Annotated in this window: 51 protein-coding genes and 2 tRNA genes (2 of these 53 cut by a window edge); 25 read left to right on the top strand and 28 right to left on the bottom strand. The window is 67.4% G+C overall.

Annotated elements, in window-relative coordinates; translation table 11 throughout:
• Together cyoC and cyoD are read left to right on the top strand one after the other, a co-directional pair.
• Positions 1 to 358, top strand: partial view of a cytochrome o ubiquinol oxidase subunit III gene (gene cyoC, locus HD841_RS07730; RefSeq protein WP_179508319.1) — the 3' portion only. 266 nt of this gene lie to the left of the window's left edge; the window shows 358 of its 624 coding nt (coding positions 267–624); its start codon lies beyond the left edge, outside the window; its stop codon occupies positions 356 to 358.
• Complete coding sequence (gene cyoD, locus HD841_RS07725; RefSeq protein ID WP_179508318.1) at positions 355 to 735, top strand: cytochrome o ubiquinol oxidase subunit IV; 381 nt, start codon at positions 355 to 357, stop codon at positions 733 to 735. The genes cyoC and cyoD overlap by 4 nt, the downstream gene beginning before the upstream one ends.
• Positions 736 to 738: 3 nt before the next feature.
• Here cyoD and treA read toward each other — a convergent pair whose 3' ends face one another.
• From treA to HD841_RS07680, 9 genes are all read right to left on the bottom strand, one after another.
• Entirely contained in the window at positions 739 to 2,277 is a 1,539-nt protein-coding gene (gene treA / locus HD841_RS07720) for an alpha,alpha-trehalase TreA (RefSeq protein WP_179508317.1), read from the bottom strand.
• Positions 2,274 to 4,157 (bottom strand): glycogen debranching protein, encoded by a 1,884-nt coding sequence (locus HD841_RS07715; RefSeq protein WP_179508316.1) that lies wholly within the window; start codon positions 4,155 to 4,157, stop codon positions 2,274 to 2,276. The genes treA and HD841_RS07715 overlap by 4 nt, the downstream gene beginning before the upstream one ends.
• Complete coding sequence (locus HD841_RS07710; protein WP_179508315.1) at positions 4,154 to 5,773, bottom strand: alpha-D-glucose phosphate-specific phosphoglucomutase; 1,620 nt, start codon at positions 5,771 to 5,773, stop codon at positions 4,154 to 4,156. Before HD841_RS07710 ends, HD841_RS07715 begins: the two co-directional genes overlap by 4 nt.
• Positions 5,770 to 7,185, bottom strand: coding sequence for a glycogen synthase GlgA (gene glgA / locus HD841_RS07705; protein WP_179508314.1), 1,416 nt, complete (start codon positions 7,183 to 7,185; stop codon positions 5,770 to 5,772). The genes HD841_RS07710 and glgA overlap by 4 nt, the downstream gene beginning before the upstream one ends.
• The gene (gene glgC / locus HD841_RS07700) at positions 7,182 to 8,444 is read right to left on the bottom strand and encodes a glucose-1-phosphate adenylyltransferase (RefSeq protein ID WP_179508313.1); all 1,263 of its coding nucleotides are present in this window, start codon (positions 8,442 to 8,444) and stop codon (positions 7,182 to 7,184) included. The genes glgA and glgC overlap by 4 nt, the downstream gene beginning before the upstream one ends.
• 52 nt (positions 8,445 to 8,496) lie before the next feature.
• Complete coding sequence (glgB, locus tag HD841_RS07695) at positions 8,497 to 10,662, bottom strand: 1,4-alpha-glucan branching protein GlgB (protein WP_179508312.1); 2,166 nt, start codon at positions 10,660 to 10,662, stop codon at positions 8,497 to 8,499.
• Entirely contained in the window at positions 10,659 to 13,052 is a 2,394-nt protein-coding gene (locus HD841_RS07690; RefSeq protein ID WP_179508809.1) for a glycogen/starch/alpha-glucan phosphorylase, read from the bottom strand. Before HD841_RS07690 ends, glgB begins: the two co-directional genes overlap by 4 nt.
• Before the next feature lie 136 nt (positions 13,053 to 13,188).
• A complete protein-coding gene (locus tag HD841_RS07685) occupies positions 13,189 to 14,496 on the bottom strand; it encodes an Nramp family divalent metal transporter (RefSeq protein ID WP_179508311.1) in 1,308 nt (435 codons plus the stop codon).
• Between the two features lie 171 nt (positions 14,497 to 14,667).
• Positions 14,668 to 15,303: a DNA-3-methyladenine glycosylase family protein gene (locus HD841_RS07680; RefSeq protein WP_179508310.1), complete on the bottom strand. Its 636-nt coding sequence runs from the start codon at positions 15,301 to 15,303 to the stop codon at positions 14,668 to 14,670.
• A 72-nt stretch (positions 15,304 to 15,375) separates the two neighbouring features.
• On the opposite strand from HD841_RS07680, the gene HD841_RS07675 reads away from it, so the two are divergent.
• Positions 15,376 to 15,693, top strand: coding sequence for a 2Fe-2S iron-sulfur cluster-binding protein (locus HD841_RS07675; RefSeq protein WP_179508309.1), 318 nt, complete (start codon positions 15,376 to 15,378; stop codon positions 15,691 to 15,693).
• Between the two features lie 409 nt (positions 15,694 to 16,102).
• Here the strand turns inward: HD841_RS07675 and rlmB are convergent, their stop codons facing one another.
• The gene (rlmB, locus tag HD841_RS07670; RefSeq protein ID WP_179508308.1) at positions 16,103 to 16,846 is read right to left on the bottom strand and encodes a 23S rRNA (guanosine(2251)-2'-O)-methyltransferase RlmB; all 744 of its coding nucleotides are present in this window, start codon (positions 16,844 to 16,846) and stop codon (positions 16,103 to 16,105) included.
• A 36-nt stretch (positions 16,847 to 16,882) separates the two neighbouring features.
• Positions 16,883 to 18,490: a M20/M25/M40 family metallo-hydrolase gene (locus tag HD841_RS07665; RefSeq protein ID WP_179508307.1), complete on the bottom strand. Its 1,608-nt coding sequence runs from the start codon at positions 18,488 to 18,490 to the stop codon at positions 16,883 to 16,885.
• A gap of 154 nt (positions 18,491 to 18,644) precedes the next feature.
• Between HD841_RS07665 and HD841_RS07660 the strand changes: the two genes are divergently transcribed.
• From HD841_RS07660 to HD841_RS07645, 4 genes are all read left to right on the top strand, one after another.
• A tRNA-Tyr gene (locus HD841_RS07660) sits at positions 18,645 to 18,730 on the top strand.
• A 174-nt stretch (positions 18,731 to 18,904) separates the two neighbouring features.
• Positions 18,905 to 19,480 carry an SRPBCC family protein gene (locus HD841_RS07655; protein WP_179508306.1) on the top strand — a complete coding sequence of 192 codons (576 nt, stop codon included), beginning with the start codon at positions 18,905 to 18,907 and terminating at the stop codon, positions 19,478 to 19,480.
• Entirely contained in the window at positions 19,477 to 20,658 is a 1,182-nt protein-coding gene (locus tag HD841_RS07650) for a zinc-dependent alcohol dehydrogenase (RefSeq protein ID WP_179508305.1), read from the top strand. Before HD841_RS07655 ends, HD841_RS07650 begins: the two co-directional genes overlap by 4 nt.
• 28 nt (positions 20,659 to 20,686) lie before the next feature.
• Entirely contained in the window at positions 20,687 to 21,472 is a 786-nt protein-coding gene (locus tag HD841_RS07645; RefSeq protein WP_179508304.1) for an SDR family NAD(P)-dependent oxidoreductase, read from the top strand.
• A 138-nt stretch (positions 21,473 to 21,610) separates the two neighbouring features.
• On the opposite strand, the gene HD841_RS07640 is transcribed toward HD841_RS07645, so the two are convergent.
• Positions 21,611 to 22,099: a MarR family winged helix-turn-helix transcriptional regulator gene (locus HD841_RS07640; RefSeq protein ID WP_179508303.1), complete on the bottom strand. Its 489-nt coding sequence runs from the start codon at positions 22,097 to 22,099 to the stop codon at positions 21,611 to 21,613.
• 117 nt (positions 22,100 to 22,216) lie between these two features.
• Between HD841_RS07640 and HD841_RS07635 the strand changes: the two genes are divergently transcribed.
• The gene (locus tag HD841_RS07635) at positions 22,217 to 23,362 is read left to right on the top strand and encodes an MFS transporter (RefSeq protein WP_218845458.1); all 1,146 of its coding nucleotides are present in this window, start codon (positions 22,217 to 22,219) and stop codon (positions 23,360 to 23,362) included.
• Positions 23,363 to 23,378: 16 nt separating this feature from the next.
• Positions 23,379 to 24,212, top strand: coding sequence for an alpha/beta fold hydrolase (locus HD841_RS07630; protein WP_179508301.1), 834 nt, complete (start codon positions 23,379 to 23,381; stop codon positions 24,210 to 24,212).
• Between the two features lie 118 nt (positions 24,213 to 24,330).
• Here HD841_RS07630 and HD841_RS07625 read toward each other — a convergent pair.
• Positions 24,331 to 24,420: transfer RNA gene (locus HD841_RS07625), tRNA-Ser, on the bottom strand.
• A gap of 136 nt (positions 24,421 to 24,556) precedes the next feature.
• On the opposite strand from HD841_RS07625, the gene HD841_RS07620 reads away from it, so the two are divergent.
• The 8 genes from HD841_RS07620 to mazG all read left to right on the top strand — a co-directional run bounded on the left by HD841_RS07620 (position 24,557) and on the right by mazG (position 32,298).
• Entirely contained in the window at positions 24,557 to 25,558 is a 1,002-nt protein-coding gene (locus HD841_RS07620; RefSeq protein WP_257015346.1) for a lytic murein transglycosylase, read from the top strand.
• A gap of 67 nt (positions 25,559 to 25,625) precedes the next feature.
• The gene (locus HD841_RS07615) at positions 25,626 to 26,792 is read left to right on the top strand and encodes a D-alanyl-D-alanine carboxypeptidase family protein (RefSeq protein WP_179508299.1); all 1,167 of its coding nucleotides are present in this window, start codon (positions 25,626 to 25,628) and stop codon (positions 26,790 to 26,792) included.
• 10 nt (positions 26,793 to 26,802) lie between these two features.
• The gene (locus HD841_RS07610) at positions 26,803 to 27,777 is read left to right on the top strand and encodes a DNA polymerase III subunit delta' (protein ID WP_179508298.1); all 975 of its coding nucleotides are present in this window, start codon (positions 26,803 to 26,805) and stop codon (positions 27,775 to 27,777) included.
• A gap of 41 nt (positions 27,778 to 27,818) precedes the next feature.
• Complete coding sequence (metG, locus tag HD841_RS07605) at positions 27,819 to 29,369, top strand: methionine--tRNA ligase (protein WP_179508297.1); 1,551 nt, start codon at positions 27,819 to 27,821, stop codon at positions 29,367 to 29,369.
• A complete protein-coding gene (locus tag HD841_RS07600) occupies positions 29,369 to 30,145 on the top strand; it encodes a TatD family hydrolase (protein ID WP_179508296.1) in 777 nt (258 codons plus the stop codon). Before metG ends, HD841_RS07600 begins: the two co-directional genes overlap by 1 nt.
• Positions 30,142 to 30,906: an MBL fold metallo-hydrolase gene (locus tag HD841_RS07595; protein ID WP_179508295.1), complete on the top strand. Its 765-nt coding sequence runs from the start codon at positions 30,142 to 30,144 to the stop codon at positions 30,904 to 30,906. Before HD841_RS07600 ends, HD841_RS07595 begins: the two co-directional genes overlap by 4 nt.
• Positions 30,903 to 31,520 (top strand): retropepsin-like aspartic protease family protein, encoded by a 618-nt coding sequence (locus tag HD841_RS07590; RefSeq protein WP_179508294.1) that lies wholly within the window; start codon positions 30,903 to 30,905, stop codon positions 31,518 to 31,520. Before HD841_RS07595 ends, HD841_RS07590 begins: the two co-directional genes overlap by 4 nt.
• Before the next feature lie 46 nt (positions 31,521 to 31,566).
• Positions 31,567 to 32,298: a nucleoside triphosphate pyrophosphohydrolase gene (gene mazG, locus HD841_RS07585; RefSeq protein ID WP_179508293.1), complete on the top strand. Its 732-nt coding sequence runs from the start codon at positions 31,567 to 31,569 to the stop codon at positions 32,296 to 32,298.
• Between the two features lie 13 nt (positions 32,299 to 32,311).
• Here the strand turns inward: mazG and hflX are convergent, their stop codons facing one another.
• The 7 genes from hflX to dusB all read right to left on the bottom strand — a co-directional run bounded on the left by hflX (position 32,312) and on the right by dusB (position 41,652).
• Positions 32,312 to 33,598: a GTPase HflX gene (hflX, locus tag HD841_RS07580; RefSeq protein WP_179508292.1), complete on the bottom strand. Its 1,287-nt coding sequence runs from the start codon at positions 33,596 to 33,598 to the stop codon at positions 32,312 to 32,314.
• A gap of 2 nt (positions 33,599 to 33,600) precedes the next feature.
• Positions 33,601 to 34,086: an RNA chaperone Hfq gene (gene hfq, locus HD841_RS07575; protein ID WP_037536445.1), complete on the bottom strand. Its 486-nt coding sequence runs from the start codon at positions 34,084 to 34,086 to the stop codon at positions 33,601 to 33,603.
• A 122-nt stretch (positions 34,087 to 34,208) separates the two neighbouring features.
• Positions 34,209 to 35,585: a nitrogen assimilation response regulator NtrX gene (gene ntrX, locus HD841_RS07570; RefSeq protein WP_179508291.1), complete on the bottom strand. Its 1,377-nt coding sequence runs from the start codon at positions 35,583 to 35,585 to the stop codon at positions 34,209 to 34,211.
• Between the two features lie 2 nt (positions 35,586 to 35,587).
• On the bottom strand, positions 35,588 to 37,813 hold the full coding sequence (locus HD841_RS07565; RefSeq protein WP_179508290.1) for a sensor histidine kinase NtrY-like: 2,226 nt from the start codon (positions 37,811 to 37,813) through the stop codon (positions 35,588 to 35,590).
• Positions 37,814 to 38,163: 350 nt separating this feature from the next.
• Positions 38,164 to 39,579: a nitrogen regulation protein NR(I) gene (gene ntrC / locus HD841_RS07560; protein ID WP_179508289.1), complete on the bottom strand. Its 1,416-nt coding sequence runs from the start codon at positions 39,577 to 39,579 to the stop codon at positions 38,164 to 38,166.
• Positions 39,576 to 40,637: a two-component system sensor histidine kinase NtrB gene (locus HD841_RS07555; protein ID WP_179508288.1), complete on the bottom strand. Its 1,062-nt coding sequence runs from the start codon at positions 40,635 to 40,637 to the stop codon at positions 39,576 to 39,578. The genes ntrC and HD841_RS07555 overlap by 4 nt, the downstream gene beginning before the upstream one ends.
• Positions 40,638 to 40,644: 7 nt before the next feature.
• Positions 40,645 to 41,652, bottom strand: coding sequence for a tRNA dihydrouridine synthase DusB (gene dusB, locus HD841_RS07550; RefSeq protein ID WP_179508287.1), 1,008 nt, complete (start codon positions 41,650 to 41,652; stop codon positions 40,645 to 40,647).
• 81 nt (positions 41,653 to 41,733) lie between these two features.
• Between dusB and HD841_RS07545 the strand changes: the two genes are divergently transcribed.
• Genes HD841_RS07545 through HD841_RS07535 form a run of 3 tightly spaced genes read left to right on the top strand, consistent with a single transcriptional unit; the run spans position 41,734 to position 43,876 of the window.
• Positions 41,734 to 42,858 (top strand): bifunctional 2-C-methyl-D-erythritol 4-phosphate cytidylyltransferase/2-C-methyl-D-erythritol 2,4-cyclodiphosphate synthase, encoded by a 1,125-nt coding sequence (locus tag HD841_RS07545; protein WP_179508286.1) that lies wholly within the window; start codon positions 41,734 to 41,736, stop codon positions 42,856 to 42,858.
• Positions 42,855 to 43,376, top strand: a complete 522-nt coding sequence (locus HD841_RS07540) for a hypothetical protein (RefSeq protein ID WP_179508285.1) — start codon at positions 42,855 to 42,857, stop codon at positions 43,374 to 43,376. The genes HD841_RS07545 and HD841_RS07540 overlap by 4 nt, the downstream gene beginning before the upstream one ends.
• Complete coding sequence (locus tag HD841_RS07535; RefSeq protein WP_179508284.1) at positions 43,376 to 43,876, top strand: CinA family protein; 501 nt, start codon at positions 43,376 to 43,378, stop codon at positions 43,874 to 43,876. The genes HD841_RS07540 and HD841_RS07535 overlap by 1 nt, the downstream gene beginning before the upstream one ends.
• Here HD841_RS07535 and HD841_RS07530 read toward each other — a convergent pair.
• Both HD841_RS07530 and lipA read right to left on the bottom strand, forming a co-directional pair.
• On the bottom strand, positions 43,837 to 44,295 hold the full coding sequence (locus HD841_RS07530) for a type II toxin-antitoxin system RatA family toxin (RefSeq protein WP_179508283.1): 459 nt from the start codon (positions 44,293 to 44,295) through the stop codon (positions 43,837 to 43,839). The genes HD841_RS07535 and HD841_RS07530 overlap by 40 nt on opposite strands.
• The gene (gene lipA, locus HD841_RS07525) at positions 44,288 to 45,238 is read right to left on the bottom strand and encodes a lipoyl synthase (protein ID WP_179508282.1); all 951 of its coding nucleotides are present in this window, start codon (positions 45,236 to 45,238) and stop codon (positions 44,288 to 44,290) included. Before lipA ends, HD841_RS07530 begins: the two co-directional genes overlap by 8 nt.
• A 139-nt stretch (positions 45,239 to 45,377) precedes the next feature.
• Here lipA and HD841_RS07520 point away from each other — a divergent pair, with 139 nt between their 5' ends.
• Positions 45,378 to 46,007: a carbonic anhydrase gene (locus tag HD841_RS07520; RefSeq protein WP_179508281.1), complete on the top strand. Its 630-nt coding sequence runs from the start codon at positions 45,378 to 45,380 to the stop codon at positions 46,005 to 46,007.
• A 149-nt stretch (positions 46,008 to 46,156) separates the two neighbouring features.
• Here the strand turns inward: HD841_RS07520 and HD841_RS07515 are convergent, their stop codons facing one another.
• From HD841_RS07515 to HD841_RS07500, 4 genes are all read right to left on the bottom strand, one after another.
• On the bottom strand, positions 46,157 to 46,675 hold the full coding sequence (locus HD841_RS07515; protein WP_179508280.1) for a GNAT family N-acetyltransferase: 519 nt from the start codon (positions 46,673 to 46,675) through the stop codon (positions 46,157 to 46,159).
• Positions 46,675 to 47,097 carry a nucleoside-diphosphate kinase gene (ndk, locus tag HD841_RS07510; RefSeq protein ID WP_179508279.1) on the bottom strand — a complete coding sequence of 141 codons (423 nt, stop codon included), beginning with the start codon at positions 47,095 to 47,097 and terminating at the stop codon, positions 46,675 to 46,677. Before ndk ends, HD841_RS07515 begins: the two co-directional genes overlap by 1 nt.
• Positions 47,098 to 47,252: 155 nt before the next feature.
• A complete protein-coding gene (locus HD841_RS07505; RefSeq protein WP_179508278.1) occupies positions 47,253 to 47,693 on the bottom strand; it encodes a DNA polymerase III subunit chi in 441 nt (146 codons plus the stop codon).
• A 162-nt stretch (positions 47,694 to 47,855) separates the two neighbouring features.
• A complete protein-coding gene (locus HD841_RS07500; RefSeq protein WP_179508277.1) occupies positions 47,856 to 49,328 on the bottom strand; it encodes a leucyl aminopeptidase in 1,473 nt (490 codons plus the stop codon).
• Positions 49,329 to 49,504: 176 nt separating this feature from the next.
• Here HD841_RS07500 and HD841_RS07495 point away from each other — a divergent pair, with 176 nt between their 5' ends.
• The 4 genes from HD841_RS07495 to rsmA all read left to right on the top strand — a co-directional run bounded on the left by HD841_RS07495 (position 49,505) and on the right by rsmA (position 55,011).
• The gene (locus HD841_RS07495) at positions 49,505 to 51,727 is read left to right on the top strand and encodes an LPS-assembly protein LptD (protein ID WP_179508808.1); all 2,223 of its coding nucleotides are present in this window, start codon (positions 49,505 to 49,507) and stop codon (positions 51,725 to 51,727) included.
• A gap of 125 nt (positions 51,728 to 51,852) precedes the next feature.
• Complete coding sequence (locus tag HD841_RS07490) at positions 51,853 to 53,172, top strand: peptidylprolyl isomerase (protein ID WP_218845482.1); 1,320 nt, start codon at positions 51,853 to 51,855, stop codon at positions 53,170 to 53,172.
• Position 53,173: 1 nt separating this feature from the next.
• Positions 53,174 to 54,166 carry a 4-hydroxythreonine-4-phosphate dehydrogenase PdxA gene (pdxA, locus tag HD841_RS07485; protein WP_179508275.1) on the top strand — a complete coding sequence of 331 codons (993 nt, stop codon included), beginning with the start codon at positions 53,174 to 53,176 and terminating at the stop codon, positions 54,164 to 54,166.
• Positions 54,163 to 55,011: a 16S rRNA (adenine(1518)-N(6)/adenine(1519)-N(6))-dimethyltransferase RsmA gene (gene rsmA / locus HD841_RS07480; RefSeq protein WP_179508274.1), complete on the top strand. Its 849-nt coding sequence runs from the start codon at positions 54,163 to 54,165 to the stop codon at positions 55,009 to 55,011. Before pdxA ends, rsmA begins: the two co-directional genes overlap by 4 nt.
• Before the next feature lie 378 nt (positions 55,012 to 55,389).
• Here rsmA and HD841_RS07475 read toward each other — a convergent pair whose 3' ends face one another.
• Positions 55,390 to 55,890, bottom strand: coding sequence for a tetratricopeptide repeat protein (locus HD841_RS07475; RefSeq protein WP_179508273.1), 501 nt, complete (start codon positions 55,888 to 55,890; stop codon positions 55,390 to 55,392).
• Between the two features lie 31 nt (positions 55,891 to 55,921).
• On the bottom strand, positions 55,922 to 56,431 hold the 3' end of the coding sequence (locus HD841_RS07470; protein ID WP_179508272.1) for an RsmB/NOP family class I SAM-dependent RNA methyltransferase. The gene runs 663 nt beyond the window's last position; the window shows 510 of its 1,173 coding nt (coding positions 664–1,173); the start codon falls outside the window, past its right edge; its stop codon occupies positions 55,922 to 55,924.

Here is a 56,431-nt window from a genome sequence, read left to right as displayed (position 1 = left end):
GATCGCGGTCGCGGCGAAGAACCGCTTCTGGTTCCAGATCGCGATGGCCGCGACGGCGCTGCTCGGCGCGGGCTTCCTGGGGCTCGAAGCCTATGAGTTCCTGCACCTCATCAACGAGGGCAACGGACCGCAACGCAGCGCCTTCCTGTCGGCCTTCTTCGCGCTGGTCGGCTGCCACGGCCTGCACGTTACGCTCGGGCTGATCTGGCTGACGACGATGATGGCGCAGGTGCAGGCCAAGGGCTTCCGCGACGAGATCGTCCGCCGCATCGCCTGCTTCAGCCTGTTCTGGCATGCGCTGGACATCATCTGGGTGGCGCTGTTCACCACCGTCTATCTGCTGGGAGTGGCACGATGAGCGACCAGACCGAATTGGACGACGATCGCGCGCCGGGCGAGGGCAGCAGCGACGCCGGCGACATCCACGCCAAGGTGATGACCTATGTCGCGGGCTTCGTACTGGCCGCGGTGCTCAGCATCGCGTCCTTCGCGGTGGTGCATAGCGGGGTGATCTACGGCCCGGGCATCCCGGTCGCGCTCGTCGCGCTGGCGATCGCGCAGATGGGCGTCCACCTCGTCTTCTTCCTCCACGTGACCAGCGGGCCGGACAATACCAACAACGTCCTCGCGCTGGCGTTCGGCGTGCTGATCGTCGGGCTGGTGCTGATCGGCTCGATCTGGATCATGGCGCACCTCGACCACAATCTGATGCCCGCAAGCATGCCGCCGATGTAGCGCCTAGCGCGGCGCGGCGTAGCCCGCGGCGAGCAGAGCCCGCGTCACGCCGTTGGTCCAGCCGAACCCGTCCTGCAACGGATATTCGCCGCCGCCGCCGGGCAGCCGCTCGACCACATTGTACTTTTCGAGCAGCTTGCCGCTCGCGGCATATTCGCGGTCGACGGTCGCCAGCCAGTTGGTCGCGATCCGCCGCGCAAGCGGCTCCTCATGATAGCGGCGCAGGCCCTGGATCGCGATCCATTGCAGCGGCGCCCAGCCATTGGGCTCGTCCCACTGCTGCCCGGTCCGCACCGCGGTGGTGCCAAGCCCGCCTTCGCCGACCAAAGGCGCGAGCGCCTGCGCGGTCGTCTTCGCCCGCTCGGGCGAGGCAAGGCCGACGAACAGCGGATAGGCCATCGCCGCGGTACGGCCGTCGGCAACACGGCGCGCGTCGAGATCGTAATCGGCATAATAGCCCGCGCCGTTCCACAGGTGCGTCGCGATCGCCTTCGCCCGCGCATCCGCGGCCGCGGCGTAGGCGGTGACGCAGGCTGTATCCTTGAGCACCCGGCAATTGTCGGCGATGCTCCGTTCCATGCCATACATCAGGCTGTTGAGATCGACCGGCACGATCCGCGTCGTCCGGATCGTCGCCAGCGTCTTGCCATCCCCGAGCCAGCGTGAGCTGAAGTCCCAGCCGCTCTCCGCACCGGCGCGCAGGTCGCGGTACATCGCCTTGGCGTCGCGTCCCGGCGTCGCCGCGACCAGCGCCGCATCCTCGCGATAGCTTTCGTCGCGGGGATCGTCGCGATCGTCCCAATAGCGGTTGAGCAGCGCGCCATCGGCAAGCCGCACCACGCGCGCATGCTCGTCCCCCGGCCGCAGTCGAGCAGCACCCGCCATCCAGAAATCATGTTCGGCACGCATCCAGCGCGTCCGCTGCGCCAGCGTGGCGTCACGCGTCGATAGCCCCGCAATCAGGTAGAAGAACGGCGGCTGCGAGCGGCTGAGATAGTAGGTGCGGGTGCCGTTGGGGATACGACCATAGCGGTCGATCAGGCTGCCGAAGTCGGTGACCATGTCCTCGACCAGATCCTGCCGGCCCGACACCTGCAGTCCGAGCATCGTGAACCAGCTATCCCAATAATACATCTCGCGGAACCGTCCGCCCGGCACGACGAAGCGGCGCGGCAGCGGCAGTGCTGACGACCCCGCCGGCACGCTTGGCAGCGTCCGCGTGAGTTGCGGCCAGAGCGCATCGATATGCGCGGCCAGGCCGAGCCGGCGCGACGGTGGCGGCGCGGCCGGGGTCACCGGCAGCGTGAAATTGGCAAGCACGAAGGCCTTCAGCGCGGCATCGCTCGTGCAGGCGCAACGGCGGTAGTCGGCAAGGATGGCGGCGTCCGGGCGGCGCGGCTCGGCATCGGCGAAGGTCTTCGAATCCGGAAAGACCTGCCGCATCTGCACGTCGCGGAACAGCGGCCCGAACCGCTGCGCCGGCGACAGCGGCGTCGCCGCGACGAGCAGGCCGGCGAGCGCCAGCACCAGGGGACGGATCATGCGCGGCTCTCCACTATCGTGCCATGGGCCAGCGTCACGCGCCGCGCCCGGCGATCGCATTGCAATGTGACGCGCCGCGCGCCGTCGGGCAAGCGCAGCGCGAAGCCGTCCGCACCCGCCCAGTCCGCGTCCTGCATCGGTTCGCCGTCGAGCCGCCGCCACTCCGGCGCGGCGTACGGCGTGACGCGGTCCAGCCCGGCCGCGGCGCGGAAGGCCGCCAGATCGCAGGCGAACGCCTCGAGCCCGCGGTCGCGCCCGGCCCAATCGACCCAGCCAATCGCATTGTCCTGCGCATAGGCGTTGTTGTTGCCCTGTTGCGTCCGCCCGAACTCGTCGCCCGCGCTCAGCAGGATCGTGCCGCGCGAGGCGAACAGCGTCGCGAGCAGCGCGCGCCGGTCGGCGTCGCGGCGGGCGAGCACGGCGGGATCGTCGCTCGGCCCTTCCACGCCGTTGTTCCAGCTGTGATTGTCGCCATGGCCATCGCGATTGTCCTCGCCATTGGCGTGATTGTGCCGCTCGGCATAAGCGACGGTGTCGGCGAGCGTGAAGCCGTCGTGCGCGGCGACGAAGTTGACGCTGCGCGTGTCGCCGCTGCCGAAGACATCGGCCGATCCCGCAAGTCGGGTCGCCAACGCACCGGCGCTGCCGTCGCCACGCCAGAAGCGCCGCACGTCGTCGCGATAGCGGTCGTTCCACTCCAGCCAATGCGCCGGAAAGCGACCGAGCTGATAGCCGTCCGGGCCGATATCCCAGGGCTCGGCGATCATGACGCGGCTCGACAGCAACGGATCGGCGACGATTTCGGAGAAGATCGGCGCGTTCGGATCGAACCCCGGCCCACGCGCCAGCACCGGCGCGAGGTCGAAGCGGAAGCCGTCGACGCCGAGCGCGGCGAAATGGCGCAGGCTGGCGAGGATCAGCGCGCGTACCTCGGGCCGGGAGCAGTCGAGCGTGTTGCCGGTACCGGTATCGTTGATCAGCGTGCCGTCGGCGGCATGGGCATAATAGAGCTGCTCGTCCAACCCGCGCAGCGACAGCGTCGGCCCGTCCACGTCGCTCTCGCCGCTATGGTTGAAGACGAGGTCGAGGATCACGCCGATCCCGGCTTCGCGCAGCGCGGCGACGGTGTCGCGCAGCTCGGCGACCCCGCCCGGCGCGAGCCGCGGATCGATCGCCATCGGCACGACCGGATTATAGCCCCAGGCGTTGCGCAGTCCGAGCGGCGGAAGATGGCGTTCGTCGATCCAGGCGACGATCGGCATCAGCTCGACCGCGCTGACCCGCAGCCGTTGCAGATGCGCGATGACCGCGGGGTGTCCCAAGGCTGCGATCGTCCCGCGCTGCGCCGCCGGCACGTCGGGATGCAGCATGGTGAAGCCACGAACGTTGAGTTCGTAGATCAGACCGCCGGGAGAAAAGAGCGGGGGAAGGGCCGTCCGTCCCCATTCTTCGTCATCCCCGCGGAAGCGGGGATCCATGTTCGCAGCCCCGTCGGCCCCTTCGATACCCTGCGCGTCTGGATCCCCGCCTCCGCGGGGATGACGATGGGGAAGGCGTGTTACCACCCCCCACGGCACCAGCCCTCCCGTCTCCACCCCCGGCTGACCCAACCGGGGATCGTAGACGAAGGCCCGATCGAGCTCGACCGCATAGGGATCGACCAACAGCTTTGCCGGATCGGCGGCTGCACGGAACCCGTAGCGTTGACCTGCTCCGATCCCCGGCACCTCCACCGACCAGATACCGTCGATGCCTGTCATCGCCACCCGCCGTTCGGCCACCCCATCCCACAGGCACAAGGTCACCGCCGTCGCGGAGCGCACCGCGAATCTCACACCGCCATCGTAGACGATCGCGCCCAGCGCGGGCGCGTCGGTCACGTGATGACGTCCGGCTCGGTCCGCCCGGTGTGCCGCACGATGCCCGCGATCTCATCCGCTGCGGCAACGATATCCGCCAGCATCGCGCCGGTCTCCTGATCGAGGTTGCCGCCCACCGGCTCGTACCGCTCCAGATAAACGCGCAGCGTCGCGCCGCTGGTGCCGGTACCCGAAAGGCGGAACACCACCCGGCTGCCGCCTTCGAACAGGATGCGGACGCCCTGGTTGCGGCTCACCGAGCCATCGGTCGGATCGGTATACGCGAAATCGTCCGCCGCCGCGATCGTCAGCCCGGCGACCTCGGTCCCGGCGAGCGTCACCAGCTTGCCGCGCAACTCCGCCATCAGCGCATCGGCGCGGGCGCTCTCGACGCCTTCATAATCGTGGCGAGCGTAATAGTTGCGGCCATAGGTCGCCCAATGATCGCGCGCGATCGCATCGACCGATTCGCCGCGCACCGCGAGGATGTTGAGCCACAGCAGCACCGCCCACAATCCGTCCTTCTCACGGACGTGATCCGATCCGGTGCCCGCGCTCTCCTCGCCGCAGATCGTCGCCATGCCGGCGTCGAGCAGATTGCCGAAGAACTTCCACCCCGTCGGCGTCTCGAAGATCGGCAGGCCGAGCTTTTCGGCGACACGGTCGGCCGCCGCGCTGGTCGGCATCGACCGCGCGATGCCCTTCAGCCCGCCCTTGTAGCCCGGCGCGAGATGCGCGTTCGCCGCCAGCATCGCGAGGCTATCCGACGGCGTCACGAACCGCCCGCGGCCGATGATGAGGTTGCGATCGCCATCGCCGTCGGACGCCGCACCGAAGTCCGGCGCGTCCGCCGCCATCATCGTCTCGTACAATTCGTGCGCATGGACGAGGTTGGGATCGGGGTGATGCCCGCCGAAATCCTCCAGCGGCTCGCCATTGCGCACCGTGCCGGCCGCGAAGCCGAGCCGCTTCTCCAGGATCTCGGTGGCATAGGGGCCGGTCACCGCGCTCATCGCGTCGAACGCCATCGTCAGCCCCGCGGCGCGGATCGCGTCGAAGTCGAACAATCGCTCCATCAGCGCGGCATAATCGGCAACCGGGTCGACCACCTCGACCGTCATGTCGCCGACGGTTACCTCGCCGAGCGTGTCCAGATCGACATCCGCGGCATCGACCGTCAGCCAGCGGTCGATCGTCCGGGTACGCGCGTACAGGGCTTCGGTGACCTGCTCGGGCGCCGGGCCGCCATTGGCGATATTGTACTTGATGCCGAAATCCTCGGTCGGTCCGCCGGGATTGTGGCTCGCTGACAGCACCAGCCCGCCCAGCGCCTGGCGGATGCGGATCATGTTGCTCGCCGCAGGGGTGGAGAGCAGGCCACCGCGCCCGACGACGACGCGGCCGAAGCCGTTCGCCGCGGCGATGCGGATCGCCTTCTGGATCACCTCGCGATTGAGGAAGCGGCCGTCGCCGCCGATCACCAGCGTGGCGCCCTGCTTGCCGTCGATGACGTCGAACACCGCCTGGACGAAGTTCTCGGCATAATTGGGCTGCTGGAAGACGGTGACCTTCTTGCGCAGGCCGGAGGTGCCGGGCTTCTGGTCGGAATAGGCTTGGCTGGCGACGGTACGGATCATGCGGTTCCTGTCAGGCTCTTGTAGAGGTCGGCATAGCGGCGGCCGCTTTCCGTCCATGAGAAATCGGCGCGCATCCCGTTGCGCTGGATGGCGCACCATAAGTCGGGACGCTGATAGGCGGCAATGGCGCGGCGGATTGCGTGCGCGAGCGAATGATAGCTGGCCTCGCCGTGCTGGAAACCGGTGGCGACACCGGCGGCGAGCGCCGCCTCGTTGGCGTCGATCACCGTGTCGGCCAGCCCGCCGGTGCGCGCGACGATCGGCACGCAGCCATAGGCAAGGCCGTACAACTGGGTCAGCCCGCACGGTTCGAACCGCGACGGGATCAGGATCGCATCGGCGCCGCCTTGCAACAGGTGCGACATCGGCTCGTCATAGCCGATCGTGACCGCGATCCGCCCGGGATAGCGCGCCGCGGCGGCGAGCAGCGCCGCTTCGAGATGCGCATCGCCCGAGCCGAGCAGCGCCAGCCGCGCGCCGCTCGCCACCAGCTCGTCGAGGCAGGTGACGAGCACGTCCATGCCCTTCTGCCAGGTCAGGCGGCTGATCACGGTGAACAGCGGCCCGTCGTCCCGATCAAGGCCAAAGACCTTTTCGACCGCGCGTTTGTTGGCCTTGCGCCGGCCGAGCGCGCGGGCGGTGAAGCGGCTGGGCAGCGCGGCGTCGCTCTCGGGGTTCCACACCGCCGGATCGATGCCGTTGACGATGCCGTGGACGCGATCACGGCGGCTTTCGATCAACCCTTCCAGTCCCATGCCGAAGCGGGGCTCGCGGATCTCGGCGGCATAGGTCGGGCTGACGGTGGTGATCGCATCGGCCGCCTCCAGCCCGGCCTTGAGGAAGCCGACCCCGCCATAATATTCGACGCCGTCGATGGCATAAGCCTCATCGGGCAGTTCCAGCCCGGCGAAGACCTCGGCACCGAACTGTCCCTGGAAGGCGATATTGTGGACGGTCATGACGCTGGCGACGCGGCTGTCCGCGGTGCTGCGATAGCGCAGATAGGCGGGGGCCAGCGCCGCCTGCCAGTCGTGCGCGTGGAGCACGTCGAAGCCCTGCGCCACCTCCGCCGCGGCGCGCGACAGCGCCGCGAAGCGCCGCCAGTCGTCGGCCTGTCCGTAGAGCCCGCCGGCACGGGCGAACAGCGCCGGCGCGTCGAGCACCAGCAGCGGATGGGCGCCGATCCGCGCGCTGAGCAGCCGCGCCTCGACCCCCATCAGCTTGGACCAGCGCCGCACCACCTTGGCGCCCTTGATCACCTTGCCGACCGCGGGATAGCCGGGGATCAGCGTGGTCGTCGCGACGCCATGCGGTGCCAGCGCATCGGGCAGCGCCCCCACCACGTCGGCGAGCCCGCCGGTCTTGACCAGCGGGAACGCCTCCGAGGCGACCGAGAGGACGGAGAGGGTCACAGCCCGAGGCGGTCGATCATCGGCTGGGTGATCAGGCAGATGCCCTTGTCGGTCCGCCGGAACCGCCGCGTATCCAGCTCCGGATCCTCGCCGACGACCAGCCCGTCGGGGATGACCACGCCGCGGTCGATCACGACGCGGCTCAGCCGCGCGTTGCGGCCGATATGGCAATATGGGAGGACCACCGCCTCATCGAGCGACGAGAAGCTGTGCGCGCGCACCCCCGTCGACAACAGGCTGCGGTGGATCGCCGAGCCCGAGACGATGCAATTGCCCGAGACGAGGCTCGACACCGCCGAACCGCGCCGCCCGTCCTCGTCATGGACGAACTTGGCCGGCGGGGTGATCTCCGAATAGGTCCACAGGGGCCATTCGTGATCGTAGACGTCGAGTTGCGGGATGATATCGGTAAGGTCGATATTCGCCTCCCAATAGGCATCGACCGTGCCGACGTCGCGCCAATAGGCCGCCGGCTCCTCGCTGGTGCGCACGCAGCTCTTCGAGAAGCGATGCGCCTGCGCGGTGCCGTGCTGGACGAGATAGGGGATGATGTCCTTGCCGAAGTCGCGCGCCGAGCCTTCGGTGCTGGCATCGCGCTTGAGCTGCTCGATCAGGAACTTGGTGCGGAAGACATAGATGCCGAGGCTGGCGAGCGCGATATCGGGCTGGCCGGGGATCGCCGGCGGATCGGCGGGCTTCTCGACGAAGTCGATGATCCGGTCGGTCTCGTCGACGTGCATCACGCCGAACGCCACCGCCTCCATCCGCGGCACCTCCATACAGGCGACGGTCACGTCCGCACCGCTGTCGCAATGCTGCTGGAGCATGATCTCGTAATCCATCTTGTAGATGTGATCCCCGGCGAGGATCACCATATACTCGACGTTATATGTCTCGATGATGTCGATGTTCTGGAACACCGCATCGGCGGTGCCCTCATACCATTGGAATTCGGATACGCGCTGCGAGGCGGGCAGGATGTCGAAGCTTTCGTTGCGCTCCGGGCGCAGGAAGTTCCAGCCGCGTTGCAGATGCCGGATCAGCGAATGCGCCTTGTACTGCGTCGCGACGCCGATCCGGCGGATGCCGGAGTTGATCGCATTCGACAGCGCGAAGTCGATGATCCGGCTCTTGCCGCCGAAATACACCGCGGGCTTGGCCCGGGTGTCAGTGAGTTCCATCAAGCGGCTGCCGCGCCCGCCCGCCAGCACGTATGCCATCGCGTCGCGCGATAGGGGCTGTCCTCGTCTGTCTACCATCCAGTCCCTCCACTAATCCGTCGTCGTTGTCGGCCGGTCCCGCGAGATGCGGTCAGCCATCATATTGCAGCATCACCGTCGCCAGCGGCGGCAGCGTCACCCAGGCCGCGCCGTCCTTGGCCTCGACCCCGCCCAGGTTGCCGAGGCCGGAGCCCCAGTAATCATGCGCGTCGGAATTGATGATCTCCCGCCAGCGCCCGTCATGGGGCAGGGGGATGCGATAGGGCGCCCGCGCCACCGGCGTCAGGTTGGCGATCACCGCGACCGGCTTCTCGCCCGGCGCCTTGCGCAGCCAGGCGAACACCGAATTGGCGGCATCGTCGCCGATCAGCCATTCGAACCCCTCGGGCTCGCAATCGCGCGCGTGCAGCGCCGGCGTGTCGCGGTAGAGCCGGTTGAGATCGCGGACCAGTCGGCGCACGCCGCCATGCGCGGCGGAATGGCCGAGATGCCAGTCGAGCGCACGCTCCTCGCTCCACTCCTGCCGCTGTGCGAACTCCTGGCCCATGAACAGCAGTTTCTTGCCCGGATAGCCCCACATGAACGCGTAATAAGCGCGCAGATTGGCAAATTGTTGCCAGTCGTCGCCCGCCATCTTGGTCAGCAGCGATCCCTTGCCGTGCACCACCTCGTCGTGGCTCAGCGGCAGGACGAAATTCTCGTCGAAGGCATAGACGAAGCCGAAGGTGATCTCGCCATGGTGATGGCGGCGATGGACGGGCTCGCGCGCGAAATACTGAAGGGTGTCGTGCATCCACCCCATATTCCACTTGAACCCAAAACCAAGGTTTTGGCGCGGCCCTTCCTCGAACGCGGGCATCGACACGCCCGGCCAGCTCGTCGATTCCTCGGCGACGGTGAAGACGCCGTCTTCCTTGCCATAGACCGCGCGGTTCATGTCGCGCAGGAAGCTGACCGCCTCCCAATTTTCGCGGCCGCCCTCCTCGTTGGGGATCCACTCGCCGGCCTCGCGGCTATAGTCGCGATAGAGCATCGAGGCGACTGCATCGACGCGCAGCCCGTCGACGTGATAGCGTTCGGGCCAGAATAAGGCGTTGTTGATCAGGAATGAGCGCACCTCGCGTCGCCCGAAATTGTAGATCGCCGTGTTCCAGTCCGGGTGGAAACCCAGGCGCGGGTCCTCATGCTCGTACAGCGCCGTGCCGTCGAAGCGGGTGAGGCCATGCGGATCGACGGGGAAATGCGCGGGCACCCAGTCGAGCAGCACGCCGATCCCGGCGCGATGCGCGCCATCGACGAAGCGAGCAAAGCCATCGGGATCGCCGAACCGCGCCGATGGGGCGTATAGGCCGGTCGTCTGATACCCCCATGATGGATCATAGGGATGCTCGCTGATCGGCATGAACTCGATATGCGTGAAGCCGAGATCGACGACATAGGGGATCAGCCGGTCGGCGAGCGCGTCCCACGACAGGTACCAGCCGTTCTCGTCCTTGTCCCAGCTGCCCGCGTGCACCTCGTAGATGCTGATCGGCACACGCCGCGGATCGACCTTCGCCCAGGTCTCGCGATGCGCCGCGTCGCCCCAGACGTGGGCGGGCGGCGCGGTGGTGATCGAGGCGGTCTTCGGCCGCAGTTCGGCGGCGAAGGCGAAGGGGTCGGCCTTGAGCGGCTGGAGCGTGCCGTCGGGGCCGATGATCGCGAATTTGTAGCTGTGACCGGCGCCGATATCGGGCAGGAAGATTTCCCACACGCCGATATCGCTGCGGCGACGCATGACGTGGCGGGTGTCGTTCCAGTCGTTGAAGTCACCGACCACCGACACGCGCCGGGCATTGGGCGCCCACACGGCAAAATGCATGCCGCTCGCGCCCTGATGCTCGATCAGATGCGCGCCCATCTTGTCGTACAGCCGGAAATGCGATCCTTCGGCGATCAGATAATCGTCGGTCGGCCCGAGCACCGGGCCGAAGCTGTAAGGGTCCGTCACCCACCATTCGGCGCCATGGCCCTGCGCCTTGTACTTCACCGGTTGCGGCTCGCCTGAGATCGCCTCCTCGAACAGCCCGGCGTCCTCGATCCGCGTCAGCGTGCCGAGCGGCGTACCGGCGAGGTCATGCGCCTCGATGGTCTCCGCACCGGGTATCCAGGCGCGCGCGAACGTGCCCTGCGGCCCGGCGAACGTGCCGAGCAGCGAAAACGGATCGTCGTGACGCCCTTCCAGCAATGCGGCGATGGCGCCACGTGGTGGTCTCACATCACACCCCAGATCTGTTTTGCATATTCGCCGATCGTCCGGTCGGACGAGAACCAGCCCATATTGGCGACATTGAGCACCGCCGAGCGGCCCCAGGCGTCCTTATCGCGCCAGCGCGCGTCGACATCGCGCTGTGCGGCGGCGTAAGCGTCGAAGTCGGCGGCGAGCATGAACCAGTCATGCTCGTACAGGCCGTCCATCAGCCCCTTGTAGCGATCGGGATCGTCGGGCGAGAAGACGCCGGATGCGATCGCATTGACCGCCTGCGCCAGCTCGCGCGATTGGGCGATCACGTCGCGACCGCGATAACCGCTGGCGCGCTTCTCGGCGACTTCGTCCGCGGTCAGACCGAAGATGAAGATATTGTCGTCGCCGACGTGATCCTTGATTTCGATATTGGCGCCATCGAGCGTGCCGATCGTCAGCGCACCATTGAGCGCGAACTTCATGTTGCCGGTGCCCGACGCCTCCATGCCCGCGGTCGAGATTTGCTCGGACAGGTCGGCGGCCGGGATGATCCGTTCCGCGAGGCTGACGTTGTAATTGGGGACGAACGCCACCTTCAGCAGATTGCCGACCGCGGGATCGGCGTTGATCCGCTTGGCGACGTCATTGGCGAGTTTGATGACGAGCTTGGCGGTATGATAGCTCGACGCGGCCTTGCCGGCGAACAGCTTCACCCGCGGCACCCAGTCGCGCTCGGGATGGCTGCGGATCTGGTCGTAGAGCGCCACAGCCTCGACGATGCCGAGCAACTGGCGCTTGTATTCGTGGATGCGCTTGATCTGGACATCGAAGATCGCATCGGGATCGAGGGCCAATCCCATGCTGTCCTTAATGTAGGTCGAGAGCGTCACCTTGTTGGAACGCTTAACGGCCGCGAAACGCTCCCGAAACGATGAATCATTTGCGAACGGCGCAAGCGCGGTCAGCTTGGCGGCATCGTCGCGGAATTCCTCGCCGATCGCCTCGGCGAGCAGGCCGGTGAGTCCCGGGTTGCACTGTTGCAGCCAGCGTCGCGGCGTGATGCCGTTCGTCTTGTTGTTGATCCGATCAGGGTAGAGGCGATGGAGGTCGGCGAAGACCGTCTTCTTCATCAATTCGGTGTGCAGCGCCGCAACCCCGTTGACGCTGTGGCTGCCGGCGAAGGCGAGGTTCGCCATCCGCACCCGTCGCTCGCCGCCTTCGTCGATCAGGCTGATCGCGGCGATGGCGTTGCCGTCGATGCCGTCGACCTTGGCCGCCTCGCGCAGCAGCTTGGCGTTGATCGCATAGACGATCTGCATGTGCCGCGGCAGCAGCCGCTCGAACAGCGGCAGCGGCCAACTTTCCAGCGCCTCGGGCAGCAGGGTGTGGTTGGTATAGCCGAAGGTCGCGCGGGTGATGTCCCAGGCGTCGTCGAACGACAGGTCATGGAAATCGGTGAGCAGCCGCATCAATTCGGCGACCGACACCGCCGGATGCGTGTCGTTGAGCTGGATCGCCGCCTTGTCCGGCAGCGTACGGATATCGCCGAAATATTGCAGGTGGCGGCGGACGATGTCCTGGATCGATGCGGAGGAGAAGAAATATTCCTGGCGTAGCCGCAGTTCCTGGCCGGCTGGCGTGCTGTCGTTGGGATAGAGGACGCGCGTCAGCGTCTCCGCCCGCAACTGTCCCGCGAGCGCGCCCTCGAAGTCGCCGGCGTTGAACCGGTCGAGCTTGATCGGGTCGAACGCGCGTGCGTTCCACAGCCGCAGCGTGTTGACCCGCTTGCCGCGCCAGCCGACCATCGGCGTGTCGAAGGCGACCGCCTCCACGGCTTCCGCCGGGGACCAATGGACCTGCCCGGCGGCGGTCGCGGTCACCTCGCCGCCGAAGCCGACGAAATAGGCGCTCTCGCGGCGCTCGAACTCCCAGGGGTTGCCATGCGCCAGCCAATTCTCGGGCAGTTCGACCTGCCAGCCGTCATCGAGCCGCTGGCGGAACATGCCGTTCACATAGCGGATGCCATAGCCGTAGGCGGGCAGGTCGAGGCTGGCGAGGCTTTCCATGAAGCACGCCGCGAGCCGGCCAAGTCCGCCGTTGCCGAGCGCTGCATCGGGTTCGATCTGCTCGATCTCGGCGAGGTTCACGCCGAGGCTGGCAAGCGCCTCGGCGACCTCGTCGTTATGGCGCAGGTTCGACAGGGCGTCGCGCAGCAGCCGGCCGATCAGGAATTCGAGGCTGAGGTAATAGACGCGCTTGGCGCCGGCGGCATGCGCCTCCTTTGTCGACTGCATCCAGCGCTCGATGATCTCGTTGCGCAGGGTCAGGATCGTCGCGGCCAGCCAGTCGTGCGGCCGTGCCGCCTGGGCATCCTTGCCGATCCGGTGGACCAGCGTTTCGACGATCGCCGAGGCGAGCGCCAGGGTGGGCGAGGGGCTGCGGTCGAGCGCGGTGGGTGCGGCGGCTTGGCTGTCTGTCACGGCATATCCGAAGCAAGAGGAAGGCGGAGTAGAGGATGGCGGCGGCCGCAGGTCACGCGCGGTCGGCGCCGATGCGGCATCACATCATGCCGACGAGCAAGGTGAGGTTGAGGCCGATGATGATCGCGGCGATCGCCCAGGCGATGGTCCGCAGCCACAGCGGGCTGACGAAGCGGCCCATCACCCGCGACTGGCCGGTGAACAGCACCAGCGGCACCACCGCGAACGGCAGTTGCAGGCTGAGCACCACCTGGCTGAGCACCAGCAGCTTGGTCGCGCCGCCGTCGCCCGAGGCGCCGACGACGATCACCGCCGGCACGATCGCGAGCAGCCGCGTCACCATCCGGCGCAGCCACACCGGCAGGCGCAGGTTGAGGAAGCCTTCCATCACGATCTGCCCGGCGAGCGTGCCGGTGACGGTGGAATTCTGTCCCGAGGCGAGCAGCGCGACGCCGAAGACGATGCTGGCCGCGCCAACCCCCATCATCGGCGCGAGCAGGCGATAGGCTTCGTCGATCTCGGCGATCTCGGTACGGCCCGCGGTGTGGAACACGGCGGCGGCGACGATCAGGATCGCCGCGTTGATGAAGAAGGCGAGGCCGAGCGCGACCGTGCTGTCGATCGTCGCCCATTTCGCCGCGTCGGCCTTGCCGGCGTCGCTCGGATCGAAGGCGCGGGTCTGGACGATCGAGGAATGGAGATAGAGGTTGTGCGGCATCACCGTCGCGCCAAGGATGCCGATCGCGAGGTAGAGTTTGGCGGGATCGGTGACGATTCCCGGCGTCGGCACCAGCCCGGCGAATACCGCGCCGACATCGGGCTTGGCGTAGAACAGTTCGAAGGCGAAGCAGCCGGCGATGATCAGCAGCAGCGCGACGATGAACGCCTCGATCTTGCGGAAGCCGTAGCGTTGCAGGGCCAGGATCAGGAACACGTCGAGCGCGGTGACGATCACGCCCCAGACCAGCGGAATGCCGAACAGCAATTGCAGCGCGATCGCGGTGCCGAGCACCTCGGCCAGGTCGCAGGCGATGATCGCGATCTCCGCGAGCAGCCACAGCACCATCGACACCGGCTTCGAATAATAGGCGCGGCAGGCCTGGGCGAGGTCGAGCCCCGCCGCAATGCCGAGCCGCGCCGACAGCGCCTGCAGGACGATCGCCATCAGGTTGGAAAGCAGGATGACCGACAGCAGCGTGTAACCGAATGCCGAGCCCCCGGCGATGTCGGTCGCCCAATTGCCCGGGTCCATATAGCCGACCGCGACGAGGAAGCCCGGCCCCATGAACGCCGCCAGCCGCCGCCAGCCCGCGCCACCGACGGGGACTGCGACGCTGCGGTGGCTACCACTGAGAGAGACGGCGGGAGCAGAGGCGGGTGGCGTCATGGCGCCGGTGTGTGGCGGAAGCGGCGGGCGCGGGCAAGGTGCGAGAGCGCAAGTTGGATCAATAGGCCGCGCCATTGGGGTAAGGGAGTGGTGCCCGATCAGCGACTTGCGTCTGCCGCGACGCGGCGGGGCGCAGTCGGCAGGGCAATACCTTGCCGACTGACGCCGGGGTCAGACCGGCGCCGCATCCACGTCGGGGCCGGCGCCATAATGGTGCCAGGTGAAGATGGCGAGCGCGCCGCGATGCGGCCGCCACGCCTCGGCGAGCGCGCGCGTCAGTTTCTCCGAAGGCCGCTCGTCGTGGCCGAGCAGCCGCCCGATCTCGATCTGCACGGCGAGGTCGCCCGCCGGCCAGACGTCCTGACGCCCCTCGGCGAACAGCAGATAGATTTCCGCCGACCAGCGCCCGATGCCCTTCACCCGCACGAGCTGCGCGATCGCCGCCTCGTCGTCATCGGGCAGATCGTCGAGGTCGAGCCGGCCGCTGGTCACCTCCTCGGCGAGGCTGCGCGCATAGCTCGCCTTCTGCCGCGACAGGCCGGCGGCGCGCAGCGTCTCGTCGCTCGCCGCGAGGATGGTGTGCGGATCGCCGGGGTCGCCGACCAGCATCTCCAGCTTGCGATAGACCGCGGCGGCGGAGGCGACGCTGACCTGCTGGCCAAGGATCGTGCGCAGCAGCGTCGCATAGCCGCGCTCGCGGATGCGCGGCGGCGGATAACCGACCCGGTCAAGACCGGCGGCAAAGGCCGGCTCGGACGCCGCAAGTGCATCCATCGCCGCGCGAATCTGTTCGGCGGTCAGGCCCATGGTCGCTGCACCGCGGCTTGATCCCAAACCAACCGCACGGCATGGCCGGCGGCAACTTTATCGGAGACTGTCATGCCCAAGCTTATCGTCGTCACGCGCGAGGGGGAAGAACGCGAAATCAACGGCGAAGCCGGCCTGTCGGTGATGGAAGTGATCCGCGACGCGGGCATCGACGAGCTGCTGGCGCTGTGCGGTGGCTGCTGCAGCTGCGCGACCTGCCACGTCCATGTCGATCCCGCCTTCGCCGACAAATTGCCGGCGATGGGTCCGGACGAGGACGATCTGCTCGATTCGAGCGACGAGCGCAACGCGACCTCGCGCCTGTCGTGCCAGATCCAGATGACGCCGGCCCTCGACGGGCTCAAGGTGACGATCGCGGGCGAGGATTGAGCGGCATCCCACCCCTGACCGTGGTCTAGGCCGGATCGACATTCAAGCTTCGGAGATAACGCCGCCCCCGGCAGGGCAAGGCTAACGTCCCGGCGGGGCAAGGCTATCGTGCGGACGTTCGCTTGAGTTCGTCGCCTCCCAATCCCACCCCGTCACCCCGGACTCGTTCCGGGGTCCACTCTGCGGCGAGGAGAAAGGCATTATGGGCCACCAATCCCCTCGTGGCCCGGTGGACCCCGGAACAAGTCCGGGGTGACGGATACGCGGAGGACGCCGTTCGAGCCTCATCACCGGAGCCATAGGCGATAGTCCTCCCCCTGGAGGGGAAGGGATTGGCTGAATGTCGATCCGGCCCAACCCTCTACCGTCATCCCCGCCAAGGCGGGGATGACGATCAAGGCAAGTGCGCCTACCGCGCCGCCACCGCGTAGAGCGCGATCGCCGCGGCGTTCGACACGTTCAGGCTTTCCACCTTGTCGCTGATCGGCAGTTTGGCGAGTTCGTCGCAATGCGCTTCCGTATTCTGGCGCATGCCCTCGCCCTCGGCGCCGAGCACGATACAGATGCGCTGCGTGCCCATCGCCTCGGCCAGCGTCTGATCGGCATGGCCGGTGAGGCCGATCCGCCAGAAGCCCGCCTCGGCGATCTCCTCGAGCGCGCGGGCAAGATTGACGACGCGCACCCACGGCACCGTCTCCAGGGCGCCCGAGGCCGCCCGCGCGACCGTGCCGCTCTCCGGCGGCGCGTGGCGGTCCTGCGTGACGATGCCGAGCGCGTCGAACGCCGCAGCCGAGCGCAGGATCGCGCCGACGTTATGCGGATCGGTGACCTGGTCGAGCACCACCAGCGGGCGCTGGTCGTCCTTGCCCTCGATCAGCAGATCGGCGAGCCAGCTGTCTTCCAGCGGCTCGACCTCGGCCACCAGCCCCTGGTGCGGCGCATCGGAGGGCACCAGCCGGCCGAGATCGGCGACATCGGCATAGACGACCGGCATCGACGGCGGGATGTCGAGCGACGCGAGCGCCTCGCGCGTGCCCCACAACTTGCGCACGACCCGGTTCGGGTTGGCGAGCGCCGCCGTCACCGGATGCCGACCCCAGAATTTCGGGCGGTTGGCGGTGCCCGTCGACGGGCGATGGCCACGGCGCGCCATCAGCGGGGGGTCCGGGCGTGGGGGAGGGTGATCGTCTCAGTCATCATTGGCATCGCTATAGGCAAAGGGGTCGGTGACCACCGGCTGCGTCGGCAGCGGCGGGCGGGGCAGCGCCGTATCGGCGTTGGCGGCGGAGAGCAGGATCGAGGCAAGGACGATCGATCCCTGCCGCAGATCCTCGGGCTTGAGATGGTCGAACGTGTCGACTGACGAATGATGGACGCGGCTGCCGTAATCGAGCGGGTCCTGGACGAACTGGAAGCCGGGGATGCCGACCTGCTGGAGCAGCACATGGTCGGTGCCGCCGGTCTGCCGCGCGACGACGTTCGCGGCGCCCATCGACGCGAGCGGCGCCAGCCATTCGCGGAAGATCGGCACCACCGCCGGATTGTTCTCGGCATACAGCCCGCGCAACTTGCCCGAGCCATTGTCGATGTTGAAATAGGCGGCAAGCGCGCCATGGCCGGGTAGCGGGGTGATCGGCCAGCGATCGGCGAAACCATAATCGGGTCCGGTCGGCTGGTCCGATGGCGCGCCGCGGCGGGCGAGATGCGCCTTGGTGTAGGCGAGGCTGCCGAGCAGGCCCTCCTCCTCCGCGCCCCACAGGACGAAACGGATCGTGCGCCTGGGTCGCACGCCGCTGGCGGCGAGGATGCGTGCCGCCTCCATCACCTCGGCCGAACCCGCGCCATTGTCCGCCGCGCCATCGCCGGCCACCCAGCTGTCGAGATGCGCGCCGGCCATGACATAGCCGGCCTTGGGATCGGTGCCGGGGATCTCGGCGATGACGTTATAGGCGTTGGTGTCGCTGTCGTCGAAACGGACGTCGCTGGTGATCTCCAGCGTCGGCGCCGGGCCCATCTTGGCGAGGCGGGCGAGGCGCAGATAATCCTCCTGCGCGATCTGCACCGCGGGCAGGGTCGCGGTGTCGCCGGCACCGAACAGATAGCCTTCGCCATGGACCAGCTTGCCGTCGCGATACGACATGGTCGCCATCGCCACCGCGCCTTCCGCCTTCAGGAAGGCATCGAGCTTCTTGGTATAGTCGAGCCGCTTGGCCCGGCGGTTGATGCTGGCCGGGTCGTATTCGGGCTGCTGGAAATGGTCGAGCCGCGCGAAATCGTCGCCGGAGAGGCGGCGGAAGGCGGGATCGGTCGGGTCCGCGGCCGCGCGGGGCAGGGACACCATCACGATCTTGCCGCGAAGCTGGCCGCGATATTTGGCAAAGTCGCGTTCGCGCGCGATCGGCGCGACCACGACCGGAGCGGTGATCGTGCCATTAGTGCCCGGCGTCCAGGCGACGGGGATCGCGGTAAGCTGCACCGGCCGCGGCGTCACCATGCGGACGCTGGCGCGTTCGATCGACCAGCCGCGGCCGAAGGCGAAGCCCTCCTTGCGGACGTTGCGCAGCCCCCATTCGCGGAATTTGCCCTGCGTCCATGCTTCCGCGGCGCGGGCGCCCGGCGAGTTGGCGAGGCGCGGACCGATCACGTCGGTCAGATATTGCACGGTCTGTACGACCTGGCTGTGATTGGTGCCCTGGTCGATGATCGCCGCGAGCGCGCTGCGATCCTCCGTCCGCTCCCGTGCGAGGGCGGGCGAGGCGGCGCACAGCGCAGCGGTGGCGAGCAAGAGGTGACGCATCGATATCCCCGGCGAACGATGCCGATCGTGCTAGGCGGCGGTCGCGGTTCGCGCAAGCGTGCGCCGCCGATGCCAAAAAACCGTCATACGCGGCGTTGACAGCCGCGTTTCGCTTCGCCAATAGGCCGCCTCGCTTCAGCGAAGCGGCCCATCTGGACAGGTGGCCGAGTGGTTAAAGGCAGCAGACTGTAAATCTGCCCGTGCAAGCGTACGCTGGTTCGAATCCAGCCCTGTCCACCACCTCCCCGCTTCGGCGGGGAGGGCCCGCGGCTCGGACGGTCGCCCTTTCACCCGCCACCGCCGATCCCCGCGCTACGTGGTAAAAACAGCCTCATCTAATTGAAGTCACCTGCGTAACGATAGGAACGGGTGTGAGTCCCGACGGTTAGGGCGGTCTTGCGAAGGGAGACCAGCATGACCGACCGCCGCGACGACGCGCCTTCGACCACCTACAAACACGGCGATGCCGCCGACGCCACGACCGCCTCGCTCATCGAGGGCAAGGGGAGTTCGGTGGTCGGCCGCTCGGTGACGATCAATCGTCCTGCCAGCGAGCTCTACGCCTATTTCCGCGACTTCACGAACCTCCCGCAATTCATGGAGAATGTCGTGTCGATCGAGGTGCGCGATCCCAAGGTCTCGCATTGGGTCGTCAAGGCGCCCGCCGGCGCGACGATGGCATGGGACGCCCGGATCACCCAGGAGGAACAGGACCGGCTGATCGCCTGGACGTCCGAGCCCGGCGCCGACATCGCCAATTCGGGCCGGATCGAGTTCCGCGACGCCGGCGCGCGCGGCACCGTGGTGACCGCGACGATCGCCTATGATCCGCCCGGCGGCGTCATCGGCAAGGTGATCGCCAAGATGTTCCAGCGCGAGCCCGCCATCCAGGCGCGCCGCGATCTGCGCCGCTTCAAGCAGTTGATGGAGACCGGCGAGGTCGCCACCCCCGCGATGAATTCCAAGCAATATAAGGAGATGGGGCTGTGAAAGCACTCGCCTGGCACGGTAAGCACGACGTCCGCATCGACACCGTCGACGATCCCGAGATCGTCAACCCGCGCGACTGTATCATCAAGGTCACCTCGACCGCGATCTGCGGTTCGGACCTCCACCTGTATGACGGCTATATCCCGACGATGCAGGCCGGCGACATCCTCGGCCACGAATTCATGGGCGAGGTCGTCGAGGTCGGCGCCAAGTCGACGCTCAAGAAGGGCCAGCGCGTCGTCGTGCCGTTCACCATCGCCTGCGGCAGCTGCTACCATTGCGGCAAGCATCAATATTCGGCCTGTCCCAACGGTCTGCCCGCCGACAACCAGGACATCGCGCAGGAATTGTACGGGCACGAAATGTCCGGTCTGTTCGGCTACAGCCATATGACCGGCGGCTATGCCGGCGGTCAGGCGGAATATGTCCGCGTGCCATTCAGCGACGTCGGCCCGATCGTCATCCCCGACGGTGTGTCGGACGACAAGGTGCTGTTCCTGTCGGACATCCTGCCGACCGGCTGGCAGGCGGCGGAATATGCGCAGATCGAGCCGGGCGACACCGTCGCGGTCTGGGGCTGTGGTCCGGTCGGGCTGTTCGCGGTGCAGTCGGCCTTCCTGATGGGTGCCGAGCGCGTCATCGCGATCGACCATTTCCCGCACCGCCTCGAACTCGCCAAGCGCTTCGGCGCCGAGACGATCAACTTCGAGGAGAGCGCGACCTATGAGGCGCTGATGGAGATGACCGGCGGGATCGGTCCCGATGCGGTGATCGACGCGGTCGGGCTGGAGGCGCACGGCATGTTCGTCGACAACATCATCGACCAGATCAAGGCGTCGACCTTCCTCGGCACCGATCGGCCGCATTCGATCCGTCAGGCGATCATCGCCTGCCGCAAGGGCGGCCGCGTCTCGATGCCGGCGGTCTACGGCGGCTTCGTCGACAAGTTTCCGCTCGGCGCGTTCATGGAAAAGGGGCTGACGCTCAAGACGGGGCAGACGCACGTCCAGCATTACATGCCGGCGCTGCTCAACGCGATCATGGAAGACAAGATCGATACCGAATTCCTGATCTCGCATCGCATGCCGCTGACCGAAGCGCCCAGGGGCTACGACCTGTTCAAGAACCATCAGAACGAAACGACCAAGATCGTGCTGAAGCCCGACATGGTCGCCTGACCGTCCCGTCATTGCAAGGATACCGAACATGGCTGAGAAATTTGCGATCATCACCGGTGCCTCGACCGGCATCGGCTTCGAACTTGCCTCGCTGGCGGCGCGCAACGGCTACGACATCCTCGTCGTCGCCGACGAGCCGCTGATCGAGGCGGCGGCGGCCGACTTCCGCCAGTATGACCATGACGTGCAGGCGCTGGAGGCGGATCTGTCCACGCTGGACGGCGTCGACCGGCTGCTCGCGGCGGCGGGCGGCCGGCGGATCGACCTGCTCTGCGCCAATGCGGGCCGTGGCCTGGGCCACGCCTTCCTTGACCAGCAGGTCGAGGATTGGCGCGCGGTGGTCGACACCAACATCACCGGCACCGCCTATCTGCTGCAGAAGGTGCTCAAGGACATGGTCGCGCGCAACGACGGCAAGGTGCTCGTCACCGGCTCGATTGCGGGCTATATTCCGGGCGCGTTCCAGGCGGTTTACAACGGTACCAAGGCGTTCCTAGACAGCTTCGTCGCCGCTTTGCAGAACGAGATCAAGGATGCCGACGGCGTCACGCTGACCAATCTGATGCCCGGGCCGACCGACACCGAGTTCTTCGCGCGCGGCGACATGCTCGACACCGATGTTGGCAGCGACCCCAAGAAGGACGATCCCGCCAAGGTCGCCGCCGACGGCTGGGACGCGCTTATGGAAGGCAAGGCCGCGATCGTTTCGGGCTGGAAGAACAAGCTTCAATCGGCGGTGGCCAACGTCACCCCGAATGCCGTGCTTGCCGAACAACATCGCAAGATGGCCGAACCCGGCACAGCCGACCATTGATCGCGAACGGCGGCTGCGGGCAGGTCCCGCCGGCGGTCGCCGCTGCATGCAAAATCAAAGGACGAGGTGGGGAATAGTGGCGCGCCCCGTCCGGTAATGGCAAATATCACGCCTGTTTTATATCCACCTTCAAGCCGCTCATCTCTGCTGCGATCGGATCAATTTACCGAGGAGCGCAGTAAGCTGAACGCGCTCCGACTCATCCAGACCACTGATGATGCCTTGTTGATTTGCGATGTGCGCCTCTACCACGCGATCGATCAGCTCCAGACCATCAGCCGTCAGCGCCACCAATGTTCCACGTTTATCTGCTGGGTTGGGCCTCCGCTCGACCAGTCCGCCATTTTCAAGCCGATCGAGGCGATTGGTCATGCTTCCGGATGAGATCATCGCCGCCTCATACAGGGCGGTCGGCGTGAGTGCGTATGGCGTACCGCTACGCCGTAGCGTGGCCAGCACGTCGAACTCCCCGGGTTGCAGGCCAAACTCCGCAAAGAGCGGATTGAGCCGATCCCGCGCGATCAGCAGCGCGGCCTCACTCAACCGCCCCAGTAGGATCATCGGCCCGGTCTCGAGCTCGGGCCGTTCTCGGGCCCATTGTTCCGCAGCCGCCGCCGCCCTGTCCATCCCAACTTCCTATCTTGACGTAAAGATATATATCTCGATATAAAGATACTAACAGGTGTGGGGGACCTGACAAGGGCGTAAAACGCGGAGATCATCATGCGAGAAATATCTGGTCGGATGCTGTTCCCGGTCGCAATCCTGCTCGTCGGCATCAACCTGCGCCCCGCCTTAGCCTCGGTAGGCCCACTGCTCGACGCAATACAGCGCGATACGGGACTCGGCGACGTGGGCGCGAGTCTGCTGACCACCTTCCCAGTAGTGTTGATGGGTATCTGCCTGCTGGGAACGGCATGGCTGCGCAGGTGGATGGGGGAGCGGGCGGGCGTCGCCTTTGGTGTCCTGCTCATTCTCCTTGCCTGCCTAGCCCGCTGGCTGTGGCCGCAAGCGGCAGCACTGGTGTCGACCGCCGTTGTTGCCGGCATTGGCATCGCACTCGTTCAGGCGTTGATGCCTGGTGCCATCCGCCGTCGCACGGGATCGCGCAGCGGGCGCCTGATGGGCTTTTACTCGAGTGCGATCATGGGTGGAGCGATGCTTTCAAGCGTAGCCGGAGCCTGGATCGGGCTGGCATGGGGCTGGCCGGTTGCACTGGGCATTTGGGCATTACCGGCCTTCCTTGGTCTGGGCGTATGGCTTCTGGTGTCACGGGCACAGCAAGAGGCAATAGGATTGGCTCGACGCAATCCGGTCCATCGTGCGCCACGCGCCTGGTTGTTGATGCTGTTCTTTGGCCTCGGCACGGGCGCCTATACGCTCGTACTCGCCTGGCTGCCGCCCTTCTACACGCAGCTCGGCTGGTCCGGAGAAGCGGCCGGCGCGATGCTTGGAGTTGTCACGCTCGCGGAGGTAGCCGCGGGAATCGCTGTCTCGCTAATCGTTGATCGATCGCCGGATCGTCGGGCGGTGTTGCTCACCGCGATAGCCGCGCTGCTCACGGCAATGCTCTGCCTCTGCGTAGCGCCGCTGCGGCTTGCATGGGCGGCGGCGGCGCTAGCGGGGCTTGGCATTGGCGCGCTTTTTCCGCTCTCGCTGATCGTCGCGATGGATCATGGCGAGGATGCCGATCAGGCAAGCGCCATCGCCGGCTTCGTACAGGGCGGGGGCTATGTCCTTGCCGCCGTGCTGCCGCTGGTCGCCGGACTGCTGCGCCAAAATCTGGCGGACCTCACCCCAGCCTGGTGGCTGATGACGGGACTATGCTTTGCGCTCGCGCTCATCGCCGGACGCTTTCGCCCCGGCGACCGTCTCTTCCTCACTTTCTAACAACAGGAGCGTTGCGATGGCCTTTTATGAAGTGGCTGCCCGCACCAATTATTTCATCGAATTCGGCACCGGCCGACCGATCCTGCTTCTGCACGGTATAAGTAACTCGGGCCGCGCCTGGGGACCGCAGATCGCACCGCTGGTAGGGGCTGGCTATCGGGTGATCGTGCCCGATCATGCGGGACATGGCGCGTCGGGCAAGCTGACGGCGCCAATAGGCGTTGCCGTGCTCGCCGACGATATCGAGGCACTGCTCGCCCACCTAGGTATAGGGCCTGTCGATGTGGTTGGCCTTTCACTTGGCGGCATGATCGCGCTGGAGCTTGCGCTCCGAGACCCGGAACGTATCGGCCGACTGGTCGTCGCGAACAGTTTCGAGAAGACGAGCACACCCGTCTTCCACGCGCTGACGGAAGGCTGGGCCAGAACTTTCGAGCGCCCCGGTGGTCCGGTCCGGCGGTTGGAGCAGAACTGGTCGTCGCTTGTCTCCCCCGCATTCCAGACGACGCCCGACGGTTTACGGACCTATCAAGTCTGGCATGGCATAGCGGCCACTGCCGATGGCCCCTCGCTCGCCCATGTCGCCCGCGGCATCGGCGCGTTCGACGTCACCGAACGCCTAGCGGCGTTCGCCGTGCCGACGCTTTTCATCGCGGGCAACCTCGATGCGATGTCGCCGCCAGAGACCAACCTTCATATGGCCCAGCGTGCGCCACAGGGCTGCTATGTTGAGATCGACGGTGCAGCTCACATCTCCAACGTCGATTCAGCAGATCGATTTTCCGCCCTTCTTCTGGACTTTCTAAGTGAGGGGTCGGAGAGGCCCGACGTCACCCGATCAAATCGATAGAAGAAACTGCGGTGCGGGGGGAATGGCGGCTGCCACGTCCGACACGCCAGGCAAGATACCCGCGGCGGTTACGTATCCGCCGCGCAGAATATCGCGCCTTGGTGTGGAACTGACGGGTTGGCGGAGGGAGTGGGATTCGAACCCACGGTAGGCTTCCACCTACGGCGGTTTTCAAGACCGCTGCCTTAAACCACTCGGCCATCCCTCCGTGCCGGTCCCGGATAGTCGCACCACGGCTGCCCGTGCAACCCCTGCGACGATAAGAGGTTCACGCCACCCGCCGGCTGTGGCACCAAGCCGGCATGTGGGGGCAACGACTGCAACGCGCGCTGATTACCGGCGTCATGGCAACGACATTGGCGCTGGCAAGTGCCACGCCGGCGATGGCGCAGGATGAGGCGGGGTTTCAGACCTATCTGCAAACGCTGCGGCAGCAGGCGCTGACCGAAGGGGTGACGCAGCGTACGATCGATGCCGTGTTCCCCACGCTGACGCTGAGCGACCGCACCATCCAGCTCGATCGCGCCCAGCCCGGTAATCCGGGCAGCACCGCGACCCCGCCATTCGCTCCCTATAAGGCGAGCCATGTCGACGCCGCGCGGATCGGGCGCGGGCGCAGCACCTATCAGGCACAGCGTGCCCGGCTGGCTCGCGTCGAGCGCGAGACCGGCGTGCCCGAATCGATCATGGTCGCGATCTGGGGCCATGAAACCAATTACGGTGCCTATACGGGCAATTTCGATCTGCTCCGCAGCCTTGCCAGCCTTGCCTATGAGGGGCGACGGCGCAGCCTGTTCGCGGGCGAGTTCATCGCCGGGCTCAAGATCCTCGATCGCGGCATTCCGCGCGAGCAGTTGAAGGGGAGCTGGGCCGGCGCCACCGGCAACCCGCAGTTCCTGCCCTCGGTGTACCTGCGGGTCGCGCGCGACGGAGACGGCGACGGCCGTGCCGACATCTGGACCAGCCCGGCGGACACGCTGGCGTCGATCGGCAATTATTTCGCCAATGCCGGCTGGCGGCCCGGTCAGCCGTGGGGCGTCGCGGTGACCGTGCCGCCCGGCCTCGATCGCGGCAGTCTCACCAGCCGGATGATCTCGCCGCGCTGCCCGCGCGTCTTCGAGCGGCACAGCCGCTGGCGGACCATGGCGGAATGGCGCGCGCTCGGGCTGGTGCCGCAGGGCAGGGGATGGCCGGCCGACAGCGTGCAGGCGACGCTGATCGAGCCCGACGGGCCGGGCGCGACCGCCTATCTGCTGACCGGCAATTACCGGGTGATCCTCGACTACAATTGCTCGAACTTCTACGCTTTGTCGGTCGGCCTGCTCGCCGATGCGGTAGAGGGCTGACGGCGCGCTCCGGCGTCGCTATGCCACTGCCATTCTCGCTTATCTTCCGGAAAGCCCAGTCGACGTCATGAACAAGCTGATTGCCGCCCCCCTCGCGATCGTTGCCGCCGCCGTTCCGTCGGTCGCCGCTGCGCCCCAGTTCCAGGGCACCGCGCCGATCGCCTATATGGAAGACCTGTCGTCGGGCGCAGTCCTGTATCAGCGCGATGCGGACCGCCGCATGCCGCCGGCATCGATGGCGAAGATGATGACGGTCTATGTCGCGTTCGACATGATCAAGAAGGGCGAGCTGAAGCTTAACCAGACCTTCCAGGTCCGTCCCGAGACGTGGAAGCGCTGGCACGGCCCGCAGGCTGGATCGACCATGTTCCTGTCGACCGGAGAGAATGTCAGCGTCGAGAACCTGCTCAAGGGCATCGTCACGCTCTCGGGCAACGACGCCTGCGTCGTGCTCGCCGAAGGCATTTCGGGAACGGAACAGACCTTCACCGACCGGATGAACGATCAGGCGAAGAAGCTCGGTTTGACCAACAGCCATTTCGGCACGTCGAACGGCTGGCCGGACAATGGCGTCACCTATGTGAGCGCCAAGGATCTCGCCCATCTCGCCAGCGCGACGATCCAGCACTTCCCGGATCTCTACAAGCGCTTCTATTCGCTGCGCAGCTTCACCTGGGGCAAGACGCTCGGCGCGGGCGCCGACATCACCCAGGCCAATCGCGATCCGCTGCTCGGCCGCGTCACCGGTGCCGACGGCTTGAAGACCGGCCATACCGAGGAGGCCGGCTATGGCTTCACCGGGTCGGCGGAGCAGAATGGCCGGCGGCTGGTGATGGTCGTCGCCGGACTGACCTCGTCGGGCGCCCGTGCCGAGGAATCGGTGCGCTTCATGGAATGGGGCTTCCGCGCATGGCAGGCCAAGCCGATCGTCGCGCAGGGCAAGCAGGTGTCGACCGCGGAAGTCCAGATGGGCAGTTCGAGCAGCGTCGGCCTCGTCGCGCCGCGGCAGCTGACCGTCACGGTTCCCGCGGGCGCGGTGCCGCAGATGAGCGCCAAGGTCGTCTATGACGGGCCGATCCGCGCGCCGATCAAGGCGGGGCAGCATATCGCCGATCTCGTCGTCAAGGCGCCCGACCTGCCCGAGCAGCGCCTGCCGCTCGTCGCCGACAAGGACATCGGCGAGGCCGGCTTCTTCGGCCGGGCGTGGGCGGGGCTGACGTCGTTCTTCGGCTGATGGCGCGGCCGTGACCGAGCTGTTCGGGAACGCCGACGCGCATGCCGCCTTCGCCGCGGCATTGCGTGGCGGCGCGCTGCATCATGCCTGGCTGCTGGTCGGTCCCGAAGGCGTGGGCAAGGCAAGCTTCGCGCATGCCGCCGCGGTGCGCATGCTCGCCGAGGCGAGCGCGGCCGGCGTGTCGGCGCCCGGGCTGGTCGTGCCGGACGGTCATCCGACCCGCGCCTTGGTCGATGCCGGCTCGCATCCCGATCTGCGGATCATGCAGCGTTTGCCCAAGGATCCCGACAAGCCGGATCAGGATCTGGCGCGCAGCATCACCATCGCACAGGTGCGCAGCCTCCAGCCGCTCTTCGCGACCACCCCGGCGATGGGCGCGCGCCGCGTCGTCATCATCGATGCGGCCGACGACCTAGAGCGCAACGGCGCCAATGCGCTGCTCAAGAATCTCGAAGAGCCGCCGACGGGCACCATCTTCCTGCTCGTCAGCCATGCGCCGGGCCGGCTGCTGCCGACGATCCGGTCGCGCTGCCGGGTGCTACGCTTCGGTGCGCTGGATGATACCGACATGGCCGGGGCGTTGCGACAGGCGCTGCCTGAGGCGGATGAGGGCGAGATCGCGGCGCTGGTGCGGACCGGGGAAGGGGCACCGGGGCGTGCGATACGCTATGCGGGGCTCGACATCGACGGGCTCGACCGCGCGATCGCCGGTATCGCCGAGGATGGCGATCCGATGAACGCCCGCCGCGCCGCGCTCGCCAAGGCGCTGGCGGGAAAGGGCAATGCCGCACGCTACGAGGCGTTCCTCGACCGCGTGCCCGCCATGATCGCACGCGAGGCGCGGACGCGCACCGGGCCACGGCTCAAGACCGCGCTCGACGCGCAGGCGGCAGCGCGCGATCTCGCCGGCGCGGCGCTAGGGCTGTCGCTCGACGCGCAGGCGACGGTGTTCGAGATGGCGGCGATCGTCGCGGCGCTGCGCTGAGGCCGCTTCACCTCGCCGGGTTGATCGACTAGGAGGCCGGCATGGCCGATCCTTATTATATCACGACCGCGATCCACTATCCCAACGGGCGCCCGCATATCGGCCACGCCTATGAAATGATCGCGGCAGATGCGATCGCGCGCTTCCAGCGCCAGGCGGGGCGCGACGTCCGCTTCCAGACCGGCACCGACGAGCACGGCCTCAAGATGGCGCAGACCGCGCGGGCACGCGGCGTCGAGGTGCGCGCCTTTGCCGATGAGATGTCGTCGCACTTCAGCGAGATGGCCGACGCGCTCAAGATCTCCTACGATCGGTTCATCCGCACCGTCGAGCCGGCGCATTATGCCGCCAGCCAGGCGATCTGGCGCTCAATGCGCGACAAGGGAGACCTGTACCTCGACCGTTACGAGGGCTGGTATTCGGTCCGCGACGAGGCCTTCTACGACGAAAAGGAATTGATCGACGGGGAAGGGGGGCAGCGCCTTTCGCCGCAGGGTACGCCGGTCGAGTGGACCGCCGAGGAGACGTGGTTCTTCCGCCTGTCGAAATACCAGCAGCCGCTGCTCGATCTCTACGCCGCCAACCCCGATTTCATCCGGCCGGAGACGCGGCGCAACGAAGTGATGCGCTTCGTCGAGGGCGGCCTGTCCGACCTGTCGGTGTCGCGGACCAGCTTCGACTGGGGCGTGCCGGTGCCGGACAGTCCCGGTCACGTGATGTACGTGTGGGTCGATGCGCTGACCAATTACCTCACCGGCGCCGGTTATCCCGATGACAATGAGGCGCTGGCACGCTTCTGGCCGGCGGACCTGCACCTGATCGGCAAGGACATCACCCGGTTCCACACCGTCTATTGGCCCGCGTTCCTGATGTCGGCGAACCTGCCGGTTCCGAAGCAGGTCTTCGCGCACGGCTTCGTGCTCCACCGCGGCGAGAAGATGTCGAAATCGGTGGGCAACGTCGTCAGCCCGGACGAACTGACGCAGGCGTTCGGCGTCGATGCGGTACGTTATTTCCTGCTCCGCGAAGTCAGCTTCGGCCAGGACGGCAGCTATTCGGCCGAGGCGATCGTAACACGCGTCAACGCCGAACTCGCCAACAGCTTCGGCAACCTTGCCCAACGGACCCTGTCGTTCATCGCCAAGAACCTCGGCGGGGCGTTCCCGGATGCCGGACGCAGCGATCCCGCGGACGCGATGCTGATCGAGGAGATCGTCGTCGCCTGTGCCGGGCTCAAGACCGCGTTCGACGACCTGATGCTGAGCCAGGGGATCGAGGCATGGATGCGGGGTGTCTTCGCCTGCAACCAATATATCGACGCGCAGGCCCCCTGGGCGCTGCGCAAGACCGATCCGGAACGGATGCATGCGGTGCTCGGCACGCTGGTGCGCGCGATCCGCATGCTGGCAATCGCGATCCTGCCGGTGGTGCCGGATGCGGCGGCCAAGGTGCTGGACCAGATCGGCGCGACCGAGCGCGATCATGCCGCGATCGACGATGACGGCTGGTATGCGCGCCAGGCCGCGTCCGGCTTCGTGATCGCACCGCCGGCGCCGGTCTTTCCGCGGCTCGAACTGCCGGTGGCGGAATGATGTTCGCCGACAGCCACTGCCACCTCAACTACAAGGGGGTGTTCGAGCAGCAGGGGGAGGTGCTCGCGCGCGCGCGGGCGCGGGGCGTCGGCGCGATGCTCAATATCTCGACGCGCGAGAGCGAATGGGATGCGGTCGTCGCGACCGCCGAGCGTGAACCCGACGTCTGGGCAGCGATCGGCATCCATCCCAATGAGGCCGACGCCTATCCCGATGTCGGCCGGGCGACGCTGGTCGACCGCGCGGCGCATCCACGCGTCGTCGCGATCGGCGAATCCGGCCTCGATTATTATTACGAACGGTCTGACCGCGAACGGCAGCAGGCGAGCTTCCGCACGCATATCGCTGCCTGTCGCGACACCGGCCTGCCGCTGATTGTCCATACCCGCGACGCGGAAGAGGACACGCTGGCGATCCTGCGTGAGGAGAGGGAGCAGGGGCCCTATACCGGCGTCATCCATTGCTTCACCGCGAGCGGTGCCTTCGCCGATGCGGCGCTCGACCTCGGCTTCTACATCTCGATTTCCGGCATCGTGACGTTCAAGAACGCGCGGGACTTGCAGGAGACCGCGGCGCGGCTGCCGATCGAGCGGCTGCTGATCGAGACCGACGCGCCGTTCCTGGCGCCGGTGCCCAACCGCGGCAAACCCGGCGAGCCCGCCTTCGTCGCCGATACCGCCGCGTTCCTTGCCGATCTGCGTGGCGAGCAGATCGAAGAACTGGCGGCAAGAACAGCCGACAACTTCTTCATCTTGTTCGATAAAGCGAAGCGGTGAAGGTCCGTATTCTCGGCTCCGGCACGTCGTCGGGCGTGCCACGGATCGGCAACGATTGGGGCACGTGCGATCCGGGCGAGCCGCGGAACCGCCGTACCCGTGCGTCGCTGCTGGTCGAGCATGAGGGGACGCGCATCCTCGTCGACACCGGGCCGGACATGCGCGAGCAATTGCTCGCCGCCGATGTCGCGGCGGTCGACGCGATCATCTGGACGCACGATCACGCCGATCACTGCCACGGCATCGATGACGTCCGCCAGATCTTCCACGCGCTGGGCCGGCCGGTACAGGGCTATGCCCGGCCGAAGACGCTCGCCGCCCTGCACGACAAGTTCACCTATGTCTTCGCCGGGCGGCAGGGCTACCCGCCGACGGTGCAGGCGGCCGAACTGCCCGATCGGCTGACGATCGGCGGCATCACCGTAGATGTCGTCGATCAGCCGCACGGCCGCATCACCTCCGCCGGGCTGCGCTTCTCCGCGGGCGGCGCGGTGATCGGCTATGCGACCGACTTCCACGAACTGACCCCGGCGATGCGCGCGCTTTACACCGGGCTCGACGTATGGATCGTCGATGCGCTGCGCTATGCGCCCCATCCCACGCATCCCGATGTTCCGGCCGTCCTCGACTGGATCGAGCAACTGCGCCCCGGCCGGTCAGCCTTCATACATATGGATCATAGCATGGATTACGCCACGCTGGTGGCGACGTTGCCGCCAGGCGTCGAACCCGGCTATGACGGACTTGAATTCACGCCATGAACACGGATGTGAGCGGCTCGGCGCTCTTCTACCTGGTGCTGCTCATCTTTCCGATTTCGGCACTGATCGCGCGCCGCGTGCCGATCCTGCGGGTCGTCATGTCGCTCGCCGCCTGGGCGGTCATCATCGGGCTGCTGGTCGTCGTCGTAGGCCAGCGCGAGCAGTTCAGCCCGTATCTACAGCGGGTCGCCAGCCTGCTGAAGCTTGAGGACCAGAATGTCGTCGGTCGCGAGACGCGCATCCGCATGGCGGCAGACGGACATTTCTGGGCGCGGGTGACGGTAGACGGCGTGCCGCGACGCATGCTGATCGACAGTGGTGCCACCGTTACCGCGCTGTCGACCCGGACGGCGCAGGCGGCCGCGCTCGACGTGAGCAACAGCGTCATCCCGGTGATACTCACTACCGCCAACGGCCAGATCAACGCCCAGACCGCCACGGTCCGCGAGCTGCGGGTCGGCGACATCGCCGCGCGCGACCTTGGCGTCGTCGTATCGCCGGCGTTTGGCGATACCGACGTGCTTGGGATGAACTTCCTGTCCAAGCTGAAATCGTGGCGGGTTGAGGGGCAGACGCTCATCCTCCAGCCGCACCACCACCAAGATTTTACATAATGTCTATTATCGATTTTACGTTTGGCGAATCGGGAGGGGGCTGCAGATGATAGAACGGCTCGTGGCGATCATGGCGCGCCTGCGCGATCCGCAGCGTGGCTGCGACTGGGACGTGGCGCAGACCTGGGCGACGATCGCGCCGTACACGATCGAAGAAGCCTATGAAGTCGCCGATGCGATCGCACGCGACGACGCCACCGACCTCAAGGACGAACTCGGCGATCTGCTGCTCCAGGTCGTCTTCCATAGCCGGATCGCGGAGGAAGCCGGCGCCTTCACGCTTTCCGATGTCGTCGCGTCGATCAGCGACAAGATGGAACGCCGCCACCCGCATATCTTCAGTGACGCTACGGCAAGTCCCGGCTGGGAAGACATCAAGGCGTCCGAGCGCAGTGGTAAAGACGACGCAAGTGCGCTGGCCGGCGTCGCCGCCGGGCTGCCGGCATTGATGCGCGCGGTAAAGCTTCAGAAGCGCGCGGCGCGGGTCGGCTTCGACTGGCCCGACGACACTGGTCCCCGCGCCAAGCTCCTCGAGGAAATCGAAGAGGTCGCCGCCGCGACGGGCGACGAGATCGAAGACGAGATCGGCGATCTTCTCTTCTCCGCGGTCAATTGGGCGCGCCATCTCGGCGTCGATCCGGAGGCAGCGCTACGCCGCGGCAATGCCAAGTTCGAGCGCCGCTTCCGCGCGATGGAGGCGCTTGCCGGCGAGCGCTTTGCGGCTCTCGGCCTGGATGAGAAGGAAGCGCTCTGGCAGCAGGTGAAGCGCGGGGGCTGACAGCCCCCGCCCCTTACCGCTGCAAGAAGCGCTCGTAATCCCGTTCGGCGAGTCGCACCTCATATTGCGTCTGCAATTCCTCGCTGACCTGACCGAGCACCTCGCCATGCGCATGCAGCCAAGCGGCGCCGGCACCGTCTCCCGCGTCGAGCGTGATCCAGTAGCGCCGGTGGCCGGCGGTCAGCTTGGCGGCGACCTGTTCGATCAGATCGTCGATCCCCTCCCCGCCGAGCGCGGAAATGGCGACGACATCGTCGCGATGGCTCGCCTCGACCAGCACGTCCTCGTGCCGCTCGGCATCGAGCAGATCGAGCTTGTTCCAAGCCTCGAAGCGCGGCGTCAGTTCAGACACGCCGATCTCCGCCAGCACCGCCTCGACGTCGCTGCGCTGCGCCTCCGTTTCGGGATGCGCGATGTCGCGGACGTGGATCAGCAGATCGGCCGACACCACCTCCTCCAGCGTTGCCTGGAAGGCCGCGACGAGCTGCGTCGGCAGGTCCGAAACGAATCCCACCGTGTCCGACAGGATCGCCTTGTCGATACCGGGCAGCGAGATCTGCCGCAGCGTCGGGTCGAGCGTGGCGAACAGCAGGTCCTCGGCCATGACATGCGCGCCGGTCAGGCGGTTGAACAGCGTCGACTTGCCGGCATTGGTGTAGCCGACCAGAGCGATGATCGGCCACGGCGCGCGCTGGCGTCGATCACGATGCAGACCGCGGGTGCGGCTGACCTGCTCCAGTTCACGCCGCAGCCGCGCCATCCGATCGCGGATCAACCGGCGGTCGGCCTCGATCTGGGTCTCGCCCGGACCGCCAAGGAACCCGAAGCCGCCGCGCTGCCGCTCAAGGTGCGTCCAGCTGCGCACCAGTCGGCCAGCCTGATAATCGAGGTGGGCCAGTTCGACCTGCAACCGCCCCTCGGCAGTCGCGGCACGCTCACCGAAGATTTCGAGGATCAGCCCGGTGCGGTCGATCACCTTGGCCTCCAGCGCGGTTTCCAGATTGCGCTGCTGCACGGGCGTCAGGCTGGCGTCGAAGACGACGAGGTCGGCCTCGTTCTGCCGCACCTGCACCGCCAGCTGTTCGACCTGGCCGCTGCCGATCAGGGTCGCCGCTTTGGGCGCCCTCACCCGCACCGCGACCTTTTCGGTCACGACGAGTCCAATGGCGGCGGCGAGCCCTGCGGTCTCATCAAGGCGGGCGTCGGCATCGCGATGGGCATCGCCCTGATCGGGCAGCACGATCAGCGTGCGGCCACCACGGGCGAAATCGTCACGATCGCGATTGAAGCCATTGGTCACGGTCAGTCTTCCGTCTCCCCTTCATCGGCGAGGTTGAGCGCGCGCGCGGGCTGGATCGTCGATACGGCATGTTTGTAGACGAGCTGCGCCATGCCCTCACGCTGAAGCAGCATGCAGAACAGGTCGAATCCGGCGATCTGGCCCTGCAGCATGACGCCGTTGATCAGGAACATCGTCACCGAATCCTCGGACTTGCGCACGGCGTTGAGGAAGATCTCCTGCAACAGCGGCTGCTTGCGTTGCGCCTCGCCGACCGACTCGATCAGCGCGGCGATGTCCATCGGACCCGACGGCATGATCGTCGAAATGGCATGCTTGTAGATGAGCTGGGACTGACCGTCGCGGCGCAGCAGCACCGAGAAATTGTCGAACCAGGTGACGATGCCCTGCAACTTCACGCCCTTAACCAGAAACATGGTCACCGGAGTCTTGGAGCGGCGGAGGGCATTGAGGAACAGGTCCTGAAGGGACCCTTGTTTTTCGGCCATGATGAGCCTTTCGGTTCTTGGCGAGCCGTTTGCCCGCTATCGCGCCGTTTCCCGGCGTCGGATCGTCGCCCGGGTCGGGCGACACGATGCATCTATGAACGATGGAGCGCCACGTCCAGCGATCAATCCTCCCGCACGTCGGTGATGCCGAGCAGTTTGAGCTTCCGGTGCAGCGCCGATCGCTCCATGCCGATGAAGCTGGCGGTGCGACTGATGTTGCCGGAGAAGCGACGGATCTGGACGCGCAGATATTCGCGCTCGAACGTCTCGCGTGCCTCGCGCAGCGGCGCGCCCATGATCGCGCCCCCGCCGCCGTTGCCGAGATCCCCCTGATCGCCGAGCACTTCGGCGGGCAGCAGGTCGAGGTCGATGCGGCCGATGCGATCGCCGGGCGCGAGGATGATCGTTCGCTCGACGACGTTGCGCAGCTGACGAACGTTGCCCGGCCAGTCGTAGGATTGCAGCGCGACCATCGCATCCGGCGCGATCTCCGGCGTCGGCACGCGACGTTCGGCGGCGTAATGCGCCATGAAATGTTCGACCAAAGCGGGGATGTCCTCGCGCCGCTCGGACAGTGCCGGCAGCACGACGGGAACGACGTTGAGCCGGTAATAAAGGTCTTCGCGGAAGCGGCCCTCGGCGATCTCGTGCGTCAGGTCGCGCGAGGTGGCGGAGACGACGCGGACGTCGACCTTGACGATGCGGGTGCCGCCGATGCGGCTGAAGCTCTGATCGGTCAGCACGCGCAGGATGCGCGCCTGCGTCGCGACCGGCATGTCGGCGATCTCGTCGAGGAACAGCGTGCCGCCATGCGCCTGCTCCAGCAAGCCTGGGCGGACGAGATCGCCGCTTTCCTCGACGCCGAACAGCTCCTCCTCGACGCGTTCGGGGGTCATGCGCGCCGCGCTGACGATGACGAAGGGCGCCTGCGCGCGATTGCTCCAGCCGTGGAGCAGGCGCGCGGCGACCTCCTTGCCGACGCCAGCCGGCCCCATGATCAGCACGCGGCTGCCGGTAGCGGCGACGCGCTTGAGCGTGGCGCGGACGCCATTGATCGCGCCCGAGCTGCCGGTGAGGTCGCTCTCGCGCCCGGCGGACACCCGCAGGCTGGCGACCTCGCGCCGCAACCGTTCGGTCTCGGTCGCCCGCGCGACGAGGAGCAGCAGGCGTTCGGCCTCGAACGGCTTCTCGATGAAGTCGCTGGCGCCGCGGCGGATCGCCGCGACGGCCGTGTCGAGGTTGCCGTGGCCCGAGATGACCAGCACCGGGATCGACGGATCGCGGCGCTTGATCTCGTCGAGCAGCTCGAGCCCGTCGAGCCGCGAGCCCTGCAGCCAGACATCGAGCAGCACCAGCGACGGGCGACGCGTGGCGATCGCTTCCAGCGTCGCGTCGCTGTTGGCGGCGGAGCGGGTCTCATAGCCCTCATCTTCGAGGACGCCGGCGACCAGTTCGCGGATGTCGTGTTCGTCATCGACGACGAGGATGTCGAGCGGCATGTCTAATTCCGATTGCGTGTGAGGGCGGCAAGCTGGCTTTCGCCAGCCGGCTCGGGCGCGGCGGCCCCCTGGTCGAGGGCGGCAAGCGCCGCGGCGTCGAAGGTCATGCGGACGACGGTCCCCCCGCCGTCGCGGTCGGCGAAGGTCATGGTGCCGTGATGCTCCTCGACGATCTTCTTGACGATGGCGAGGCCGAGGCCGGTGCCACGGGCGCGGGTCGTCATATAAGGCTCGACGATACGGTCGCGGTCGGGTGGCAGGCCGACGCCGGTGTCGGCCACCTCCACGATCGTAACGCCACTATCTTCGCGCACTGTCATGTGCACCGTTCCGCCTTCTTCCCCTTTGCTTTCAATGGCTTCCACTGCGTTCTTCACAATGTTGGTGAACGCCTGGCCGAGCTGCCTGCGGTCACACACAAGGGCCGGCGCGGGGATGCTGTGGTCGAGCTCGAAGCGGATGCCGGGATGGGCGACCTCGTGCAGGAAGAGCGCCTGGCGCGCGATGTCGACCAGAGATTCCTCGCGGAACACCGGCTTGGGCATGCGCGCGAAGGACGAGAATTCGTCGACCATGCGACGCAGATCGCCGACCTGGCGGACGATCGTGTCGGTCAGCCGCGCGAAGGTGGTGTCCTCCGGATCGATCTTGCTGCCATAGCGGCGCTGGAGCCGCTCGGCGGCGAGCTGGATCGGGGTCAGCGGGTTCTTGATCTCGTGCGCGATGCGGCGCGCGACGTCGGACCAGGCGGCACGGCGCTGGTCGAGCAGCTGCTGGGTGATGTCGTCGAAGGTGAGGATCGGCCCGGCATCGGTGCGCGCGATGCGCACCGCCAGCGTGCGGGTCTCGCCGTTGCGGATCACCTGCACGATCGCCTCGCGTTCGCGGCCATGGACGAGATCGGCGAGTTCGGGCGCGATCGTCGTGAGCGGCCGGCCGATCAGGCCGTCCTCCCCTGCCCCGATCAGCTCGGTTGCCGAGCGGTTGGCGATGCGGATGGTGCCGTCCTCGGCGGTCGCGACGACCCCGGCGGACACCCCGGCCATCACCGCCTCGATCAGCGCGCGGCGGTTCTCGAGCTGATCGTTGGCAGTGACGAGGGCGCTGTTCTGCTCCTGCAAGCGGCCGGTCATCTGGTTGAAGGCGTTGGCGAGCGTGCCGACTTCGTCGCGGGTCCGCGGATCGGGCACACGCGCCGACAGATCGCCGGCCGCGACGCGCCGTGCCGCATCGACGAGTTCCCCCACCGGCCGGACGAGACGATCCGCCACGGTCAGGGCAATCCACACCACCAGCGCGACGATCAGCAGCGAGATGAGCAGCAGCGCGGCGTTGAACCGCAATTGCAGGGCGCGGGATCGGGTTTCCATCGCGCGGTAATCCGCGACCAATTGTTCGCCACGGCGCCATTGTGCGGCGACTTCGGGGTCGAAGACTCGCGCCACATAGAGGTAGGCGTTCTTGCCATAGGGAAACGGCATCAGCAGCGCGGCGCGATCCTTCGCCTGGATCACCACCCGCCCGGCGCCGGCATCGATCTTCGCGAGCATGCCCGGCGCCACGACACGATCGAGCTTGCGGCCATAAGGATTGACATAGGCGACCGGCAGCGGATCGCCCTTCACGTAAATCGCCGCTTCCGACAGGTTGCGGCGTAGCAACTGATAGCCGAAGCCCTGACCGAAGGTCTCGCTGTCCATCGGATATTCGCGCAGGTAGCCGATGAGATCGGCGCTCATCGTCTTGGCCTCGACCCCGATCCGCGCCAGTTCCTGATTGTAGTTGATCTGGAGCAGCGCCGTCGAATTCTCCAGCATCCCGCGCGCGCGGTCTGAATACCAGAATTCGACGCCATATTGAAACAGCAGCGACGCGAAGATGTTGACCAGCACCAGCGGCACGGCGGCGACGACGGAGAACAGCGACACGAGGCGCACGTGCAGCTGGCCGTTGCCGCCGACCTGCGAGCGCTGGGCGCGGCGCTGGGCGATCCGCCGGCCGATCAGCATCATCAGCGTGACGCCGGAGACGAGATTGGCGACGAGCAGCAGGGCAACCAGCGGCGGCGATATGACCTTGGAGCTGCCCGCCTCGCCGGCGAGGATCAGATAGGTGACCACGCCGATGCCGATCGCGACGACGAGCACCAGCGCCTCGACGGCAGGCGTGATGCGCAGCCGGCGGTCCGGGGCGGGGGTCATCAGATCGGGCGTCGGGGCCGCGTTCATTCCACCCCTCGTACAACGTGGATTGTTGCACGGAAACCACATAATTTAGCTGGAGCGATGGTTTGTGGTGACAGTGGGGTGAGCGGGGTATCGGCAGCGGTGACTGTCAGGCTGGCGTCATGCGGCGTAATGGAGGCACTTACTGCCCCCCCGGTCGGCCGATGCAGTGCGAAGAGGAGCGGCGCCGCCGATATGGGAAGTTGGCCGATTGGCTTTAGGCGGATCGCGACCCAAGTTTTGGAGCAACTCCTCCCCGCCAGGGGGAGAAGCTGGACTTGATCTTGATCCGGCCTGCGTCACTCCCGGCTGCGCTGGGAGGCATTCGGGCGCGGCGGATCGAAGCGTGCAGCTCAGTCGTCGGAGCGTGCGCTGATGCCCAACGTATCCAGCCGCTTGCGCAAGGTGTTGCGGTTGAGGCCGAGCGCGCGCGCGGCGCGGAGCTGGTTGCCGCCGTGGCGGGCCAGCATGGCCTCGATCAGCGGGCGTTCGACTTCGCCGATGACGCGGTCGTAGAGCGTGCCGTCGTCAAGGGCGCCGGGGCGCTCGCGGGCGATGCGTTCGACAAGGTGGCGGACCGCCTCGGCGATGCCCGGGTCCGAGCCTTCGGATGGCGTGCCGGGCGCGCCGAGCAGGTCGCGGATCGTCGCCGCGTCGATCAGTTCGTCGCGGGCGAGCACCGCGAGGCGGCGCATCAGATTCTCGAGCTCGCGCACGTTGCCTGGCCAGTCGTGGGCGGTGAGCGATGCCTGCGCGGCATCGCTCAACTGACGACGCGGAAGCCCCTGCGCCACCGCCATTTCGAGGAAGTGGCGGGCAAGCAGGGGGATATCCTGCCGCCGTTCGCGCAGCGCCGGCAAGGCGATCGGCACGACGTTGAGCCGGTAGAACAAATCCTCGCGGAACTGGCCTGAGGCGACCTGCTGGGTCAGGTCGCGGTTGGTGGCGGCGACGACGCGGACGTCGGCGCGCATCGTGCGGGCGCCGCCGACCGTGGTGAACTCGCCCGATTGCAGCACGCGCAGCAGCCGGGTCTGCGCCTCCATCGGCATGTCGCCGATCTCGTCGAGGAACAAGGTGCCGCCCGCCGCCTGTTCGAACCGCCCCGCGTTGCGCATCGCCGCGCCGGTGAAGGCGCCGCGCTCATGGCCGAAGAGCTCGGCCTCGATCAGCTCGCGCGGGATCGCGGCCATGTTGATCGCGACGAAGGGCGCGGCGCGGCGCGGGCCGAGGTCGTGGATCGCCCGTGCCACGAGCTCCTTGCCGGTGCCGGACTCACCCGAGATCAGCACGGTAAGGTCGTTGGAGAGGACGCGCGCGATGACGCGATAGACGTCCTGCATCGCCGGCGAGCGGCCGATCAGCGGCAACGCCGGGTCCTCGCTCGCCTCGGGCTGCGGCATCACCGCACCGCGGGCGAGCGCGCCGGTCACGGCACGGGTGAGATCGTCGAGATCGAACGGCTTGGGGAGGTATTCGTATGCGCCGACCTCGGCCGCGCGCACCGCGGTGGTCAGCGTGTTCTGCGCCGAGAGGATGATGATCGGCAGCTGTGGCAGCCGCTCGCCCACCTCCTTGGCACGGGCGATGCCGTCCCCGTCGGGCAGCACGACGTCGGTGATGAGCACGTCCGGCACGCGCGTGGCGAGCATCCGGTCGAGCTGCGCCAGCGTCTCGGCGGTCTGCACGTCATGGCCGGCGCGGCGCAGTGCCTGTGCGACAACGGTGCGGATCGCGGCATCGTCGTCGACGACGAGGACGCGGGTCATGCGGCGGCACGCGGCAGCAGGAGGCGGAGCGTCGTCATTTCCGGAGTTCCTTCGCGGGCATATTGGACGATGCCGCCCATGTCTCGCACCAGCTTGTCGACCAGGGCGAGGCCGAGCCCCTGCCCCTCCGGCCGGCCCGAGACGAAGGCGTCGAACAGATGATCGACGATGTCGGCGGGCGCGCCAGGGCCATTGTCGATCACGCAGATCTCGATGGGGAGCGGCGTGCGCGGCTTGCCCGGCGCGGCGGCGACCGACATGCCGTGGCGATAGGCGGTGGTGATCACGATACGGGGATCGCGCACCGATCGATTGGCTTCCACCGCATTCTTGAGAAGGTTGATGAGGATCTGCAACAGCGCGTCGCGGTTGATCGCCGCAGGCGGCAGCGATGGATCGAACCGCTCCTCGATCGCGACGCCGCGCGCGAAGCCGGCGAGCGCGAGCCGGCGGGCGTGGCCGATCAGCGGATAGATGTTCTCCGGCACGATCGGCAGCGGGCGGGTGTCGCTGAAATCCTGCATCCGGTCGATCAGCGCGGCGATCCGGTCGACCTCGGTGACGATCAGCGTGGTGAGCTCGCCGGTGCCGAGCAGCTGCGCAGCGCCACGGATGCCGGAGAGCGGATTCTTGATCTCATGCGCGAGCATCGCCGCGGCACCGCTCGCCGCACGGGCGCCGGCGCTGCGCCCGGACTTAGCGAGGCCGCGGTTGCTCGCGGCGGTGTGGAGGGTGATCGCGCGCCAGCCGGGATGATCGGGCACCGCCGCCTCGACGAAGTCGACGCGGATCTTCGGGCCATGCGGCGTCGCGATCTCGGTATCGTAGAAGGCGAAGCCCTGCCCTTCGCGCCGCTCATCGGTTGCCGGCGGCGGCAGGATCGCGGCGAGCGGCTGGCCGCGCATCACCCGTTCGGACAGGTTGAGCAACTGTTCCGCCAGGCCATTGGCATGGGCGATGCGATCGTCCGGGTCGACCACGACGACGGCGACCGGCAGCGCTGCGAACAGCTCGGCAAAGCCGGGCCGGCCGGAGGTGACGCCGGTGTGCTGCGCCATCCCCGCGTCAGGCAGCCTGCTGGACGGGCTGGTCGCGATGCGGGGCGTAGAAGTCGGCGAGCATCCGCTTGACAACCGCGGCGTCCGGCTGCTGGTTGACCGCGTTGCGGAACTCGGCCGAGCCGGTCAGCCCCTTGGTGTACCAGCCGATGTGCTTGCGCGCCATGTTGACGCCGGTGACCGTGCCATAATGGTCGAGCATCGCGTCATAATGCTCCGTAATCACGCGATATTGTTCGTCGAGCGACGGGTCGGGGCGGCGGTTGCCGGTCGCCAGATAGTCCATCACCTGACCGAGCAGCCAAGGCCGGCCGTAGGCGCCACGGCCGATCATGATGCCATCGGCACTCGAGTGTTCGAGCGCGGTGACGGCGTCGTCGATCGTGCAGATGTCGCCGTTGGCGATCACCGGAATGGTCACCGCGTCCTTGACCGTACGGATGAAGCGCCAGTCGGCACTGCCCTTGTACATCTGGTTGCGGGTCCGGCCGTGGACGGTGATCAGCTGGACGCCAAGATCCTGCGCGATGCGCGACAGTTCGGGCGCGTTGAGAGTGTCGAGATCCCACCCCATGCGCATCTTGAGCGTGACCGGCGCCTTGACCGCTTTCACCACTGCATCAACGAGTTGCGCGGCAAGCTTGAGATCGCGCATCAACGCCGAGCCGGCGTCGCCATTGGTCACCTTGCGCACCGGGCAGCCCATGTTGATGTCGATGATCGCCGCGCCGCGATCCTCGGCGAGCTTGGCAGCCTCGGCCATCTCATAGGGGGTGCAGCCGACGAGCTGCATCGATACCGGCTCTTCGGAGAGGTGCCAGGCCGCCTTCTGGATCGACTGGCGGGTCTCACGGATCGCCGCCTGGCTCGCGATCATCTCGGTGACGTTGAGGCCGGAGCCATAGCGCCGCACGAGCGTGCGGAACGGCATGTCGGTGACGCCAGTCATCGGCGCCAGGACGACGGGATGGTCGATCCGCACGGGACCGATCTGGATGGGCGTGAGAGCTGCCATGATCTGCCTGAAAATTGGGCATCCGTTTAGCGGCTTGCAGCGGCGCTGGCAAGGTTGCGGGCGGGCGGCTACAGGGGCGCGATGACGGATCGACCTCGGACGACGGCGCTGATCGTGGCGGCGGGCAGCGGCTCGCGCGCGGGCGGCGCGCTCCCCAAACAATATGTGCAGGTCGCGGGCAAGCCGCTGATCGCGCATGCCTATGGCGCGTTCGCGGGGCATCCGGCGATCGACGAGGTGGTCGTGGTCATCGCGGCCGGTGCCGAGCCTCTGGTCGCGACGGCGCTGGGCGACGTGCGTACGGTGGTCGGCGGTACGACGCGGCGCGAGTCGGTGGCGCGTGGGCTTGCCGTAGTCGGCGGCGACCGCGTGCTGGTCCATGACGCGGCACGGCCGTTCGTGCCGGCGGCGGTGATCGACCGCGTGCTGGCGGCGCTCGACGCGGCGGACGCGGCGATGCCGGTGCTGGCGGTGGCGGACACGTTGGTGCGCGACGGGGCGGTGGTGCCGCGCGACGGACTGTCGCGCGTCCAGACGCCGCAGGGGTTCCGCGTCGCGTCGCTGCGGGCGGCGCATGCCGCCTGGCCGGAGGATGACGAGGCGACCGACGATGCCCAGATGGTGCGCCGGCTTGGCGGGAGCGTCGCTTTGGTGCAGGGCGATGCGATGCTCGATAAGGTAACGCATCCAGAGGATTTCGCCGCCGCAGAGGCCCGTGTGACCTGGGAGACGCGCAGCGCGTCGGGGTTCGACGTGCATCGCCTCGAGGCGGGCGAGGAATTGTGGCTTGGCGGGGTACTGATCCCGCACGACAAGGGGTTGTCGGGGCATAGCGACGCCGATGTCGGCCTGCACGCGCTCACCGACGCCTTGCTCGGTACGATCGCGGCGGGCGATATCGGGACGCACTTCCCGCCGTCTGACCCGCAGTGGAAGGGCGCGGATTCGGCCCAGTTCCTGCAACATGCCGCACGGCTGATCGCCGACAAGGGCGGCCGGATCGATTTCGTCGACCTGACCCTGATCTGCGAGGCGCCCAAGATCGGCCCGCACCGCGCGGCGATGCGGGCGCGGATCGGCGCGCTGCTGGGTCTGTCCGAGGACCGGGTGAGCATCAAGGCGACGACGACCGAACGGCTCGGCTTCACCGGCCGCGGCGAGGGGATCGCCGCACAGGCGGTGGCGACCGTGAGCCTGCCGCGATGAGGGCGCTGATCGCGATCGTCGCGCTGCTCGCCGCATCGTCGGCCGAGGCGCAGACGCGCTGCATCACCACGCCCGAGGCGGAGGCGATGACGCTGGTGGCGCTGCCCGATATCATCCAGCAGACCGGCATCATCTGCGCGACGCGGCTGTCCCCTTCCAGCCTCGTCCGACGGACCGACAGCGAGTTCCTCGGCCGCTATCAGGCGGCGGCGGATCGGGCATGGCCGAACGCGCGCGCGGCGATCGTCAAACTGTCCGACCCGATGATCGATTCGCTGCTCCAGTCGGAATTCGCGCGCCCGTTGCTCACCGCGGCGCTGGCGCCGCTGCTGGTCGGACGGATCAATCCGGCTGATTGCGGGACGATCGACCGCTTCGTGACGCAACTGGCGCCGCTGCCGCCGCAGAACACCGCCGGCGTGATCGTCACCACGCTGCGCTATTTCAAGGGCGAGAAGGCAAAGGGCAAGGCGATCGCGGTGCCCGACCTGCCGCTGTGCCCGGAGGGCCAACGCTGATGGACACGCTGCTTCCCCGCGAGCTGATCGAGGCCGCGACCAGGGTCGTCGAGGCGAACCGTGCCGCCGGCCGCACGATCGCGGTCGCGGAAAGCTGCACCGGCGGCCTCGTTGCGGCGGCGATCACCGAAGTGCCGGGATCGTCCGACGTGTTCGGCGCCAGCTTCGTGACCTATTCCAACGATGCCAAGATGAAGCTGCTCAAGGTCAACAGCGACGTGCTGGAGACGTTCGGTGCGGTATCGATCGCGGTGGCATGGAGCATGGCGCAGGGCGCGCTGGAGAACAGCGGCGCCGATGTCGCGGTGGCGATCACCGGCGTCGCGGGTCCCGGCGGCGGCTCGATCAAGAAGCCGGTCGGCACCGTCGTTTTCGCAAGGGCGGAGAAAGGCGGCGATCCGTCCGACGTCCACGCGGATCGCAAGGCGTTCGGCGATCTCGGCCGCGGTGGGATTCGGCTTCAGGCCGCGCTGGTCGCGCTGGAACTGCTGCTGCCGTAAAGCACCTTGGCGCGGTCTTCAAAGGCGCCGATCATCCGGCGCAGCGCGACGCCGAAGACCTGCCCCGCCAGCATCTCGAACATCCGGTTCTTGAACTGGAAGTCGACCGTAAAGTCGACCGCGCAGCCGCCCTCCTCCGCGCGGAAGCGCCAGTCGTTGTGCAGATACTTCAGCGGACCGTCGATATATTCGACATGGACGCTTTCGGGCCGCACCTTCTCGACCTTCGAGGTGAAGGTCTCGCGCAGGCCCTTGAAGCCGACGATCATGTCGGCGAGCGTCGCGGTGTCGCTGTCCTGGCGCACGCGCATCGCGCTGACCCAGGGCAGGAACTCCGGGTAGCGCTTCACGTCGGCGACCATGTCGAACATCTGCTCGGGGGTGTAGGGCAGATGGCGTGTTTCGGAATGCTTAGGCACGAACGCTCGCGGTCTGCGCCGTCTGGCTCTGGGCGAGCTTCGCCGCGCGGGCGTCGCGCATCTTCGCGAAATCGTCACCGGCGTGATAGCTCGACCGGGTCAGCGGCGACGACGCGACCAGCAGGAACCCCTTGGCGCGGGCGATGGCAGCATAGCTGTCGAACGCCTTGGGCGTCACGAATTCGGCGACCTTCGCATGCCGCGGCGTCGGCTGGAGATACTGGCCCATCGTCAGGAAATCGATGTCGGCCGAGCGCATGTCGTCCATCACCTGGTGCACTTCGAGCCGCTGCTCACCCAGGCCGAGCATCACGCCCGACTTGGTGAAGATCGACGGGTCGAGCTTCTTCACGCTCTCCAGCAGGCGGATCGACGCATAATAGCGCGCGCCGGGGCGGATCGTCGGATAGAGCCGCGGCACCGTCTCGAGATTGTGGTTGTACACGTCCGGGCGCGCCGCGACGATCGCCTCGACCGCCGCCTCATGCTTGTTGCGGAAATCCGGCGTGAGGATTTCGATCGTGGTCCGGGGATTCGAGCGGCGGATCGCCTCGATCACCTTCACGAACTGCTTGGCACCACCATCGGGCAAATCGTCGCGATCGACCGAGGTGACGACGATATGCTCCAGCCCCATCTGCGCCGCGGCGTCGGCGACATTGTTGGGCTCCATCGGGTCGACGGCGCGGGGCATGCCGGTCTTGACGTTGCAGAAGGCGCAGGCACGCGTGCAGGTGTCACCGAGGATCATCACCGTCGCATGCTTCTTCGACCAGCATTCGCCGATGTTCGGGCACGCCGCCTCTTCGCAGACGGTCGTCAGGCTCTTGGAGCGCATCAGTTCGCGCGTCGCGGCGAACCCCGCCGAGGTCGGCGCTTTGACGCGGATCCAGTCCGGCTTGCGCAGGCGTTCCGGACGGGCGAGCGGTGTCATCTCGTTCATGATCCGCGAGATAGCGATCAAGTCGATTGTGAACAACCATCATGCGATTTGTGAAGAAGCTTTGCCCGCGCGACGAAGCCGGGACACTCCGCACAACTATGCGTTATAGCAGCCGAAACGGACACATAACGGAGGTACAATGACCGATTTCGCCGACATGGTCGAAGGCTATCGCCGGTTTCGCGCCAAGGGCTGGACCGAGCAGCGCGAGCGCTGGAGCCAGCTGAGCCAGGGCCAGGACCCCAAGGTCATGGTGATCGCCTGTTCCGACAGCCGCGTCGATCCGATGCAGATTTTCGACGTCGCGCCCGGCGAAATCTTCACGGTTCGCAACGTCGCCAACCTCGTCCCGCCGTTCGAGACCAGCAAGGGCTATCACGGCGTGTCGGCCGCGGTCGAGTTCGCGGTGACGCAGCTCGAGGTGCCCGAAGTGGTGGTGATGGGACACGCCTCGTGCGGTGGCTGTGCCGCGGCGCTGTCGGGCGGGTTCAAGGACAGCAAGCCGGGTGAAGGCGGCTTCATCTCCGACTGGGTCGGCCTGCTCGACGGCGCGCGCGACAAGGTGAAGGCGAAGTTCGGCGACGGTCTCGATGCCAAGCGCGAGCTGGAGCATGAAGCGGTCCGCGTCAGCATCGAGAACCTGCGCACCTTCCCGTTCGTCACCGAACGCGAGGCGGCGGGCACGCTGAAGCTGCGCGGCGCCTATTTCGCGATCGCCGACGGACAGCTGCACGTCATGGACGACGACGGCGTCTTCGCGGCCGCGTGATCCGATCCCTTCCTCCGCAAGGGGAAGATGGCACCGCACCGCGCTGACGGAGGCGGGAGGACGGGGTGGGAGCGCGATCATAGCGCTTCGCCGTGTCCTCCCCCTCCGTCACGCCGTCGGCGTGCCACCTCCCCCTGGCGGGGGAGGATTTAGAGGGGGCGCGCGTAGATGACGTCGTCGTGGAGCTTTGCGCCGACTTGGAATTGGCGCTGGCCGGCAATGGCGAAGCCCTGGCGGTCGTAGAAGGCGCGGGCGCGATCATTGCCGCCGTAAACACCCAGCAGCATGCGGCTCTTTCCCATTGCACGGGCGTCCGTCATCGCACGCTCCATCAGCGCTTGACCGAGGCCGGTGCCATAAGTGGCGGGCAGCGTGTAGATGCGGCGAAGCTCGATATCGCCCTGCCCCGTCGCCAACGGCAGGTCCGGCAGCGTCAGCAGCGTATAGCCGACCGGCGCGGCACCATCGGGATGCTCGGCGAGGGTGACGATGCTGTCGGGATCGGCGGTCCATGCGGCGAAACGCTCGACCGAGCTGTTCTTCGCGACATGGGCGATGATGTCGGCACCGTCGAGGATGCCGGCGAAGGTGGTGAGGAAACTCGCGGCCGCCACCAGAGCGACCGCGGGCGCGTCCTCAGCGGACGCGCGCCGCAGCCGCCAGGTCATCAGCCGACGATTTCTTCGGGCTTGAAGAAATAGGCGATCTCGATCTCGGCATTCTCGTCCGAATCCGAACCGTGGACGGTGTTCGCCTCGATCGACTCGGCGAGCTCCTTGCGGATCGTGCCAGGTGCGGCATCCTTGGGGTTGGTCGCGCCCATGATGTCGCGGTTGCGCTGCATCGCATTCTCGCCTTCGAGCACCTGCACGACGACCGGACCCGAGATCATGAAGCTGACGAGGTCGTTGAAGAACGGACGCTCGCGATGGACCGCATAGAAGCCCTCGGCCTGTTCGCGGGTCATCTGGATGCGCTTCGAAGCGACGACGCGCAGGCCGGCCTCTTCGAGCATCTTGGTAACCGCACCGGTCAGGTTGCGGCGGGTGGCGTCGGGCTTGATGATCGAAAAGGTACGGTTCGCGGCCATGATGGTCACGGGCTCCTGTGGTTCTGGGACGTTTTTGAAGTGGCGCCGCCCTAGTCGGGGGCCGCTGCGTTTGCAACCGCTTCGGGTGGGGCGACCATGTGACCACGGCCGGCAGTGATGTCGCTGTGCACGCCTGTGCGGCGGGCGCGATCACCTCAAGCCGCCTGCTCCCAGCGCCCGGCGTCGTTCTGTTTCCAATAGCGGCGCTCGACCCCGTCGCGCGCGCCCAACGCGCGCCAGGCATCGCGCGCGGGGCGGATGAATTCGTCTTCGAAGAAGTGGAAGGCGCGGTCGAAGTCGAGCGCTGCGTCCCGCCACTCGCCGTCGACCAGCGCGACGTAGCGGGCACTGTTCGCCGGCCGCACCTCCGGCGCGATCAGGATCGGCTGGAGCGCGTCGTCACCCGCTCCGAGTTGGGCATGCGGCAGGAAGCTGTCGGCGCGATAGACCCAGAGCAGACGATCGATCTCGGCGCGCTGCTCGTCGCGCGCGCTGACGATGAGCAGGCGGTTGCCGGTTTCCACGACCTTGGCGGCGATCTGCGGGAGCGCACGGTCGAGCGGCGTCGCGGTGAGATGGTAGAAGTCGACCTGCATCGCGGCACGGGTTAGCGTGCCGGCAGGGCGGCGTCACCCCTGCCGATCATCGGCGTGCGACGAGGCAGCCGCCCCCGTGGGAGGGGGCGGCCGTGAGGTGGGACCAGCACCAATGGCACGGCCCCCCCCACCTCGCCCTCCCCTACGAGGAGGGCGATCGGCTCAGCCCTCGAAATGGTCCGCGATCGCGCGGTCGAGCAGGCGGACGCCATAGCCCGTCGCGCCCTTGTCGTAGGTGGCGCCGGCCTTGTCGCTCCAGACCATCCCGGCGATGTCGAGATGCGCCCAGGCGACGCCCTCATCGACGAAGCGCTGGATGAACTGCGCCGCGGTGATCGAGCCGGCGCCGCGCGGGCCGACGTTCTTCATGTCGGCGATCGGCGAGTCGATCAGCTTGTTGTAGGTGTCGGACAGCGGGAAGCGCCACAATTTGTCGCCCGTCGCGAGGCCGGCGGCGAGGAGCGTGTCGGCAAGCCCGTCGTCGTTGGAGAACAGACCGCCATATTCGTTCCCGAGGCTGACGATCATCGCGCCGGTGAGGGTCGCGAGGTCGATGATCGTCTTCGGGCGGAACGTCTTCTGCGTCCAGGTGATCGCATCGGCGAGCACCAGCCGGCCCTCGGCATCGGTGTTGAGGATCTCGATCGTCTGGCCGGACATCGACGTGACGACGTCGCCCGGGCGCTGCGCGTTGCCATCGGGCATGTTCTCGACAAGGCCCATCACGCCGACGACGTTGAGCTTCGCCTTACGCGCGGCGAGCGCCTTCATCGTGCCCGCGACCGCGCCGGCGCCACCCATGTCCCACTTCATGTCTTCCATGCCGGCACCCGGCTTGAGCGAGATGCCGCCGGTGTCGAAGGTGACGCCCTTGCCGACCAGCGCCAGCGCCGGATCGCCCTCGCCCGCGCCGTTCCACTTGAGCGCGAGGATGCGTGCCTCGCGCACCGAACCCTGGCTGACGCCGAGCAATGCGCCCATGCCGTGTTCGGCCATCTCCGCCTCGTCGACGACGATGATTTCAAGGCCGAGCCCCTCGACGCTGGCGCGGACCTGCTCGACGAAGCTTTCGGGATAGAGGATGTTCGGCGGTGCGGCGACGAGGTTGCGGGTGAGTTCGAGGCCCTGCGTCACCGCATGCTGCGCGGCCCAGGCGGCGTCGGTCTCGGCGGGCGCCCCGACGATCGTCAGCGTGGCGAGCGTCGGCTTCTGCTTTTCGGGCAATTTGGTGCGATATTGATCATAGCGCCACGCGCGCTGCGCCGCGGCGGCGGCGAAGCGCGCGGCGGCCTTCGGTGTCGGGCTGGCGGCGGACAGGTCCGCCGTCACGTCGGTCGCGCCGGAGGTGAGCAGCTTGGCGACGAGCGCGCCGCCCGCCTTTTCCCAATCGGCTTCGCCATTGGCGCCGACACCGAGCAGCAGCACCTGGCGGGTGGTGTCGCCTTCCGCGACGAACAGCTCGACGAGCGAACCGGCCTCGCCGTCGAAGCGCGCGGCGCGCGCCGCGGCGGTGGCGAGCGCCTGATGCGCGTCGCCGAGACCCGCCCAGCTGGCACGGCCGGCGAGATCCTTCTCGATCGGCAGCGCGAGGATCGCGGGGGCGGTGGCGGCGGCGGACGAGAAGGCGATCTGCATGTAGGGTGACTTCCTGGCACTGAAACAGACGCGTGATCTAAGGTCGCCGGGCGGCAAGCACAACGATTGCAGCGCCGCGCCGGTGATGCGATAGGCAGGCGCGGGTGCGGCGCCGTTCAGGGCGACGCCGGCCACGCCGAAAGGGTATTCGGATAATCGTGTTGCGTTTCGACCTTATGGCCGGCTGTGCGCTCGCCGCGGCCCTTCTCGTCGCCCCGGCGGCGGCGCAGGACCTGCAGAACCGCCCGGTCGCTCCGCCGCCGGCGAACGATCCTGCACTGGCGACTCCCGCCGGCAACGATCAGGTGCAGTTCAGCGCCGGCAGCCTCGACTATGACAGCAACGCCGATACGGTGACCGCGCTCGACGAGGTGCGGATGTTCCGTCAGGGCGACCGGCTGCGCGCCGACAAGGTCGTCTGGAACCGCAAGACCGGCAAGGTCGTCGCGACCGGCAATATCGCGGTGACCAACCCGGAAGGCGATGTCGCCTTCGGCGATTCGATCGAGCTGACCGATTCGCTGAAGGACGGGGTCGTCCAGAACATGCTGGTCGTGCTCGAACAGGGTGGTCGCATGGCGGCGGAGCGCGGCACGCGGCGGACCGACGGCTCGATGCAGCTCGACAAGGCGGCCTATACGCCGTGCGCGGTCCAGACGTCGGAGGGCTGTCCCAAGACCCCGTCGTGGCAGATCACCGCGGTGCGCATCACCTATCGACCCGATCGCGAGCGCGTCTATTTCGGCGGCGGCCAGTTCCACCTGTTCGGACTGCCGGCGCTGCCGCTGCCCGCCTTCTCGATGCCCGTCGGCGGCGGGTCGGAGAGCGGCCTGCTCGCGCCCGATCTGCAGCTCGACCGGGTCAACGGGCTCGAACTGGTCACCCCCTATTACTTCCGGCTGGCGCCCAACAAGGGGCTGACGCTCACGCCGCACGTCTTCTCCGAAGTGCTGCCGATGATGGAGGCGCGCTACGAGGCGCTGGGCACGCATGGCGCCTTCCAGGTCACCGGCTATGCGACCGAGAGCCGGCGCAGCGACGACCTCAACACGGTGACGCCGACCGATACCGAGCGCGCCTTCCGCGGCTATATCGACGGTATCGCGCGCTACCAGCTCTCGCCCAATTGGAGCGTCAGCGGTTCGGTACGGCTCGCCAGCGATCGTACCTTCCTGCGCCGCTACGACATCTCGCGCGACGATCGGCTGCGCACGACCGCCTCGCTCGAGCGGATCGATCCCAACACCTATTTCGCGCTGACCGGCTGGTACGTGCAGAGCCTGCGCGTCAACGATCCGCAGGGCAACCAGCCGATCGCGCTGCCCGAGATGGACTTCCGCAAGCGGATGGATCTGGTCGGCGGCAAGCTGCAATTGCAGGCCAATACGCTGGCGATCACCCGGACCGAGGGGCAGGATACGCAGCGCGCCTTCGTCGCCGGACAATGGGACCTGCGGCGCCTGACGAACTGGGGTCAGGAGGTGACCTTCACCGCTTATGCCCGCGCCGATGCGTACAACACGCGCAACTCGCTGCTGACGACGGTCGCGAGCTATCGCGGGATCGACGGCTTTCAGGCGCGCGCGATCGGCGCGCTGGCGGCGGATATCAAATGGCCGTTCGTCGGCGCGTTCATGGGCGGCACGCAGCGGCTGACGCCGCGCCTGCAGATCGTCGCCAGCCCCAAGGTCGCCAATCTTGATGTCCCCAACGAAGATGCGCGCGCGGTCGATCTGGAGGATTCGAACCTGTTCGCGCTCAACCGCTTCGCCGGCTACGACCGGTTCGAGGACAGCAGCCGCGCGACCTATGGCGCGGAATGGGCGGTGGCGCTGCCAGGCGTGACCTTCGACACGGTCATCGGCCAGAGCTATCGCCTGTCGGAGCGGCCGACGATCCTGCCGAACGGCACCGGGCTCAGCGACCGCTTCTCGGATTTCGTCGGGCGTACGACGCTGCGCATCCGCGACTTCGTGTCGATCACCCACCGATATCGACTCGACAAGGACGGGTTCGCGGTGCGCCGCAACGAGGTGGATGCGACGGTCGGATCGCGCTCGACCTATATCCTCGCCGGCTATCTGCGCCTCAACCGCAACATCTTCCCCGCGATCGAGGATTTGCAGGATCGCGAGGAGGTGCGGCTCGCCGGGCGGGTGCAGTTCGCCCGCTTCTGGTCGGTGTTCGGCTCGACCGTCATCGACCTGACCGACCGGAGTGAAGACCCGCAGTCGCTGTCCGACGGGTTCGACCCGATCCGCCACCGGCTCGGCGTCCAATATGAGGACGATTGCCTGCGACTGGGCATGACGTGGCGGCGCGATTACCAGGATACGGGCGACGCGCGGTCGGGCAACAGCTTCCTGTTGACGCTGGCCTTGACCAACCTCGGGCGCTAAGCCGCAGTTCAGCTGGATCGAGGCATGACCGGAACAGGTATCGCGTCCGACGCGCGGCCTGAGCTTTGGGGTAACGGAAGAACGTGACGCATAACCATCGACGCAGCGCCCGCATCGGTCGCACCATGAGCTGGCTCGCGCTGGCGGCGATCGCCACCGGCGCGGTCGCGCAGACGGTGCCCGACCAGCAGGTGCCCGAAACGAACCTGAACATCCCGGCCAACCTCCAGATCTTCGGCAAGCTCGATCCCAATGTCCGCAAGCCGACGGCGATCGTCAACGACACGGTCATCACCGGCACCGACGTCGACCAGCGGCTGGCGCTGACCGTCTTCAACAACGGCGGCCGCGGGCCGGCGCCCGAGCAGATGGACGAGTTCAAGCTTCAGATCCTGCGCCAGCTGATCGACGAGACGCTGGAGATCCAGGAGGCCAAGAGCGCCGAGATCACTGTCACCGCAGCGGAGCTCGACCAGAGCGAGGCGGGCCTCGCCAAGCGGTTCAACATGACCGTGCCGCAGCTGCGCGTCGCGCTGCGCAAGGCGGGCTCGTCCGAGCGCACGTTGCGCCGCGCGATCGAGGGCGAACTCGCCTGGAGCCGCTATCTGCGCCGCAAGATCGAGCCGTTCGTCAACGTCGGCGACGAAGAGGTGAGCGCGATCCAGAAGCGGATCGAGGCGTCGCGCGGGACCGAGGAATACAACCTCCGCGAGATCTACCTGAGTGCCAACGACGGCAACCGCGCCGAGGTGTTCGCCAAGGCCAAGCAGATCATCGCCGAGATCCAGAAGGCGCAGCAGCCGTTCGAACTGTTCGCACGCAACTATTCCGAAGCCTCGACGCGCGGCGTCGGCGGTGATCTCGGCTGGATCCGGCTCGTGACCCTGCCGCAGCCGCTCGCCGATGCGGCGCAGCAGATGCAGGTCGGCCAGGTCGCCGGCCCGATCGAGACGCCGGGCGGCTTCTCGATCCTGTATCTCACCGACAAGCGCACGATTGGTGCGGCCGACCCGCGCGATGCGCGGCTCAGCCTGAAGCAGCTCACCGTCGCCTTCCCCGCCGGCACGACGCAGGCACAGGCGCAGGTGCGCGCCGCGACCTTCGCCAAGACGGTCCAGTCGATCCAGGGTTGCGGTACGGTCGAGAAGGTCGCCGCGACGATCGGCGCCGAGGTGGTCGACAATGATTCGGTCCGCATCCGCGACCTGCCGCCGCAGTTGCAGGAGATCCTGCTGAAGCTGCAGGTCGGCCAGGCCACCCCGCCGTTCGGCTCACCGACCGAGGGCGTCCGCGCGCTGGTGCTGTGCGGTCGCGACGATCCGCAGCAATCGTCGGTCCCCGGCGCGGCGCAGATCCAGGGGCAGCTCGAACAGCAGCGCGTCAACCTGCGCGCGCAGAGCAAGCTGCGCGATCTGCGGCGCGACGCGGTCATCGAGTATCGCTGACATGACGCAGGCGCCGCTCGCGATCTCGATGGGTGATCCCGCCGGGATCGGGCCGGAGATCATCGCCAAAAGCTGGGCGGTGCGTGCGCTGCGCAGCCTGCCGCACTTTGCGCTGGTCGGCGATCCCGCGGTGGCGCGCCGGGTATGGAGCGGCCCCGTCGAGGCGATCAACGACATCGGCGAGGCGGCGGCGGTGTTCGAGCGCGCCTTGCCCGTTCTCGCGGTCGGCGATGCCGGGCCGGTGACGCCCGGCACGCCCGAGGTCGGTGGCGCCCGCGCTGCCTTGCAGGCGCTGGAACAGTCGATCGCGCTGGTGCGCAGCGGCGCGGCGCGGGCGCTGGTCACCGGCCCCGTCTCGAAGGCGCAATTGTACGGCATCGGCTTCAACCATCCCGGCCAGACCGAGTTCGTGGCCGAACGCTGCGGGGTTGCCGCCGAGGATGCGGTGATGATGCTCGCCGGGCCGAGCCTGCGCGTCGTGCCGATGACCGCGCATGTGCCGCTGGCGCAGGTGCCGTCGCTGCTGTCGGTCGAGCTGATCGTCGCCAAGGGCCGTGCGACCGCCTCCGGCCTGATCCGCGATTTCGGCATCGCCTCGCCGCGGCTGGCGTTTGCCGGGCTCAATCCGCATGCGGGCGAAGGCGGCGCGATCGGGCGCGAGGAGATCGACATCCTCGAACCTGCGATCGCGCAGCTGCGCGCCGAGGGGATCAACGCCAGCGGTCCCTTCCCGGCCGACACGATGTTCCACGCCCGTGCCCGCGCCGGCTATGATGCGGTGCTGTGTTGCTATCACGATCAGGCGCTGGTGCCGATCAAGACGCTGCATTTCGACGAGGGCGTCAACATGACGCTGGGCCTGCCGGTGGTGCGGACGTCGCCCGATCACGGCACCGCGTTCGGCATCGCCGGTCGGGACCAGGCGCACCCCGGTGCGATGATCGCCGCGATCGCCCTGGCGGGCCAGGCGGCCGACCGCCGCGCGCGAGCATGACCGATCAACCCGCGGGCGGCAAGCTGCCGCCCCTGCGCGAGGTGATCGCGCGTTACGGGCTCAACGCCAGCAAGGCGCTGGGCCAGAATTTCCTGTTCGACGGTCAGTTGCTGGCGCGGATCGCGGCGGTTCCGGGCGATCTGAACGGCGCGGAGGTGCTTGAGGTCGGGCCGGGACCCGGTGGCCTGACGCGTGCCCTGCTCGCGGCGGGGGCGAGCGTCACCGCGATCGAGCGCGACCGGCGCTGCATCCCGGCGCTGGCCGAGCTGGGCGAGGCCTTTCCGGGCAAGCTGCGGGTGATCGAGGGCGATGCGCTCGAGGTGGACGCCCCCTCGCTGTTCGCCGGTCGGCCGCATATCGTCTCCAACCTGCCCTATAACGTCGGCACGGCGCTGCTGGTCGGCTGGCTAACGGCAGACTGGCAACCGTGGTGGCAGTCGCTGACGCTGATGTTCCAGAAGGAAGTCGCCGAGCGGATCGTCGCCTCCGCCGGCGACGATGCCTATGGCCGGCTGGCGGTGCTGAGCCAGTGGCGGTCGCAGGCGCGGATCGCGATGCCCGTGCATCGATCGGCCTTCACCCCGCCGCCGAAGGTGATGTCGGCGGTCGTGCATATCGTGCCGGGCGCGGTGCCGGAAGGCGTCGAGGTCCGCGTGCTGGAGCGGATCACCGCCGCCGCCTTTGGCCAGCGGCGCAAGATGCTGCGGCAGAGCCTGAAGGGCGTGCCGGGTGCCTTGGCGGGGCTGGAGCAGATCGGGATCGATCCGACGCGACGGGCGGAAACGGTGAGCGTCGACGCATTCGTCGCTTTGGCGCGGGTGGTGGGCGGCGAGGGCTGTTCTTAGAGGCCTGATGCTTTGTCTAAAGACGAGGCGGTTCGGCAGTCTGTTCCTCTTTGGCTGCGGTAATGAGGCTTGATCGGTTTCCTAGTAAGATCCGTCACCCCGGAGTCGTTCCGGGGTACACCGGGCCACAAGAGAGCGGTGTCCCATCGAGCCGATCCCCTCGCCGCAGAGTGGACCCCGGAACAAGTCCGGGGTGACGGGGTGGGTTTGGGACACGAACGGCTCACATTGTGCCCATATGCGATTGCCCTGCCCGGCACGGGGCGGGCGGCACCGCGTAGCGGTGACGGAGCGGGCCTTCCCAGATCTTGCGCTTGAGGAAGCCCCTCCACCACGCCGCGGTGCAGCGCGGCTCCCCTCCCCAGGCCGAGGAGGAGTTTATTCCTTGGGTGCCGCCGGCTTCGTCTCGGCCTGCGCGGTGGTCACCGGCGGGCCCTTGGCGATCACCGCCGCGAGCTGGTTGGCCTCGGGGCAGGTCGTCTTGCAGAGCGTGCGGATCTTGGCGAGATTGGTCTTGGCGATGGCCACCGCGCCCTTGGCGACCAGGGCCTCGCCCTGCCCGCGTAGCGCGGCGACGTCATTGGGTTCGAGCGTCAGCGCCTCGCGATACAGGCGGATCGCCTTGCCGGGCAGGCCGCGTGCCTCGGCCACCTCGGCGAGCGTCACGAACGCCTGCCGGTTGCGCGGGTCGACCGCCACCGCGGTTTCGAGCAGATCGGTGGCGCCGTCGAGGTTGCCGGCAGCCTTGGCCGCGCGGCCCTGCGCCAGCAATTGCAGCGAGCGCGCGTCGATCTGGTCGTCGGGTCGCTGGCCGCTGAGCGAGGTCGAAACGCAAACGAGGGTCAGCGCAGCGGCAAGAGCGACGGACGTAACGCGCATGAAGGTCTCCACTGGGGGCACGACAGCAGGATTAGCAGGGGCGGGTGAGCCGCGCGACAAAAAAGCCATCGGTGTCATCGCTCGCCGGGTCGAGGCGGAGGCCCTTTCCGCGCGGTGATCCGGCAGGCAGATCGAGCGGTGCGGCGGTCCAGCCGGGATGATCGGCGAGGAAGGCGTCGACCTGCGCCGCCCCCTCGGCGTCGAGCAGCGAGCAGGTGATGTAGACGAGCGCGCCGCCGGGACGGACCAGGGCCGCGCCCACCGCCAGCACGTGCCGCTGCTGCGCGACGAACCCGGCGAGGCGGTCCGGCGTCAGCCGCCAGCGCGCCTCCGGATTGCGGCGCCAGGTGCCGGTGCCCGAACAGGGCGCGTCGATCAGCACGGTGTCGGCATCTGCCGCCCAATCAGCAAGGGCTTCCGCCTCGCGCCGGGGATCGAGCAGGCGCGTCTCGACGATGGTGACGCCTGCCTTTGCGGCGCGGGGGGCGAGCCGCGACAAACGCCCGCGATCGATGTCGGCGGCAAGGATATGACCCTCGTT

The organism is Sphingomonas melonis (genome assembly GCF_013409985.1).
GTDB lineage: Bacteria > Pseudomonadota > Alphaproteobacteria > Sphingomonadales > Sphingomonadaceae > Sphingomonas > Sphingomonas melonis_A.
The sequence above is the reverse complement of the archived record's forward strand: the minus strand, read 5'-3'. Positions and strand labels throughout refer to the sequence as shown.

What these genes read in the sequence shown, in the direction of transcription:
- HD841_RS07685 (WP_179508311.1), bottom strand. Translation starts at nt 14,496, where the DNA reads ATGACGCCACCCGCCTCTGCTCCCGCCGTCTCTCTCAGTGGTAGCCAC.
- HD841_RS07680 (WP_179508310.1), bottom strand. Translation starts at nt 15,303, where the DNA reads ATGGGCCTGACCGCCGAACAGATTCGCGCGGCGATGGATGCACTTGCG.
- HD841_RS07515 (WP_179508280.1), bottom strand. Translation starts at nt 46,675, where the DNA reads ATGACCTGGCGGCTGCGGCGCGCGTCCGCTGAGGACGCGCCCGCGGTC.
- HD841_RS07600 (WP_179508296.1), top strand. Translation starts at nt 29,369, where the DNA reads ATGTTCGCCGACAGCCACTGCCACCTCAACTACAAGGGGGTGTTCGAG.
- rlmB (WP_179508308.1), bottom strand. Translation starts at nt 16,846, where the DNA reads ATGGCGCGCCGTGGCCATCGCCCGTCGACGGGCACCGCCAACCGCCCG.
- hfq (WP_037536445.1), bottom strand. Translation starts at nt 34,086, where the DNA reads ATGGCCGAAAAACAAGGGTCCCTTCAGGACCTGTTCCTCAATGCCCTC.
- dusB (WP_179508287.1), bottom strand. Translation starts at nt 41,652, where the DNA reads ATGGCAGCTCTCACGCCCATCCAGATCGGTCCCGTGCGGATCGACCAT.
- HD841_RS07565 (WP_179508290.1), bottom strand. Translation starts at nt 37,813, where the DNA reads ATGAACGCGGCCCCGACGCCCGATCTGATGACCCCCGCCCCGGACCGC.
- ntrX (WP_179508291.1), bottom strand. Translation starts at nt 35,585, where the DNA reads ATGCCGCTCGACATCCTCGTCGTCGATGACGAACACGACATCCGCGAA.
- HD841_RS07475 (WP_179508273.1), bottom strand. Translation starts at nt 55,890, where the DNA reads ATGCGCGTTACGTCCGTCGCTCTTGCCGCTGCGCTGACCCTCGTTTGC.
- HD841_RS07620 (WP_257015346.1), top strand. Translation starts at nt 24,557, where the DNA reads ATGGCAACGACATTGGCGCTGGCAAGTGCCACGCCGGCGATGGCGCAG.
- lipA (WP_179508282.1), bottom strand. Translation starts at nt 45,238, where the DNA reads ATGAACGAGATGACACCGCTCGCCCGTCCGGAACGCCTGCGCAAGCCG.
- treA (WP_179508317.1), bottom strand. Translation starts at nt 2,277, where the DNA reads ATGATCCGTCCCCTGGTGCTGGCGCTCGCCGGCCTGCTCGTCGCGGCG.
- HD841_RS07500 (WP_179508277.1), bottom strand. Translation starts at nt 49,328, where the DNA reads ATGCAGATCGCCTTCTCGTCCGCCGCCGCCACCGCCCCCGCGATCCTC.
- glgC (WP_179508313.1), bottom strand. Translation starts at nt 8,444, where the DNA reads ATGGTAGACAGACGAGGACAGCCCCTATCGCGCGACGCGATGGCATAC.
- ntrC (WP_179508289.1), bottom strand. Translation starts at nt 39,579, where the DNA reads ATGACCCGCGTCCTCGTCGTCGACGACGATGCCGCGATCCGCACCGTT.
- pdxA (WP_179508275.1), top strand. Translation starts at nt 53,174, where the DNA reads ATGACGCAGGCGCCGCTCGCGATCTCGATGGGTGATCCCGCCGGGATC.
- HD841_RS07675 (WP_179508309.1), top strand. Translation starts at nt 15,376, where the DNA reads ATGCCCAAGCTTATCGTCGTCACGCGCGAGGGGGAAGAACGCGAAATC.
- HD841_RS07630 (WP_179508301.1), top strand. Translation starts at nt 23,379, where the DNA reads ATGGCCTTTTATGAAGTGGCTGCCCGCACCAATTATTTCATCGAATTC.
- HD841_RS07665 (WP_179508307.1), bottom strand. Translation starts at nt 18,490, where the DNA reads ATGCGTCACCTCTTGCTCGCCACCGCTGCGCTGTGCGCCGCCTCGCCC.
- HD841_RS07655 (WP_179508306.1), top strand. Translation starts at nt 18,905, where the DNA reads ATGACCGACCGCCGCGACGACGCGCCTTCGACCACCTACAAACACGGC.
- ndk (WP_179508279.1), bottom strand. Translation starts at nt 47,097, where the DNA reads ATGGCCGCGAACCGTACCTTTTCGATCATCAAGCCCGACGCCACCCGC.
- HD841_RS07495 (WP_179508808.1), top strand. Translation starts at nt 49,505, where the DNA reads ATGGCCGGCTGTGCGCTCGCCGCGGCCCTTCTCGTCGCCCCGGCGGCG.
- HD841_RS07490 (WP_218845482.1), top strand. Translation starts at nt 51,853, where the DNA reads ATGAGCTGGCTCGCGCTGGCGGCGATCGCCACCGGCGCGGTCGCGCAG.
- HD841_RS07535 (WP_179508284.1), top strand. Translation starts at nt 43,376, where the DNA reads ATGGACACGCTGCTTCCCCGCGAGCTGATCGAGGCCGCGACCAGGGTC.
- HD841_RS07635 (WP_218845458.1), top strand. Translation starts at nt 22,217, where the DNA reads ATGCTGTTCCCGGTCGCAATCCTGCTCGTCGGCATCAACCTGCGCCCC.
- HD841_RS07540 (WP_179508285.1), top strand. Translation starts at nt 42,855, where the DNA reads ATGAGGGCGCTGATCGCGATCGTCGCGCTGCTCGCCGCATCGTCGGCC.
- HD841_RS07505 (WP_179508278.1), bottom strand. Translation starts at nt 47,693, where the DNA reads ATGCAGGTCGACTTCTACCATCTCACCGCGACGCCGCTCGACCGTGCG.
- metG (WP_179508297.1), top strand. Translation starts at nt 27,819, where the DNA reads ATGGCCGATCCTTATTATATCACGACCGCGATCCACTATCCCAACGGG.
- HD841_RS07555 (WP_179508288.1), bottom strand. Translation starts at nt 40,637, where the DNA reads ATGGCGCAGCACACCGGCGTCACCTCCGGCCGGCCCGGCTTTGCCGAG.
- HD841_RS07520 (WP_179508281.1), top strand. Translation starts at nt 45,378, where the DNA reads ATGACCGATTTCGCCGACATGGTCGAAGGCTATCGCCGGTTTCGCGCC.
- rsmA (WP_179508274.1), top strand. Translation starts at nt 54,163, where the DNA reads ATGACCGATCAACCCGCGGGCGGCAAGCTGCCGCCCCTGCGCGAGGTG.
- HD841_RS07710 (WP_179508315.1), bottom strand. Translation starts at nt 5,773, where the DNA reads ATGATCCGTACCGTCGCCAGCCAAGCCTATTCCGACCAGAAGCCCGGC.
- cyoD (WP_179508318.1), top strand. Translation starts at nt 355, where the DNA reads ATGAGCGACCAGACCGAATTGGACGACGATCGCGCGCCGGGCGAGGGC.
- HD841_RS07640 (WP_179508303.1), bottom strand. Translation starts at nt 22,099, where the DNA reads ATGGACAGGGCGGCGGCGGCTGCGGAACAATGGGCCCGAGAACGGCCC.
- HD841_RS07545 (WP_179508286.1), top strand. Translation starts at nt 41,734, where the DNA reads ATGACGGATCGACCTCGGACGACGGCGCTGATCGTGGCGGCGGGCAGC.
- HD841_RS07645 (WP_179508304.1), top strand. Translation starts at nt 20,687, where the DNA reads ATGGCTGAGAAATTTGCGATCATCACCGGTGCCTCGACCGGCATCGGC.
- HD841_RS07590 (WP_179508294.1), top strand. Translation starts at nt 30,903, where the DNA reads ATGAACACGGATGTGAGCGGCTCGGCGCTCTTCTACCTGGTGCTGCTC.
- mazG (WP_179508293.1), top strand. Translation starts at nt 31,567, where the DNA reads ATGATAGAACGGCTCGTGGCGATCATGGCGCGCCTGCGCGATCCGCAG.
- HD841_RS07615 (WP_179508299.1), top strand. Translation starts at nt 25,626, where the DNA reads ATGAACAAGCTGATTGCCGCCCCCCTCGCGATCGTTGCCGCCGCCGTT.